Annotated in this window: 56 protein-coding genes and 1 pseudogene (1 of these 57 running past the window's edge); 9 read left to right on the top strand and 48 right to left on the bottom strand. The window is 50.2% G+C overall.

What is annotated here, in order from left to right:
* From ACO1NT_RS17565 to ACO1NT_RS17540, 6 genes are all read right to left on the bottom strand, one after another.
* Window positions 1-788 carry the 5' end (the start) of a glycosyl hydrolase gene (locus ACO1NT_RS17565; protein ID WP_449050042.1) on the bottom strand. It extends 2,446 nt beyond the left edge of the window, so the window shows 788 of its 3,234 coding nt (coding positions 1-788); its start codon is at window positions 786-788; its stop codon lies off the left edge, out of view.
* Between the two features lie 83 nt (window positions 789-871).
* Entirely contained in the window at window positions 872-1,285 is a 414-nt protein-coding gene (locus ACO1NT_RS17560) for a c-type cytochrome (RefSeq protein WP_449050041.1), read from the bottom strand.
* Window positions 1,286-2,761, bottom strand: coding sequence for a Gfo/Idh/MocA family protein (locus tag ACO1NT_RS17555; protein ID WP_449050040.1), 1,476 nt, complete (start codon window positions 2,759-2,761; stop codon window positions 1,286-1,288).
* Between the two features lie 104 nt (window positions 2,762-2,865).
* Window positions 2,866-3,759: an SMP-30/gluconolactonase/LRE family protein gene (locus tag ACO1NT_RS17550; RefSeq protein WP_449050039.1), complete on the bottom strand. Its 894-nt coding sequence runs from the start codon at window positions 3,757-3,759 to the stop codon at window positions 2,866-2,868.
* Window positions 3,756-4,910 (bottom strand): hypothetical protein, encoded by a 1,155-nt coding sequence (locus ACO1NT_RS17545; RefSeq protein WP_449050038.1) that lies wholly within the window; start codon window positions 4,908-4,910, stop codon window positions 3,756-3,758. The genes ACO1NT_RS17550 and ACO1NT_RS17545 overlap by 4 nt, the downstream gene beginning before the upstream one ends.
* 101 nt (window positions 4,911-5,011) lie before the next feature.
* Entirely contained in the window at window positions 5,012-5,866 is an 855-nt protein-coding gene (locus ACO1NT_RS17540; RefSeq protein ID WP_449050054.1) for a helix-turn-helix domain-containing protein, read from the bottom strand.
* Between the two features lie 78 nt (window positions 5,867-5,944).
* Here ACO1NT_RS17540 and purL point away from each other — a divergent pair, with 78 nt between their 5' ends.
* A complete protein-coding gene (gene purL / locus ACO1NT_RS17535) occupies window positions 5,945-9,622 on the top strand; it encodes a phosphoribosylformylglycinamidine synthase (protein WP_449050037.1) in 3,678 nt (1,225 codons plus the stop codon).
* Window positions 9,615-10,088 (top strand): GAF domain-containing protein, encoded by a 474-nt coding sequence (locus ACO1NT_RS17530; RefSeq protein ID WP_449050036.1) that lies wholly within the window; start codon window positions 9,615-9,617, stop codon window positions 10,086-10,088. Before purL ends, ACO1NT_RS17530 begins: the two co-directional genes overlap by 8 nt.
* A gap of 216 nt (window positions 10,089-10,304) precedes the next feature.
* Here the strand turns inward: ACO1NT_RS17530 and ACO1NT_RS17525 are convergent, their stop codons facing one another.
* The 14 genes and pseudogenes from ACO1NT_RS17525 to ACO1NT_RS17460 form a co-directional block, all read right to left on the bottom strand.
* Window positions 10,305-11,222: a WD40 repeat domain-containing protein gene (locus ACO1NT_RS17525; RefSeq protein WP_449050035.1), complete on the bottom strand. Its 918-nt coding sequence runs from the start codon at window positions 11,220-11,222 to the stop codon at window positions 10,305-10,307.
* 11 nt (window positions 11,223-11,233) lie between these two features.
* Window positions 11,234-11,839: pseudogene (gene hisIE, locus ACO1NT_RS17520) on the bottom strand (bifunctional phosphoribosyl-AMP cyclohydrolase/phosphoribosyl-ATP diphosphatase HisIE); the annotation flags it as partial.
* Between the two features lie 84 nt (window positions 11,840-11,923).
* Window positions 11,924-12,676, bottom strand: coding sequence for an imidazole glycerol phosphate synthase subunit HisF (hisF, locus tag ACO1NT_RS17515; RefSeq protein ID WP_449050034.1), 753 nt, complete (start codon window positions 12,674-12,676; stop codon window positions 11,924-11,926).
* 5 nt (window positions 12,677-12,681) lie between these two features.
* Window positions 12,682-13,431: a 1-(5-phosphoribosyl)-5-[(5-phosphoribosylamino)methylideneamino]imidazole-4-carboxamide isomerase gene (locus ACO1NT_RS17510; protein ID WP_449050033.1), complete on the bottom strand. Its 750-nt coding sequence runs from the start codon at window positions 13,429-13,431 to the stop codon at window positions 12,682-12,684.
* Between the two features lie 20 nt (window positions 13,432-13,451).
* Window positions 13,452-14,042 carry an imidazole glycerol phosphate synthase subunit HisH gene (gene hisH / locus ACO1NT_RS17505; RefSeq protein WP_449050032.1) on the bottom strand — a complete coding sequence of 197 codons (591 nt, stop codon included), beginning with the start codon at window positions 14,040-14,042 and terminating at the stop codon, window positions 13,452-13,454.
* A 96-nt stretch (window positions 14,043-14,138) separates the two neighbouring features.
* Complete coding sequence (hisB, locus tag ACO1NT_RS17500; protein ID WP_449050031.1) at window positions 14,139-15,278, bottom strand: bifunctional histidinol-phosphatase/imidazoleglycerol-phosphate dehydratase HisB; 1,140 nt, start codon at window positions 15,276-15,278, stop codon at window positions 14,139-14,141.
* 24 nt (window positions 15,279-15,302) lie between these two features.
* Window positions 15,303-16,376 (bottom strand): histidinol-phosphate transaminase, encoded by a 1,074-nt coding sequence (hisC, locus tag ACO1NT_RS17495; protein ID WP_449050030.1) that lies wholly within the window; start codon window positions 16,374-16,376, stop codon window positions 15,303-15,305.
* Between the two features lie 7 nt (window positions 16,377-16,383).
* Window positions 16,384-17,295, bottom strand: coding sequence for a ribonuclease Z (locus ACO1NT_RS17490; protein WP_449050029.1), 912 nt, complete (start codon window positions 17,293-17,295; stop codon window positions 16,384-16,386).
* Window positions 17,292-17,675, bottom strand: coding sequence for an STAS domain-containing protein (locus ACO1NT_RS17485; protein ID WP_449050053.1), 384 nt, complete (start codon window positions 17,673-17,675; stop codon window positions 17,292-17,294). The genes ACO1NT_RS17490 and ACO1NT_RS17485 overlap by 4 nt, the downstream gene beginning before the upstream one ends.
* Before the next feature lie 99 nt (window positions 17,676-17,774).
* On the bottom strand, window positions 17,775-18,725 hold the full coding sequence (locus ACO1NT_RS17480) for a phosphoribosylaminoimidazolesuccinocarboxamide synthase (protein WP_449050028.1): 951 nt from the start codon (window positions 18,723-18,725) through the stop codon (window positions 17,775-17,777).
* A 9-nt stretch (window positions 18,726-18,734) separates the two neighbouring features.
* Complete coding sequence (locus ACO1NT_RS17475; protein WP_449050027.1) at window positions 18,735-19,700, bottom strand: PhoH family protein; 966 nt, start codon at window positions 19,698-19,700, stop codon at window positions 18,735-18,737.
* Window positions 19,701-19,845: 145 nt separating this feature from the next.
* Entirely contained in the window at window positions 19,846-21,672 is a 1,827-nt protein-coding gene (locus ACO1NT_RS17470; protein ID WP_449050026.1) for an ABC transporter ATP-binding protein, read from the bottom strand.
* A 55-nt stretch (window positions 21,673-21,727) separates the two neighbouring features.
* Window positions 21,728-22,270, bottom strand: coding sequence for a hypothetical protein (locus tag ACO1NT_RS17465; RefSeq protein WP_449050025.1), 543 nt, complete (start codon window positions 22,268-22,270; stop codon window positions 21,728-21,730).
* Between the two features lie 43 nt (window positions 22,271-22,313).
* Window positions 22,314-23,093 carry an SAM hydrolase/SAM-dependent halogenase family protein gene (locus ACO1NT_RS17460; RefSeq protein ID WP_449050024.1) on the bottom strand — a complete coding sequence of 260 codons (780 nt, stop codon included), beginning with the start codon at window positions 23,091-23,093 and terminating at the stop codon, window positions 22,314-22,316.
* 234 nt (window positions 23,094-23,327) lie between these two features.
* On the opposite strand from ACO1NT_RS17460, the gene ACO1NT_RS17455 reads away from it, so the two are divergent.
* From ACO1NT_RS17455 to ACO1NT_RS17440, 4 genes are all read left to right on the top strand, one after another.
* Window positions 23,328-24,260: an SDR family oxidoreductase gene (locus tag ACO1NT_RS17455; protein ID WP_449050023.1), complete on the top strand. Its 933-nt coding sequence runs from the start codon at window positions 23,328-23,330 to the stop codon at window positions 24,258-24,260.
* 32 nt (window positions 24,261-24,292) lie between these two features.
* Window positions 24,293-24,817, top strand: a complete 525-nt coding sequence (locus ACO1NT_RS17450; protein WP_449050022.1) for an acyl-CoA thioesterase — start codon at window positions 24,293-24,295, stop codon at window positions 24,815-24,817.
* A gap of 67 nt (window positions 24,818-24,884) precedes the next feature.
* Window positions 24,885-26,720 carry a glycoside hydrolase family 15 protein gene (locus ACO1NT_RS17445; RefSeq protein WP_449050021.1) on the top strand — a complete coding sequence of 612 codons (1,836 nt, stop codon included), beginning with the start codon at window positions 24,885-24,887 and terminating at the stop codon, window positions 26,718-26,720.
* 10 nt (window positions 26,721-26,730) lie between these two features.
* Window positions 26,731-27,837, top strand: coding sequence for a glucose 1-dehydrogenase (locus tag ACO1NT_RS17440; RefSeq protein WP_449050020.1), 1,107 nt, complete (start codon window positions 26,731-26,733; stop codon window positions 27,835-27,837).
* Between the two features lie 18 nt (window positions 27,838-27,855).
* Here the strand turns inward: ACO1NT_RS17440 and ACO1NT_RS17435 are convergent, their stop codons facing one another.
* The 12 genes from ACO1NT_RS17435 to ACO1NT_RS17380 all read right to left on the bottom strand — a co-directional run bounded on the left by ACO1NT_RS17435 (window position 27,856) and on the right by ACO1NT_RS17380 (window position 38,362).
* The gene (locus tag ACO1NT_RS17435) at window positions 27,856-28,068 is read right to left on the bottom strand and encodes a hypothetical protein (RefSeq protein WP_449050019.1); all 213 of its coding nucleotides are present in this window, start codon (window positions 28,066-28,068) and stop codon (window positions 27,856-27,858) included.
* Between the two features lie 54 nt (window positions 28,069-28,122).
* A complete protein-coding gene (locus ACO1NT_RS17430; RefSeq protein WP_449050018.1) occupies window positions 28,123-29,121 on the bottom strand; it encodes a 3-keto-disaccharide hydrolase in 999 nt (332 codons plus the stop codon).
* A 28-nt stretch (window positions 29,122-29,149) separates the two neighbouring features.
* Window positions 29,150-29,569: an EVE domain-containing protein gene (locus ACO1NT_RS17425; protein WP_449050017.1), complete on the bottom strand. Its 420-nt coding sequence runs from the start codon at window positions 29,567-29,569 to the stop codon at window positions 29,150-29,152.
* Window positions 29,570-29,605: 36 nt separating this feature from the next.
* Complete coding sequence (gene gldC, locus ACO1NT_RS17420) at window positions 29,606-29,956, bottom strand: gliding motility protein GldC (RefSeq protein ID WP_449050016.1); 351 nt, start codon at window positions 29,954-29,956, stop codon at window positions 29,606-29,608.
* Between the two features lie 19 nt (window positions 29,957-29,975).
* Window positions 29,976-30,224 (bottom strand): hypothetical protein, encoded by a 249-nt coding sequence (locus tag ACO1NT_RS17415; RefSeq protein ID WP_449050015.1) that lies wholly within the window; start codon window positions 30,222-30,224, stop codon window positions 29,976-29,978.
* Window positions 30,221-31,552 carry a DEAD/DEAH box helicase gene (locus tag ACO1NT_RS17410; protein ID WP_449050014.1) on the bottom strand — a complete coding sequence of 444 codons (1,332 nt, stop codon included), beginning with the start codon at window positions 31,550-31,552 and terminating at the stop codon, window positions 30,221-30,223. Before ACO1NT_RS17410 ends, ACO1NT_RS17415 begins: the two co-directional genes overlap by 4 nt.
* 75 nt (window positions 31,553-31,627) lie before the next feature.
* A complete protein-coding gene (locus ACO1NT_RS17405) occupies window positions 31,628-32,224 on the bottom strand; it encodes a histidine phosphatase family protein (protein ID WP_449050013.1) in 597 nt (198 codons plus the stop codon).
* A gap of 1 nt (window position 32,225) precedes the next feature.
* Window positions 32,226-33,656 carry an FGGY-family carbohydrate kinase gene (locus tag ACO1NT_RS17400; RefSeq protein ID WP_449050012.1) on the bottom strand — a complete coding sequence of 477 codons (1,431 nt, stop codon included), beginning with the start codon at window positions 33,654-33,656 and terminating at the stop codon, window positions 32,226-32,228.
* A gap of 2 nt (window positions 33,657-33,658) precedes the next feature.
* Window positions 33,659-35,107, bottom strand: a complete 1,449-nt coding sequence (locus ACO1NT_RS17395; protein WP_449050011.1) for an FGGY-family carbohydrate kinase — start codon at window positions 35,105-35,107, stop codon at window positions 33,659-33,661.
* A gap of 5 nt (window positions 35,108-35,112) precedes the next feature.
* The gene (locus tag ACO1NT_RS17390) at window positions 35,113-36,030 is read right to left on the bottom strand and encodes a glycerophosphodiester phosphodiesterase family protein (protein WP_326324883.1); all 918 of its coding nucleotides are present in this window, start codon (window positions 36,028-36,030) and stop codon (window positions 35,113-35,115) included.
* 10 nt (window positions 36,031-36,040) lie between these two features.
* Window positions 36,041-37,045 (bottom strand): 2-hydroxyacid dehydrogenase, encoded by a 1,005-nt coding sequence (locus tag ACO1NT_RS17385; RefSeq protein WP_449050010.1) that lies wholly within the window; start codon window positions 37,043-37,045, stop codon window positions 36,041-36,043.
* 39 nt (window positions 37,046-37,084) lie between these two features.
* Window positions 37,085-38,362 carry an MFS transporter gene (locus tag ACO1NT_RS17380; RefSeq protein WP_449050009.1) on the bottom strand — a complete coding sequence of 426 codons (1,278 nt, stop codon included), beginning with the start codon at window positions 38,360-38,362 and terminating at the stop codon, window positions 37,085-37,087.
* Between the two features lie 350 nt (window positions 38,363-38,712).
* On the opposite strand from ACO1NT_RS17380, the gene ACO1NT_RS17375 reads away from it, so the two are divergent.
* Window positions 38,713-39,480 carry a DeoR/GlpR family DNA-binding transcription regulator gene (locus ACO1NT_RS17375; protein WP_449050008.1) on the top strand — a complete coding sequence of 256 codons (768 nt, stop codon included), beginning with the start codon at window positions 38,713-38,715 and terminating at the stop codon, window positions 39,478-39,480.
* Window positions 39,481-39,513: 33 nt separating this feature from the next.
* Here ACO1NT_RS17375 and ACO1NT_RS17370 read toward each other — a convergent pair whose 3' ends face one another.
* Window positions 39,514-39,864 carry a hypothetical protein gene (locus ACO1NT_RS17370; RefSeq protein WP_449050007.1) on the bottom strand — a complete coding sequence of 117 codons (351 nt, stop codon included), beginning with the start codon at window positions 39,862-39,864 and terminating at the stop codon, window positions 39,514-39,516.
* A gap of 95 nt (window positions 39,865-39,959) precedes the next feature.
* On the opposite strand from ACO1NT_RS17370, the gene ACO1NT_RS17365 reads away from it, so the two are divergent.
* A complete protein-coding gene (locus tag ACO1NT_RS17365; RefSeq protein WP_449050006.1) occupies window positions 39,960-41,144 on the top strand; it encodes a glycosyltransferase family 4 protein in 1,185 nt (394 codons plus the stop codon).
* On the opposite strand, the gene ACO1NT_RS17360 is transcribed toward ACO1NT_RS17365, so the two are convergent.
* The 4 genes from ACO1NT_RS17360 to mutS all read right to left on the bottom strand — a co-directional run bounded on the left by ACO1NT_RS17360 (window position 41,088) and on the right by mutS (window position 47,761).
* The gene (locus tag ACO1NT_RS17360) at window positions 41,088-42,494 is read right to left on the bottom strand and encodes a sulfatase family protein (RefSeq protein WP_449050005.1); all 1,407 of its coding nucleotides are present in this window, start codon (window positions 42,492-42,494) and stop codon (window positions 41,088-41,090) included. The genes ACO1NT_RS17365 and ACO1NT_RS17360 overlap by 57 nt on opposite strands.
* A gap of 80 nt (window positions 42,495-42,574) precedes the next feature.
* Window positions 42,575-43,555: a sugar phosphate isomerase/epimerase family protein gene (locus ACO1NT_RS17355; protein ID WP_449050004.1), complete on the bottom strand. Its 981-nt coding sequence runs from the start codon at window positions 43,553-43,555 to the stop codon at window positions 42,575-42,577.
* Window positions 43,556-43,601: 46 nt separating this feature from the next.
* On the bottom strand, window positions 43,602-44,903 hold the full coding sequence (locus ACO1NT_RS17350; RefSeq protein ID WP_449050003.1) for a Gfo/Idh/MocA family oxidoreductase: 1,302 nt from the start codon (window positions 44,901-44,903) through the stop codon (window positions 43,602-43,604).
* Between the two features lie 248 nt (window positions 44,904-45,151).
* Window positions 45,152-47,761: a DNA mismatch repair protein MutS gene (gene mutS, locus ACO1NT_RS17345; protein WP_449050002.1), complete on the bottom strand. Its 2,610-nt coding sequence runs from the start codon at window positions 47,759-47,761 to the stop codon at window positions 45,152-45,154.
* Between the two features lie 84 nt (window positions 47,762-47,845).
* Between mutS and mtgA the strand changes: the two genes are divergently transcribed.
* The gene (gene mtgA / locus ACO1NT_RS17340; RefSeq protein ID WP_449050001.1) at window positions 47,846-48,580 is read left to right on the top strand and encodes a monofunctional biosynthetic peptidoglycan transglycosylase; all 735 of its coding nucleotides are present in this window, start codon (window positions 47,846-47,848) and stop codon (window positions 48,578-48,580) included.
* A 157-nt stretch (window positions 48,581-48,737) separates the two neighbouring features.
* On the opposite strand, the gene ACO1NT_RS17335 is transcribed toward mtgA, so the two are convergent.
* The 11 genes from ACO1NT_RS17335 to ACO1NT_RS17285 form a co-directional block, all read right to left on the bottom strand.
* Window positions 48,738-48,890, bottom strand: a complete 153-nt coding sequence (locus tag ACO1NT_RS17335; RefSeq protein ID WP_449050000.1) for a hypothetical protein — start codon at window positions 48,888-48,890, stop codon at window positions 48,738-48,740.
* A gap of 135 nt (window positions 48,891-49,025) precedes the next feature.
* The gene (locus ACO1NT_RS17330) at window positions 49,026-49,481 is read right to left on the bottom strand and encodes an ABC transporter ATPase (RefSeq protein WP_449049999.1); all 456 of its coding nucleotides are present in this window, start codon (window positions 49,479-49,481) and stop codon (window positions 49,026-49,028) included.
* Between the two features lie 16 nt (window positions 49,482-49,497).
* Window positions 49,498-50,034 (bottom strand): DUF420 domain-containing protein, encoded by a 537-nt coding sequence (locus ACO1NT_RS17325; protein WP_449049998.1) that lies wholly within the window; start codon window positions 50,032-50,034, stop codon window positions 49,498-49,500.
* Window positions 50,035-50,057: 23 nt separating this feature from the next.
* The gene (locus ACO1NT_RS17320) at window positions 50,058-50,768 is read right to left on the bottom strand and encodes an SCO family protein (RefSeq protein WP_449049997.1); all 711 of its coding nucleotides are present in this window, start codon (window positions 50,766-50,768) and stop codon (window positions 50,058-50,060) included.
* Window positions 50,765-51,142, bottom strand: a complete 378-nt coding sequence (locus ACO1NT_RS17315) for a cytochrome C oxidase subunit IV family protein (RefSeq protein WP_449049996.1) — start codon at window positions 51,140-51,142, stop codon at window positions 50,765-50,767. Before ACO1NT_RS17315 ends, ACO1NT_RS17320 begins: the two co-directional genes overlap by 4 nt.
* A 24-nt stretch (window positions 51,143-51,166) precedes the next feature.
* The gene (locus ACO1NT_RS17310; protein ID WP_449049995.1) at window positions 51,167-51,895 is read right to left on the bottom strand and encodes a cytochrome c oxidase subunit 3; all 729 of its coding nucleotides are present in this window, start codon (window positions 51,893-51,895) and stop codon (window positions 51,167-51,169) included.
* Between the two features lie 9 nt (window positions 51,896-51,904).
* Complete coding sequence (locus ACO1NT_RS17305; RefSeq protein ID WP_449049994.1) at window positions 51,905-52,495, bottom strand: cytochrome c oxidase subunit 3; 591 nt, start codon at window positions 52,493-52,495, stop codon at window positions 51,905-51,907.
* Complete coding sequence (gene cyoE / locus ACO1NT_RS17300) at window positions 52,492-53,406, bottom strand: heme o synthase (RefSeq protein ID WP_449050052.1); 915 nt, start codon at window positions 53,404-53,406, stop codon at window positions 52,492-52,494. The genes ACO1NT_RS17305 and cyoE overlap by 4 nt, the downstream gene beginning before the upstream one ends.
* 93 nt (window positions 53,407-53,499) lie before the next feature.
* A complete protein-coding gene (locus ACO1NT_RS17295) occupies window positions 53,500-54,561 on the bottom strand; it encodes a COX15/CtaA family protein (protein WP_449049993.1) in 1,062 nt (353 codons plus the stop codon).
* Window positions 54,562-54,567: 6 nt separating this feature from the next.
* Entirely contained in the window at window positions 54,568-56,460 is a 1,893-nt protein-coding gene (locus tag ACO1NT_RS17290) for a cytochrome c oxidase subunit I (protein WP_449049992.1), read from the bottom strand.
* A gap of 33 nt (window positions 56,461-56,493) precedes the next feature.
* A partial coding sequence (locus ACO1NT_RS17285) for a cytochrome c oxidase subunit II (protein ID WP_449049991.1) occupies window positions 56,494-57,671 on the bottom strand: 1,178 nt, incomplete at its 5' end.

Genomic DNA, 57,671 nt, shown 5'->3' with positions numbered 1-57,671 from the left:
ACCGTACGGAAAGCACCGTTCTCTTCCACTTCCAGCGTTATCCCCAAGCCCATATTCCGCTGCGCTGGAACCACCGTTAAACTACGGGCCGTAAACGGTTCATCCACCGAGAAAGTAAAGGTGGTCGGCTCACCTCCCGCAACCTTCACTTCCGTGCCGCGGTTAGCATCCATTAGGTTCGCAGGCAAATGCCCAGCTGTCGACTGTATGTTCGGGTTGAGGTCTGCCAGCGAAACCCCATATCCTTTGGGCACGCGGAATGCAAGCACATCCACGCGCTGGAAGTCACCCTGCGGGGCGGGCAACAGGCTGTTGAATGGCTTTCCGCCTTCAAGCAACGTATCTGCTGCTGCCAGGTAGCGCATGGCTTGGTTGGGCTGTACCCATGGTCCTCCCGATTGGCTCCATCCCGGGCTATTGAAGATACCGATGTCTATATGAAGTTCGGTTGCCGTTTTCAATGCCGTGTGCAGGATATCCCACCATTCGTCCGTAAACAGTTTTACCTTGCCATAGGATCCGTCAGGCAGATCGCTTAACCCAATATTGCCTATGAATGCGCGGTTGATTCCAGCGCGTTTCATGGCATGAAGATCTTTGATCACCCCTTCTTTGGATAGGTTGTCGGAAATCCAGTACCAGTAGACAGTAGTTTGTATGGAGTCAGGCGCTTCCGCAAATACGCTAGCCATCGTATCCCAGTCGGCCTGTTTGGTGCTGGGTGTACAGGAGAGGGTCAGCCATGCACCTATCGAAATGCCCAAAAGCGGTCGGAAAAAAGTCTTCATCAGCTTACTGTTAAGTTTACAGTTGCTAAAAACGGCTTTTATTTCCAAACAGACATCCTGTACCTTCATGCTACAGGAAGGCGTTAGCCCCCTGCATTTAAAGATAGGATATACATTACCATGGTTTTGGCATCCTCCTCGGCAACATTGGGATGTGGGGGCATGACTACGTTGCCCCAGGCGCCCTTCGTACCCAAGATGACCCGCTTGGCTAATATGTCAATGTAGGTGCTATTCATCGGGTACCGGGCGGCGATGTCGTGAAATGCGGGGCCACGCTTCCGGTCGGCTGCCTTGTGACAGGTAGCACAATCGGAATATGATATCAGTACTTCCCCCCTATTCAACGTAACGGATGGCGGCGACACATCGATGTCGCCCGCCAACCTTACGATAGCCGGTTTCTGTTGGCCGTCCGCTAAGCGTTTTGCCTGCTGCTCAGGGCCAGACGAACAACTGAAGGCAAACGCGACCAGCAGCCATATAACGAAACCCACTTACACCTGCCTCCAGCCTTCCCGGTACTTACGCTTCACGAATTGATTTGCGGGTTCGTAATTGGTTATTTTTTGCACTTTTCCATCCCATAGCAAGCGTTTACGGCCCGTGAAGCTGTACCCTTCACCGTCTGCGTTGGGTTCCCGGTGCATATAGCTGCGGATGGCTAAATTACCCATGATGACCGTCTCGCTCAGTGGGCCTGCATAGTCAAATGATGAGGTCAATGCTTTATGATCCTTGCTGTTGAAGCCGGCTTTGCAGGCATCGGTCCAAGCCACCTGGTGGCCAAATTCCGGGAGATCCGAATATTGATTTTTGAATGCTCCTTCCGGCATGGTGCGCTTCTCACCGCCTTTCAAATACAGCTTGGGATGGTTTCCGTACGTACCGCACATAATCACCCCTTTCGAGCCGATCAGCATCACGCCGTTGCTGCTGTCGGGATCTCCCAACGGTTCGTCTGCCGGAATCAGGTCCGGGTGGAACGGACGGATACCGCCATCATACCAGTTCAGTTTCACTTCCGATTTATTGTGGCTCGTTTCGGGGAATTTAAGTTGGATGACCGACGATGGCGGGCAACCTTCGGGAATATATTCCGGTGACCAATCTTTAATGAATACCTGACCAACGCTTGCTTCGACCTCGCTTGGATAGCCCAACCGGAGCGTCCGGAAGGCAGAATCGATCAAATGGCAACCCATGTCGCCCAAGGCGCCGGTACCGGTGTTCCACCAACCATGCCATTTAAACGGATGCCAAGCGGGGCTGTAATCAACCCACTCGGCCGGACCCACCCACAGGTCCCAATCCAGATAGTCGGGCACCGGATCCTTTTGTGTGGGGAATGGGATACCTTGTGGCCATACGGGCCGGTTTGTCCAAACGTGTGCTTCATGTACAGGGCCGATCAACCCTTGGTCAAACCAATCCAACAACTGCAGTTGACCCGGATTGGAGGCACCTTGGTTTCCCATCTGGCTCACTACTTTATATTTCCTGGCTGCCTCTGTCAGCACCCGCGTTTCATGCAAACTGTGGGCCAGCGGCTTTTGGACATATACGTGCTTACCCATCTCCATGGCGGTGAGCGCAACAATCGCGTGGGTATGGTCGGGCGTAGACACAATGACCGCGTCGATGTCCTTCCCCATTTCATCCAGCATTTTCCGGTAATCCTGGTACCGCTTTGCATTGGGGAATTTATCGAAGGTCTTCTTACCCATTTTCAAATCAACGTCGACCAATCCGACAATATTCTCCTTTCCGTTATTCCAAGCATTCATCACGTCTGAATGGCCTTTGCCACCCACGCCGACGCCGGCAATATTTAATTTATCACTGGGGGCAATAAATCCAGCGCCCCCCAATACATGCCGGGGCACGATCATAAAGCCAGCCGCAGCCATCGCTCCAGCTTTAATAAAGTCTCTACGGGTTGAGCCCGCTTTGGTTGCATGATGTTTCTCCATCAATCAATAACTTTGGTTAACAATTTTGTACTTAAAATGGTCTATCTACACGTTTTACGTTGTACTTGACTACGCAAAGCTAACATAAAAGTGCAAACCGAGGGCTATAAACCTAAAATTGCTCGTGCGGGTGCTACCCCTTGTACGCCGATATCGCCAACGACGAACAACGCACCGGCATGAGGTTCGGCCGCCAGCGCTGCTGGAGTGAGTGCTTTCTTTGCGGAAGTAATGTACAAGTCCCTAAGGTCCTTTCCGCCAAAAGCGCAGGAAGTTACCTGCGAAACGGGCAATTTAATCTCTTGCAACTTTTCTCCCGTGTGTGGGTTCCACCGTACCACTTTCCAGCCACCCCACAACGCCACCCACAACATGCCTTCTGAATCAATCGTCATTCCGTCTGGCAAGCCGTCCGCTGGATCAACATCAATCGCCACCCTGCGATTTGTGATCGCTGCCGTAGCCACGTCAAAGTCATATGCCACCACTTGCCGGGTAGGCGTATCGATATAATAAAATGTACGGTCATCTGACGACCATGCCAAGCCGTTGGAGCATGATACGCCTGCTATTTTTTTGGAAATAGTGCCCGATGGATCCAACATATACAACGCGGCGTCATTACGGCCTTCCTCATTCAACGAGCCCGCCCAAAAGCGGCCGCGCGAGTCGCATTTCCCGTCGTTGAAACGATTGTCGTGCAGGTCTGTCTCCGGGTCTCCTATATCGATTCTTTTGCCCGTATACAGATCGAGCATTGCAAACCCCTTATCGGTTGCCGCTATTACACGGTTCGGTTGGGATGTGAGTGCCACCGCACCAATTTGACCGGTGAAATTGAACGTTCTTACCTGGCTGGTTTCGGGATACCAGACCAAGATTCGGCCATTGACAATATCTACCCAAAATAGCCTATTAAGCTGGTCGTCCCACACCGGTCCTTCACCGAGCTGCGCCGGCTCAATGGGTAAAATCTGATATATTTGCTGTCCGCTCATTTGATTCTGGTAAAAGCTCCTTCATTGTCCCCAACCCATTCATATAGATAAATCGTGCTCTGCTGTTGCCCGTCTGGGGATTTTAAAGGGTGCGAGATATAAAACAATCCATTGCCTAGCGGGCATAATCCCGTGGCTCCCCATTTAAAGTGCCACCCCCTTATACCGGTATCCGGGTCTTTCGGCCCGGCTTGCAATAAAGAAAGGGCTTTTACTTTTATCGCTTCACGATTGGACGATATCCGGCTCTTGCTGGGTTTAGCATGGCCATCGATTACAAATAAATCATAGTTCGGGAATTGCGCCTTCTTGCCACGGTATACCGCAGCGAACAAGTTTCCCGAATGGGGGTCATATGCAAGGTTTTGAATGCCATATGTGGTATTCCCCGTTTTTACAAAATACTTTTCCATGGGTTTTGTCGGCCCGGAATGATGGAGATTACCTTGCGACAAGCGTTTGGCATATTTGTCCCAATTTGCAACATCGTATTTTAGGATAACCTGATGGTCATTATCATCCCGGTCGGTTTCCCCATAAACGCCGTAAGCTACATACAGGTACATTTTACGCCGGTTAGCACTTCCCATTGCCGGGGCGAAGGTGACACCGTCTATGCCGGAGCACGCAAAGCGATGTGGCCTCATTTTATCCCCCACCTGAACTTGGGCTTCGTAATCTTTTACAACTTCCGACAAATAAACGGTACTGAACACGTCTTCTGTATTCGCATCCATGTCAGGGCGCCCGATTTGGGCAACATCGAAAATGGCAATGTAAAAACCGCTTTCATCCGAATGCTCCACCCCCAAGGTATTACGGATTCCTTTGCCAATGGCATCGTTTTTATACTCCAGCGAACCATACACTTTGCCGTCAGCAGGATTGAATTCCAAATCACCCAGATGGCCTAAAAAACCGGTTACACTGCCTAGTAATTTCCCGGAGAGATCCATCTTAATTAGCCTGTCCGTAAACGAGAAATAAACGTGCCCATTCACTTGGTCAACGGCTACACCCTGCACATGCATCCGGCTTTGCTTTCCTGTGTAAATGGAATCAGGCCAGTTAGCGGGTACATTCGTGTCTTGCGACTGTGCGCGTAATATAAATAGGGAAAAAAGTATGGCCAGTATAATTAGTTTTTTCATGCTCGCTAAATTACAATTTTTCCTGGCTTTCAATGATGGTCGGTTATTATACGACCTTATCCACCCGCCGATAGCCTTTTGCGCTCAAATGCACCCCTCGATTATGTAAAGGCTTCCCTAAACCGATGTGGGGTCAGTCCCTTAAACCGCTTGAATACGCGGATGAAATGGGCCATGGAATGGAACCCGCTATCCCGACACACGATCCGGATAGGCAAGGATGTAGCCTTAAGCAATTCACAAGCCTGTTCGATCCGCATTTCCTGCACAAAATCAACAAATGTCTGTCCGGTCCACCGCTTGAAATACCGACATAACGTCGGCACACTCATGTGTAGCTGCGTTGCCACATCTTCCAGGTAAATCCGTTCGCTGAGATGTTCCCTAACAAAATGATATATGAGGTTCAATTGTTCCTTGCCGCCCAATTCGATATCTGTGGCGATCGCTTGGTGGAGGGTCGTGCTGTCGGGGTCGTTACCTAATGTGGCCAATATCCGAAGTACAAACATCAATCGCCGTTGCCCGATCGCTTGCGGCATGGAAAGAAGCCACTCGGCCAACATATCCTTTGTCAGACCGTTAAAAGACAGCGCTAGCCCTGTCGTGCCGAACATCCGCTTGAGCCGTCCATGTTCGGGCAGCTCGAAATACTGCTCGCCTAGAAACGATTTGTAAAACTGAAGCACGACGAACTCGTACGCATTCGATGGACCGGCCGCCGGCCGTTCACACCTGAACCAATGCGGCACCCCCGGTGCAAGCAGGAATACGTCGCCCGCCTGGAACCGTCGGATGGCATTGCCCACATAGAAATTACCTGAACCCGACCGGATGAAGATAAGCTCGTGTGCATCGTGCATATGATACGGAATGTCGCAATCATTGCCCCGAAGGTGCTTCACCGCGAAAGATTGGGTTGGTAAAATCGGTATGGAGCGGGCTATGGGTACCATCACCAGCAAAAATAGGGTATAATTATATTATTAGTCGTATCTTTGCACAAGGAATTCTATGCTTCGAGGATAACGCTAATGATCCATTTCTTTGTGAACCCTAAAAACACCGTTTACGGTGTTCAAACCGAATCAGCACTGACAGCTGAAGACATTGTAAAACTCAACTGGCTTTTTGGACATGCCGCTCAAATAGAGGGGAACACCCTCGCGGGCCACTTCGTGGGGCCCCGTGCCGCCATGGTCTCGCCCTGGAGCACCAATGCCGTCGAAATCACCCAAAACATGGGTATCCGTGGCATCATCCGTATTGAGGAGTATACGCCGGTCGCCAGTGATTTCACCGATTTCGACCCGATGGTTTCGCAGAAGTTTGCCGGGCTGACACAGGACTTATACACGATCCATATATCGCCGGAGCCCATTACAGAAATCGACGACATCGATACATACAATAAGCAGGAAGGCTTGGCGCTAAGCCCCGAAGAGGTGGAGTACCTCCACCAGCTCTCCGATAAAATCGGACGAAAACTGACGGACTCCGAGGTGTTTGCATTCTCGCAGGCCAATTCCGAGCACTGCCGACACAAGATTTTCAATGGCACTTTCGTCATCGACGGTGAGGAACAACCTTCGTCGCTGTTCAAATTAATCAGAAAAACCTCCGAGACCCATCCAAACGAAATCGTCTCGGCATATAAAGATAATGTTGCCTTTATCAAGGGGCCCCGCGTTACGCAGTTCGCGCCCAAGTCGGCCGACAAGCCCGACTTCTATACTGAAAAAGATTTTGATTCCGTGCTTTCCCTGAAAGCGGAAACCCATAATTTCCCCACCACCGTGGAACCCTTTTCGGGTGCGGCCACCGGGTCGGGTGGAGAAATCCGCGACCGCCTGGCAGGTGGACAAGGCGCCCTGCCGCTAGCCGGTACCGCAGTCTATATGACGGCCTATTCACGGCTGCTTGCCTATCGTCCGTGGGAACAAGCGATGGACGAACGGAACTGGCTGTACCAAACACCCATGGATATCCTTATCAAAGCATCTAATGGGGCCTCAGACTTCGGCAACAAATTCGGCCAGCCACTTATTGCCGGATCGGTACTGACCTTCGAGCACGAAGAAGCCAACCGTAAGCTGGGGTACGACAAGGTGATCATGATGGCCGGCGGTGTAGGTTATGGCAAAGCCGGACAGGCCCAGAAACATACCCCAAAAAATGGCGACCAAATCGTGGTACTCGGTGGCGAAAATTACCGCATTGGCATGGGCGGGGCGGCGGTGTCATCTGCTGATACCGGTGTCTATGGCTCGGGCATCGAGCTGAATGCCATCCAACGCGCGAACCCCGAAATGCAAAAGCGTGCTGCCAACGCCATCCGCGCATTCGTGGAGGCAGACCATAACCCTATCGTTTCCATCCATGACCACGGGGCCGGCGGACACCTCAACTGCCTCTCCGAACTGGTGGAAGAGACGGGTGGGCATATCGACTTGGATAAACTCCCCGTGGGCGATCCCACCCTTTCGGCCAAGGAGATTATCGGCAATGAATCGCAGGAACGGATGGGCCTCATCATCGGCGAGGGCGACCTCCGGCAGCTCCAAACGGTCGCCGACCGCGAGCGGGCACCCATGTACACTGTTGGAGAAGTCACAGGCGACCAACGCTTCATATTCCAGTCGGGCACCACCGGTGAGAAACCGCTTGATTATGCGCTATCTGATTTTTTCGGATCTTCACCCAAAACGGTTATGACAGATCGGCGGGTATCCCGTGATTATGAGGCAGTGGACTACCGTATCGAAGATATTCCAGCATACCTCAATCAATTATTGCAACTGGAAGCCGTAGCCTCAAAAGACTGGCTTACCAACAAGGTGGACCGGTGCGTAGGTGGCCGCGTAGCCAAACAACAATGCGCGGGACCCCTGCAACTGCCCCTAAACAACGTGGGCGTAATGGCGCTCGATTACCGTTCTACCGAAGGGGTAGCGACCACCGTAGGCCATGCGCCGCTATCCGCCCTTATCGACCCGGTGGCGGGATCGCGCAATGCGATCGGCGAAGCCCTGTCAAACCTGGTCTTCGCACCTATCAAAAACGGACTGGCGGGGGTATCCCTTTCGGCCAACTGGATGTGGGCGTGCAACAACGAAGGTGAGGATGCCCGCTTGTACGACGCGGTAAAAGGTTGTTCTGACTTCGCCATTGCGCTGGGCATCAACATCCCGACGGGTAAGGATTCCCTCTCCATGAAACAGAAGTATCCCGATGGGGATGTCATCGCGCCCGGCACGGTCATCATCTCCGCCGGCGGTAACTGTACCGATATCACAAACGTGGTGGAACCCGTATTGAGTAAAAAAGAAGGCTCGATATACTATGTAAACCTATCGAAAGACGCCTTTAAGCTTGGTGGATCCTCATTCGCGCAGATACGTAACAAAATCGGGAACGAAGCGCCCACCATACGAGATGCCGAATATTTCAAAACGGCATTCAATGCCATTCAGGAACTGATTAAAAGCGGTTTGGTTGCCGCGGGCCACGATGTGGGGTCCGGCGGTTTGGTAACCACGCTGCTGGAACTCTGTTTCGCCGATACGGACCTCGCCGCCCAATACGATTTAACTGCCCTGAATGAAACCGACACCGTAAAGGTACTATTCAATGAAAACATTGCGGTAGTGCTACAGGCAACCGACGACGACGCTTTTGAAAAACAGCTCGCAAATGCAGGAGTAACCGCCATTAAAATCGGTTCCGTGCGCCACGGTGACGACGTCGTCTTCGCCAACGGTGATGACCACTTTACATTCCGTATCAGCGAACTTCGGGACACGTGGTACAAGACCTCGTTTTTGCTCGACCAGAAACAGACCAAAAACGGTCTGGCACAGGCACGTTATAAGAACTACAAAAACCAGTCCCTCTCCTATCAATTTCCGACACACTTCACGGGCCGAAAACCGGTTATCGATGCCGGCGAGCCCCGCCCAAAAGCGGCCATTATCCGTGAAAAGGGATCCAATTCAGAACGCGAAATGGCGAACGCCATGTATCTAGCCGGCTTTGACGTGAAGGACGTACACATGACCGACCTCATCGCTGGCCGGGAAACGCTCGAGGACATCCAATTTATTGGCACAGTGGGCGGTTTTTCCAACTCGGACGTGTTAGGTTCTGCCAAAGGGTGGGCAGGGGCTTTCCTCTACAATGAAAAAGCGAAAACAACGCTTGAACGATTCTTTGCGCGAGAAGACACCTTATCCATCGGTATCTGCAACGGATGCCAGCTGTTCATGGAACTGGAACTCATCAACCCCGACCATGCCGTACACGGCAAGATGCTTCATAACGATTCGCACAAGCACGAATGCAATTTCGTGTCTGTTACCGTGCAAGAGAACAACTCCGTGATGTTATCATCCCTCGCGGGCAGTACCTTGGGGGTTTGGATATCACATGGTGAAGGGAAATTCGACCTTCCGTATGGTGAGGATCGCTATCACATTGCGGCCAAATATGCGTATACAGCGTACCCCCATCACCCCAACGGGTCGGCATTTGCCACGGCGATGCTTTGCGACGCCAGTGGCCGCCACTTGGTAACCATGCCACACATCGAGCGTTCTATTTTCCAGTGGAATTGGGCGCACTATCCGGCCGGACGCCGTGATGAAGTGTCACCTTGGTTGGAAGCATTCGTCAATGCACGCAAATGGTGCGAAAACATCAATCGCCGTGGCTGAAGAATTTAACATCGTCCAGGGGTCGAAAGCAGAACAGTACGAAGCGATGCTCCCCCAACTTGGGGCATTGATAGCTGGTGAGACCGACCTCATCGCCAATATGGCAAACATATCGTCGGTTCTTAAAACCCAATTCAACTTCTTTTGGGTAGGCTTTTACCTGGTGAAGGCCGATGAGCTCGTATTGGGTCCGTTTCAAGGGCCGGTGGCCTGCACACGTATCGCCAAAGGTAGAGGGGTGTGCGGCACCGCGTGGGAACGGGCGGAGACGCTCGTCGTAGCCGATGTAGATGCATTTCCCGGGCATATCGCCTGCAACACCCAATCCAAATCAGAGATTGTCATCCCTGTCATGGAGCACGGTGACGTGACTGCTGTGCTGGATGTGGACAGCGAATACCTGAACCATTTCGATGAGACGGATGTGGAATACCTGACTAAAGTCGCCGCACTGCTTTCTCGATAGCCTCGTCCCACAGCGTGCATTTCTTCTCTTTTACTTCATCAACACCTATTACTAACTCCTATCTTTTCGGGGAAATCATAGGGAGATTATAGGGACTTCCTAGGGACTTTATAGGGGAAAACCCCAAGAAAACACCTATTACCTGTGAATAAACTTCGCGTTACGGCAAAAGTTGGTCATGAGTTGGCGTTAACTTAGAAAGAAGCTGGGAATAATTTACAATGACACGTCCCAGACCATGGCCCGCTTATCATCGCTTACGGACACTAGTTGATTCTTGAAGGGATTCCATACAATATCATTGATGGATAGGAAATGGCTATCGAAGCCTTTCTCGAAACTGATGGTGCGCAACAGCCTGAAGTCACCCGACGCCCAGATTTTGATGCTCTTATCGCGGCTGGCGGTGGCAAAAACAGGCAGCGTTGGGTGGTAGGCAATGGCATATACCGTAAATAGATGCGGCGTAAAGCCTTTCACCAGCCCAAAACCACCCACGCCAAGCACATGAAGTTGCGCGTCGCGCCCCCCGGTGAGTAGGTGCCGACCGTCAGGTGAGAAAGAAAGTGATGTAACCGGCCGGGTATGTGCCGGCAATTCTTCCACGAACGTGTAATCCACCGCGTTGTAGAGTTTCACTTTCCCCTCTTTTGTGCCGAATACCACCCATTGTTCATCGTTGCTGATGGCGATGGTGCGGACGGTCTGGTTGGATACCTTAAAGTGATACAGGAGGTCAAACTCGTCCGTATTCCAGATCGAGACGGTACCGTCTTCCGAAGACACCACCAGTTCAGATTTGTTGCGAAACGATTTGACGGCAAACACAGGCCGCTGATGGTGTTCGAGGCGGGCCACCAGTTGCTGGGTTTGGCTATCAACGACGTGAACCCTCCCATCCCGGGTGCCGACAGCCAATAGCGTTGAATTTGCTATAAGGTGCAACGCATAAACCGAAAATTGGACAGGGTACAGGATCCGCTCGAACGCCATACTTTCCAGGTTCCATTGCACCACGCCTTTGTCGTTCCCCGCGGTGAATACGTTTACCGGATCTGGACCGTTCTCAACGGCGAATATCGGGTTCTGATGCCCCGATAGGGTACCCGCTTTATGGATTTGGAGACTGTACATGTTTTCATCCCCTATGGATGCCTGCGCTCCAGGTTCCTCGCAATCGTCTCGAGCGGCAGATCCTTCTGCCGTAACAACACGAGTAAATGAAAGATCAGATCGGATGCTTCGTTCACAAAATCGACTTCCTCCTCAGCCAGGGCAGCAATAACGGTTTCAACCGCTTCTTCACCTACTTTCTGGGCAATTTTATTGACACCACGCTCGCGCAATTTATTCACATACGAATCGGCCGTTGGAAATTCGTAACGGTTATCGATGATCCGTACGAGCTCAAAGATGAAATTATGGTTATATGGGGTATTGAAGCAACTTCTGCTTCCGGTATGACACGTCGGTCCCTGGGGATGCGCCTTGATTAAAATGGTATCGTTATCACAATCGACGTGCGTGCTCACTACTTCCAAGAAATTGCCGCTCTCCTCGCCCTTGGTCCATAGTCTGTTTTTACTCCTGGAAAAGAAGGTAACACGCCCTTCCGCCTGTGTTTTCTGCCATGCCTCTTCATTCATGTAGCCCAACATCAATACTTCCAGTGTTTGCGCATCCTGTATGATGGCCGGAACCAGGCCACCACATTTTTCGAAGTCTATTCGTTCGTTCATTTGTTGTTCTGCTCTTTTCCTTTCCGCGGTTTGCCCTTTGCTTTTCTACCTTTTGTTTTTTGCTTTTTGCTCTTTGCATTGTCGCCAACCTCGATATCAACGCACAACAATGCCCTGTTGCCGTAATTCTTCCTTCAACTCCGGAATCAATATTTCACCGTAATGGAATACCGAAGCTGCGAGTGCAGCGTCCACGTTGGCTTGCTGAAACACGTCCACAAAATGTTGTTTATGGCCTGCTCCACCGGAGGCAATAAGCGGAATGGCAATTTGGTCGTTGATCATTTTCAAAAAAACACAATCAAATCCATTTTTGGTTCCATCGTGGTCCATAGACGTCAGCAAAATTTCACCGGCTCCACGGCGCTCCGCCTCCTTAATCCATACATCCGTTTCGATGTCCGTTTTGAGTCGGCCACCATTGAGGTGTACATAGTTCTTTCCATCCACTTTTCGGGTATCTACTGCCACCACGACAAATTGCTTACCGAACGCTGCTGCCAGTTGGTCGATCAATGCCGGATTTCGCACGGCCGCAGAGTTAATCGATATTTTATCGGCACCCGCATGCAGCAACACATCGGCATCGCCCAGTTCGTTGATGCCGCCCCCGATCGTAAAAGGGATATTAACCTGCCGCGCTACGGCTTTCACCAGTTCTACCGTTGTTTTACGCCGCTCGTGTGTGGCGGTAATATCAAGGAAAACCAATTCGTCTGCACCCTGCCGCGAATATTGCCATGCCAGTTCAACCGGATCGCCGGCATCGCGCAAATCGACGAAGTTGACACCCTTTACGGTACGGCCATCTTTAACATCTAAACACGGTATGATGCGTTTCGCTAACATAGTTCCTAAAAACGGATCAATGATTTCAGGTTCCAAGTTTTTATTTCTTCGATGGTGATGTGGTTTTCATAAATCGCCTTTCCGATTACACAGGCTTCCACATGGATGGCATCAAGGTCCTTAACATCGCTCATCGAACTGATGCCTCCGGAGGCGATAAGTTTGATGATAGGCGAATGGTCCATTAGCTTTTTGTAGAGCTCTACCCCGGCACCACCCAGCTTGCCGTCTTTATTGATATCCGTGCACAGGAAACGGAAGAAGCCCAAGGACAGGCACCGATCGATATAATCCAACAGTTTCACGGGGGAGCTTTCCATCCAGCCGGAATACTTGATTACTTCATCCAGTACGTCTATGGCGATGACCACATGGTCAGCATACTTGTATTTACCGCGATTGAGGTTGCTTAGCTCATCCAAAAACGTGGGATTGGTGATGGCTTGCGTGCCTACGACCACCCGGTGGATACCTGCATCCACGAGCTCCTGTACTTTCTCTATGCTCCGTACCCCACCACCGTACTGCACTTTCATGTCTGAATTACGTACGATATCGAAAAGGTAAGCTTGGTTGGAGAAATCGCCCTTTGCGCCGTTCAGGTCGATAATGTGTACGAATTCGGTGCCATTCGATCGGTACCGCTCAATCATCTCTTCGAGGCTCACCTCATAGATGGTCGCGTCGTCGTAATTACCTTCACGCAGGCGAACCACCTTCTTGTCTAAAACATCTATTGCCGGAATGATATACATAATTCTCTAGGGGTTGACTACTACAATCTTGAAAAATTCAACAATAACCGTTCGCCCGCTTCGCCAGATTTCTCCGGATGGAATTGCACGCCGTAAAAGTTCCTATCTTGCAGTGCGGCGGAAAACTTTAGCCCATATTGGGTATAAGCGGCGGTAAAAGTAGCATTATATTCAATAAAATAAGCGTGCACAAAATAAAAATAGGCATCTTTTTCTACATTGTCGAATAATGGGCAGTCGTTTTCGGGGAATACCCGATTCCAGCCCATGTGGGGCACTTTTCCGGTTATACGGTTTTCGAAATGTAACGTTTTTAGCGGCACGACTTCCAACAATGGACTGTCGCCCTCTTCGGAGTAAGCGGTGAGCAGCTGCATCCCTACACATATTCCCAGCACGGGTTTGGTAAGCTGACCAACGCTGCCTGCCAGTCCCGAAGCTTGTAATTTACGCATAGCCGCGCCAGCGTGCCCCACACCGGGGATGATAATCCGGTCGTAATCTGCTAACTCGCCCGTATGATTGACCATCCCGTAGGGGATATCTAATCGATCTAACGCAGCCGTCAGCGAGAAGATGTTACCGGCACCGTAATTGATGATTCCTGTCATTTTATATTGATTAAAGATTAAAGGAACAACGACTAAAGACAACTTTCTTCGCTCCGTGCACCCTTGTTCCTTGTTCCTTCATCCTTCATCCTTGTTCTACAACACCCCCTTGGTGCTGGGCAGTTCCATGTGCTCCGCATCGCGCCGTACCGCCTTTTTTATCGACTTCGCAAATGCTTTGAAAATGGCTTCTATTTTATGGTGCTCGTTTTCACCTTCCGCTTTGATATTCAAATTGCATTTTGCCGCATCCGAAAAGGACTTGAAGAAATGGAAAAACATCTCCGTGGGCATATCCCCTATTTTTTCACGTTTGAATTCGGCATCCCATACGGTCCAGGCACGTCCGCCGAAGTCGATGGCCACCTGTGCCAAGCAGTCGTCCATCGGCAGCGTAAAGGCATACCGCTCGATGCCCCGTTTATCGCCCAGGGTTTTAGCGACGAGCTCGCCCAAAGCAATTCCCGTATCTTCAATGGTATGATGTTCGTCAATATGCAAATCGCCATTTGCATGTATGGTCAGGTCGATATGGCCGTGCCGAGCGAGCTGGTCGAGCATGTGGTCAAAAAACGGCAGTCCCGTGGCAATGTCCGATTTCCCCTTACCATCAAGGTTCACTTTGATATATATATCGGTTTCATTCGTTTTCCGGTGATGCTCTCCCACCCGTTCACCTAACTTCAGAAATTCATAGATTGCCTTCCAATCGGTCGTTTCTAACGCCACGACCGACTCATCGATTTGATGTTCCTCGGCCGCACCCAAGGTATCATTGTTACGGAGCCAAATAGCCTTGGCCCCCAGATTTTGCGCCAACTTGACGTCGTTGATTCGATCGCCAACCACGAATGAATGAGCAAGGTCATATATCGACGTATCAAAATAGGCGGTCAACAAAGCCGTCCCTGGTTTGCGGGTGGGTGCATTTTCATGGGGAAACGTACGGTCGATATGTTCTGCGGCAAATGTAACGCCCTCACCGGCAAAGGTATCAACAATAAAACGGTGCACAGGCCAGAAGTTTTCTTCGGGGTGCGACGCGGTCCCCAAGCCGTCTTGATTTGACACTAGGATCAACTCAAAATCGAGCTCGCGGGCAATACGTGGCAAATACTGCAACGCCCCGGGATAGAATTTCAGTTTAGCAAAGGAGTCGATTTGCTCATCGTCCGGCTCGGTAATCAGCGTACCGTCGCGGTCTATCAATAATAATCGTTTAATCGTATTGGACATCTTTATTCATTATCGCGAAAAAAATTATTGTATGGTCGCCGATGGGACAAACCGTCCCAATGCCGCTACCAGCATGGCATTCTCCTCGGGTGTACCCACCGTTAACCGCAGGCAACCTGCACACAATGCTACCTTAGACCGGTCGCGAACGATGATGCTTTCACCCACCAAGTATTCGTACAATGCCCGTGGATGATCAGTCTTAACCAAAATAAAGTTGGCATCGGAAGGGTACACATGGATCACAAAATCAAATGCGCGCAAGATCTCCGAAAGCTTTTCACGTTCGGCAACCGTGGTCTTTATCCATTCGTTGACCTGATCAACACGATCCAGCGCAGCCAATGCCAGCTCCTGTGTAGCCTGGTTGATGTTATATGGTGGTTTGATTTTATTGAATACCTCAATGATTTCCTCACTGGCGAAAGCCATGCCCAGACGCAAGGCAGCCAGCCCCCACGCTTTCGATAGGGTCTGCAATACCACCAAGTTACTGTATTCGGTCAACTCCTGGATAAATGTTTTCTGGCGCGAATAATTGATATATGCTTCATCAATGACCACCAACCCGTCAAAGTTGGCCAACACCGTTTCCACATCTTCCCTGTGCAACGAATTGCCTGTAGGATTATTTGGCGAACAAAGGAAGATGATCCGGGTATTCGCATCGATGGCTTCAGCGATACCTTCGAGGTTGAGCTGAAAATCAGCGGTCAGGTTTACCTGTTTGGTGGCTACATCGTTGATGTTGGCCGAGACCTCGTACATGCCATAGGTAGGTGGCACGAGGATAACGTTATCCACGCCAGGGCGGCAAAATGCGCGGAACAGGATATCAATCGCCTCGTCGCTGCCGTTGCCCAGAAACATATTTCTAGCGGGCACGCCTTTGACCGTACTTAGCTTTAGCTTCAATTGATGCTGCAGCGGGTCAGGATAGCGATTGAAAGGGCGATTGAGCGGTGACCCGAACGCATTTTCGTTCGCATCGAGTAAAACGGAGGCTTCGCCTTTAAATTCATCACGTGCGGATGAATATGGGGTAAGCTGCCGTATATTTTCACGCAATAATTTTGTCAGATCAAATGTTGTTGTCATCAGTGAACTAAATAGAATACCATTTTCCTTCCAACGCCAGCTGCGTGGCTCCAAATACCGATTTGCTTTCGTGCAACAGTGGCTTCAAATCTTTATATCTCGCTGAATAGTGTCCAATAAGTAATTTCTTTGCACCCACTTCAGCCGCAATTTCGGCGGCCTGCAATGCCGTGGTATGGTAGGTAGCAGCCGCCCTATCGCGCATTTCATCCAGAAAGGTTGCCTCGTGGTACAGCAGGTCAACCTGTTGGATGTATGGCAAGTAGCTGGATGTCTTTACCGTATCTGAACAATAAGCATAGCTCCGCGGCGGTGCCGGTGCAATGGTCAGCTCCTGCCAGCGGTACACGGTGCCATCGGGGGCGGTATAATCGTGTCCCCGCTTTATCAGGGGCAGTAGCGCTGTCGGTATACCGATAGTAGTAACTTTTTCCCTATCGATTGCGGGGAGGCGCTTGTTTTCATCGAATCGGAACCCGGTGCAGGCAATGCGGTGGCTCAATGGAAACGTACTCACCCGCAGGTTTTCATTCTCAAGTACAACGTTATTTGTTGAATCCTGGGTGGTGTGTATATACAGCGAATACCGCAGTTCAGTCTGCGAATGAAGAAAATGCAGCTCGATGATTTCCTTCAAACCGGGTGGTCCGTAAATATGCAATTCATCCTTCCGTCCTACCAAGTGCATGGACGAAATCAGGCCGATAAGTCCCAGGTAATGGTCGCCGTGCAGATGGCTGATGAAGATATGTTTAATACGGTTACTCCTTACGCCGTATTTGATCAGTTGTACTTGCGTACCCTCCCCACAATCCACCAAATACAGCTGTTCATTGACATTAATAAGCTGTGCCGTAGGATGTCGACCGTAAATCGGCGTTGCGGAACTACTTCCCAATATCAATACATCAAACCTCATCCCTCTTCGGCGGCGCCACGCAGGTCCCGTTCAAGTTCCTTCGAAAATATCATATCCTCGGCTTCGGCGGTATTGGGGGCGATGGTGAATACACCATCCAGCTTACATACTGAAATCAAGTTTTTGATGCGTTGGTTCGCGCACGCCAGGATAAATACGCCGCCAGCGGTCTTACACATGCGATGTGCTAGCAGACCGATACGCAGCCCCGACGAATCAGCGTCCTTGACATGTGATAAGTCAAGCACGATATTGCTTTGTCCACCAGAATTACGCAGTACAAACTCTGCCTTTATCTTGGGCGCCGAATCACCGTCCAACACCTCCACATGAGGTTGGACAGTAACATATTTTTCATGTTTGTCGATCGTGAATTTCATCACTAAATAATTTGTCTTTGTTAGCCTGATGGAACCTGCATTGTCATTGGCACCATTTGCTAGGTGCTGACAGGGCAGGTCTCATCCGCTCTTTACTTCTTACCCAATCAGCCGTTGAAGCGCCGATTTTACATTCTCCACTATTCGATTCGACGAATCGCCCTGTTTGGGATAGACAAACCGTTCGCCGGTAATGTGTTCAAAGAGCTCGATATACCTTTCAGCAATCGAAGATACGATTTCATCCGTCATTTCCGGCACCTGCTGCCCTTCTTTTCCTTGAAAACCATTTTCGATCAGCCATTTCCGTACAAATTCTTTCGAAAGCTGCCGTTGGGGCTTGCCCTGCTGCTGCAGTCTTTCGAAACCATCGGCATAAAAGTAGCGCGATGAGTCGGGGGTATGGATCTCGTCAATCAAATATATTTTCCCGTCCCGTTTGCCAAACTCATATTTCGTGTCTGCCAGAATCAATCCCCTTGCGGCCGCCAACTCCGTACCCCGTGCATATAGCGCCCGGGTGTAAGCTTCCAGCCGTAGGTAATCGGTCTCCGATACGATACCCTGCGCAAGGATATCAGCCCGTGAAATATCCTCATCGTGGCCTTCTGCTGCTTTTGTGGTGGGGGTAATGATCGGTTGTGGCAGGCGGTCATTTTCACGGAGTCCATCGGGTAATGATTCGCCGCACACCTCTCGTTTACCTGCTTGATATTCGCGCCATGCATGGCCAACCAAATAGCCCCGAATGACCATCTCTACTTTGAATGGCTGGCATTGGTACCCAATGGTTACACAGGGGTCCGGCACGTCGACTACCCAATTAGGTACAATATCTTCCGTTGCTTCCAGGAATTTAGCTTCGATTTGGTTGAGTACCTGGCCCTTGAAAGGGATGGCTCGGGGCAATACCACGTCAAAAGCCGAAATCCTATCAGTTGCTACCATAACCAGGTATTTCTCGCCAACCGTATACACGTCCCGCACTTTACCACGGTAAAAGGCCTGCTGCCCTTCAAAATGGAAATTCGTTTCTTTTATCGTATCCATTGTGATTTTTCAAATATCTCCATATGCGGCCAATATCCGCTTCACCAGCTTATGCCTTACCACATCGCCACCGCTGAGGTGGATAATGTCTATTCCGTCGATGCCTTCCAGTAATCGTAGTGCCGTCGGTAAGCCCGATTGTTGTTTTTTGGGTAAATCGATCTGTGTGACATCGCCAGTGACGATGAATTTTGCAGTAGGCCCCATCCGTGTGAGGAACATTTTCACTTGCATGTCGGTTGCATTCTGGGCCTCATCCAAAATGACAAAACAATTGTCTAGTGTACGGCCACGCATAAACGCCAGCGGCGCCACTTCTATGGTCCGATTTTCGAGAAAAGCCTTTAGTTTTTCCGCAGGAATCATGTCATCTAGCGCATCATAGAGCGGCCGAAGGTAAGGATCCACCTTCTCTTTCAAATCACCGGGCAGGAATCCAAGATTCTCACCTGCTTCCACGGCCGGCCTCGTCAGTATGATACGCCGTACCTCCTTATTGCGCAAAGCCCGCACCGCCAGCGCCACTGCCGTATAGGTTTTTCCAGTGCCGGCAGGCCCGATAGCGAACAGAATATCGTTATGCACAATACTTTCGACCATCCGCCGTTGGTTCGCCGTGCGCGCCTTCACAATGATGCCATTCGGACCGAAAACAATGGGTTCACCTCCACCGCCTGAAGGCACCTTTTCGCCATTCTTCTTAGCCTTCACCTCAACCGCGGTGGATGCGCTCAAGATTGTTTCCACATCATTTGAGGTTAGGTTGTTATACCGCTCGATATGGGAAACCACCTTATCGAACTGGGTTTTAAACAACGTTATTTCCCGCTCATCGCCCAGCACTTTTACCTCATTGCCCCGCGCCACAATTTTCAGTTTCGGGAATTGCTTTTTGAACACTTCAAAGTGTTCGTTCTGTGCACCCCACAACATGGCGGGATTCACATATTCCAACGTGATATTTAGCTCGTTCAAATTCGTTTATCAGCTATCTGCTTTTGACTATACCCTACTTCTATCCACTGCTGTCGACTTCGTACGTCATACAGCATTCAAACATAGATAAATTCCCGTTTATATGCAATAACATCCGGCGGATGAAATTCCTACGTGTTTCGCGTTACTTAGCGGCCAGCTGCAGCTGATACAAGTGGTGGTACAAGCCCTCCCCTTTGTCCATCAGTGCCTCGTGGGTACCGGAGGCGACCACTTTTCCCGCTTCTACCACAACGATCTGGTCGGCCTCGCGGATGGTGGACAATCGGTGGGCAATTATGATGGAGGTACGGCCTTTCATCAACTCTTCAAGGGCCTGCTGCACTTGGCGTTCCGATTCGGAGTCGAGTGAAGAGGTAGCCTCGTCAAGGATGAGGATGGCCGGGTCTTTGAGTAGGGCACGGGCGATGGCGATGCGCTGGCGTTGGCCGCCAGACAACTTCACGCCGCGCTCGCCTACCATGGTATCATACCCTTTCGGGAAATCCATGATAAAATCGTGCGCATTGGCGCGTTTAGCGGCCGTGATGATTTCTTCCGCATCGGCGCCGAGCCTTCCATAGGCGATGTTTTCTCGTATCGTACCGCCGAAGAGCAATACATCCTGCGGTACAATGGCCACCTGTCCACGGATATCGGTAAGTGGATAATCGTCTGCCGCGCGACCATCAAATAAGATGCGGCCACTATCGGGTTTGTAGAATTGCAGTACCAGGGAGGCTATTGTGGACTTCCCTGTTCCACTCGGCCCAACAATGGCCAATTTCTCTCCCGCTTCCACATCAAAGGAAACCCCCTTCAAAACGGTAATTTCATGCCGTGACGGATATGCAAAGGTAACGTTCTCAAATGCGATGGCGCCCCCAATGGGGTTTTCAATGGTTTTCTCGGCCTGTAGCAGTCCAGCGTCTTCCTGTTGCTCATCGAGAATTTCGATGACCCGTTCACTGGCACCGATCGCTTTCTGGATGTTGGCGTACAATTCGGGGAAACTACCCATTGAGCCGGCCACAAAAATCGAATACAGGATATAGGTGGTGAGGTCGCCCACGGAGATATCGCCGGCCGACACCAACGCCGAGCCGTACCAGATAACCGCTACGACGGCCCCGAAAAGACAGAAAATAATAAAGGATGCAAAAATGCCACGATAGGTGGCCCCTTTTACCGCGATTTTCACGACCGACTGGAGGGTTTTCGAATAGCGCGACGCTTCATAGGCTTCATTGACAAAAGCCTTCACATTACTGATGCCCTGCAGGGTTTCCTGTACCACCGTATTGGATTCGGCCAATTTATCTTGCGCCTGGCGGGACAACTTACGGATGAACCGGCCGAAAACCACGGCCACGATGACTAACACCGGTAAGATACTCAGATTGAGCAGGGTAAGTTTGGAGGAGACAACGAATAGCCAGCATACACCGCCGGTAAGCAAGATTACCTGCCGGATGATTTCAGCGAAGGTGGTGGTCATCGTATCTTGTATCTGCGACAAATCCGCCGACAAGCGGCTATTGAGCTCGCCCACCCTACGGTTGGAGAAAAAATCGAGGGGTAAAGTAATCAGGTTATGATAGGAATCGCGTCGGATATCTGCTAATGATTTTTCCGCGACCTCCACGAAAAGACGTATCCGAAAAAAAGAAACTGCAGATTGGACAAACAGGATAATGAAGGAAATGACACCGATGGTATGGATATCCATGGCGAGCCAATCGTACTTCACTTTACCTTGGGCAGCGTCAATCATGGCTCCGAGCAACGCAGGAAAAGTAAGGGCCGTAAGGCTCGACAAGCACAAGAAAACCATACCCACAATGAATTTGCCGCGGTAGGGCCTTAGGTACGTCAGCAGTTTACCCGCTTTTTTAAGTGTTGTCTTTGTCAGCTTCGGTTTGGGCAGGTCCTCCGATGGCGTATTTCCACTATTGAGCCGTTGTCTTGCCATGTACTATAATTAAAAATTATAGGGGCAAAAGTATAGACAATAATGTTGTCGGGTATCATGCTTTCGTCACTTTTTGGCGACGGACAAACAACCATATACCGATACCCACCGTAGTTAACGCGAAGAGGGTTAACAATCCTTGGTTCCGCAGGTTGTTGTTTTCAAGCCTGTCCACCTCGGCCGATAGGCGTTCCTGCTCGCGCTGCAGCTTGCTGATGGTTTTGATGTACCCGTTGATACGTCCGTCAAATTCGTTAGCTTGCTGGGCGATTTGCGACTTCTCGAATTCTTTATAGTCCAGGAGCATTTTGGTTTCACGAAAGATATCATTATCCGTAAATACAATCTGTTTGAGGATGTCGATGGACGCCTGCATGTCTTTTTTGGTTTTGAGCCCGAAGATGCCTGTGCGTTTTTTGAGGCTTTCGTCGAACTGACCGAACCGCGCACTACGCTTTTGCAGCAGCTCGTTCACTTTTTGACGCTGTGCTTCGTAACCGGCAGTATCAGCAGCAGGTGGCGCGACCACGAGTGCAGCCCTGCTGCTTAACGCGGTACCGAGTAGCCAGACCAAGATGATCAGGTAAGAAAATCGCATGGAAATGGGCGGTCAAAAAACGGACCAAGATTACCGCCAATGGTTATGTTCCGAACTCCAGGCGGATGATGTCGCCCTTGTTGAGACCCAATAGGCCACTTGCATTTCCCTTATTGATGGCGATTTCCAAGTGGTCGCTGATGCCGAACAGGCAGAGCTTCTCTCCTTCAGGTACGTCATTGTAATGCCAGCTCATATGATCGATGGTTTCGTTCCGCCTGAAATACAGGGTAAAGTTGCGGCTACGCTGCACCTTGTTAAATAATTCTTTGCTGATATTGCTGATCACGTTGCCGAAGGAATCGACGAATACCACACTGCCCCGTAGGCTGTCTTTCTCCACGACGGGCTGTACCAGCGTTCGATCTACCACATCGGATACTGGGTCGCCCACATCGGCAAGCTTCCCACCTTTTGCGAGGATGCAGGCAGCCTTGGCAAAAATATCAGTCAACGGAAAATGCAGGTATTTCAAGTCTTGGATAATATTCAGCTCCACGGCCTCTTCGGGAGGTGCATCCAAAATCAGTGAGAAAATACCATTATCGGCACCCACGAAATAATGGTTCTTATGGGATAGCGCGACATAACGGGTATCTTGGTTGAATACCGAATCGATTCCGATAAGGTGAACTGTCTTCTTGGGAAAATACGGATAGGCATTTTTCAGCACGAAGGCTGCATACTGGATGTCGAAAGGCGGGATATCGTGTGATATATCGACAAGCCTTACTGCTGGAAATTGGCTAATGATGCTCCCCTTAAGTGCAGCTTGGTAAAAATCCTTATGTCCTAAATCTGTTGTTAAGGTAATGATACCCATACCCGCATTTCTTAAATTGTTGCAAACTTAGATAAAGTTGCTTTCATATCCAATTCATGTGGCTTCCGGCAGCCTGTGCAACTGCATTAAAAACAACTACCGCTCCACTTTATCGTAAGCAAGCGCGTTGGGGATTGAAATGGGGCAAAGCAATCGACAAATCAAAAGTATCCTTATCTTTGCCCCGGTTAGTACCACGAATAGGAAGCCACATTCATTAAATCACTTCATTTGATGACCACCAACCCATTAGCAAAAAAAATATTAGTAACGGGAAGCAACGGTCTGCTGGGCCAAAAACTGACGGACTTAGCACTCGCCGACGACCGGATAACATTGGTCGCTACCTCCCGGGGCGAGAACCGCCATCCTGCAAAAGAAGAATATACCTATATCGCCCTCGATATCCTCAACAGGGATCAGTTGCGGGCGGTCGTGGCCGAGCACCGGCCGGAGGTCATCATCAATACCGCGGCAATGACCAATGTCGACGCCTGCGAACACGACCCGGAGGGATGCAGGAAACTGAATATCGAAGCCGTGGCAACACTCAGTGCCTTGTGCGAGGAGTTCGGCATCCATCTCATCCACCTATCCACCGATTTCATTTTTGATGGAAAGGAAGGGCCCTATGCCGAGGGGGCCCCAGCCAACCCGCTGAGCCTGTATGGCCAAAGCAAGCTGGACGCCGAGCACCTTATCCAACAGTCTACGTGCAAATGGACCATCCTCCGCACCATATTGGTATATGGCGTAGTGGCTGACATGAGCCGCAGCAACATCGTATTGTGGGCAAAAGGTGCATTGGAGAAAGGGCAACCGCTCCATGTGGTCAACGACCAATGGCGCATGCCGACACTTGCGGAAGATTTGGCCGAAGCCTGCATACTTGCGGCTCTCTCGGAAACTGAAGGAATTTTCCATATTTCAGGGAAAGATATGTTTGCCATCCACGAACTGGTTGCCGCAGTGGCTGATTTCTGGAAGCTCGACAAATCCCTTATCCGGCAGGTAAGTTCGGCAACCCTCAGCCAAGCGGCACCACGCCCCGCACGGACAGGATTTTTACTGGATAAGGCACGCCATGTATTGGGTTATGAACCCCACAGCTTTGAAGAAGGGCTAGCCATCGTGAGCCAGCAACTGATGCAATCGGCCCAGGAATGACACAAACAAAAAAATAATCTCATCTTTGCAGCATGAATGAAAAATTTGCCCACGAGTCGCATACCGTCATGAACGAATTGGTGCTTCCCAACGACACCAATACGCTCAATAACCTCATGGGCGGGCGTCTGCTCCACTGGATGGACATTGCCGCGGCTATTTCCGCCCAAAAACATTGCAACCGCATCGTTGTCACCGCCTCGGTCGATAACGTATCGTTCAGACATCCCATCAAATTGGGCGATGTAATCAGTATCGAGGCCCAAGTGACCCGCGCTTTTACGACATCTGTAGAAGTACGTTTGGTAGTGTGGGCACAGAACATTCCTTCGGGCACGCGGGTCAAGTCGAACGAAGCGTTCTACACCTTTGTCGCCATCGACCAACACAACGAAAAAGTGGCGGTACCGAGGCTGATTCCACAGACCGACGAGGAACAGAAGCTTTATAATGAAGCCCTCCAGCGAAGGGAGCTCCGACTCGTATTAGGGGGCAAGCTCAAGCCGAAGGATGCCAAAGAGCTCCAAAACCTGTTCAAAGAGGTCGTGAAAGCCTAAGGATAATCTACGAAAATCCAAACCATTTCCCTTCGGGATTGTTGAAAAGGCAAACGAAACGATTCAAATGCCATTCGACTATCAGCCCATTGAGAATTATGCACTCATTGGAGACTTGAACACCGTGGCCCTTGTTGGCCTCGACGGCTCCATTGATTTCATGTGTTTCCCCGACTTTGACTCGCCGAGCATTTTCGCGGCGTTGCTTGATAAAGGTAAAGGCGGACATTTTGCTATCACTCCGGCGACGGGCGACATCAAGAACAAACAACTTTACCTACCTGATACGAATGTGCTGCTGACACGCTTTCTGGCCCGGAACGGGGTTGCGGAACTGACCGACTTCATGCCTGTCGAAGAGCTTTATGGAGGCAAGGAGCTGGTACGGCGGGTAACCTGTATCCAGGGCGAATTTGAAATGGCCATGCGATGCGCGCCGCGGTTCGATTACGCCCGCGCCAGCCATCGCGTTGAACAAATCAACGCGCATGAAATACGTTTTGTCAGCGAAGGGCCCGACCAAACCATATTAAGTCTGAAAAGTAATGTGAAGCTTCGGTTAGCAGGGCAAGACGCCGTGGCAGCGTTCCAGCTCAAAAAGGGACAAAAAGCCGATTTCATATTAGAGCAGGTAAACCGGTCAGCAGCATCTGGCGACAACTTGGAGGATTTCATAACCAAAAGCTTATTTGATACCATCAATTACTGGAAAGACTGGATAGCACGGTGTATGTACCGCGGCCGGTGGATGGAAATCGTCAACCGATCTGCCCTTTGTCTTAAACTAATGACATCCTACCGCTATGGTTCCATTGTCGCCGCGCCCACTTTTGGCCTGCCCGAAGAAATCGGTGGCGTCCGCAACTGGGACTATCGGTATACCTGGATCAGGGACGCGTCTTTTACGGTTTATGCCTTTATCAACCTGGGTTATAAAAAGGAGGCGCGGGACTTCATCGCGTGGGTGGAAAAGCAATGCATCGATATATCCAAAACCAATGAATACCTAACCTTGATGTATACGCTTGACGGGAAAAAAGACCTAAATGAAATCGAACTTCGACATCTCGAAGGCTATCGGAAGTCGAAACCCGTCCGAATCGGAAACGGGGCCCACGAGCAGATCCAGCTGGATATTTACGGTGAGCTGATGGACTCGGTGTATCTGTATGATAAAAACGTAGAATCGATTTCCTACCAGTTTTGGAAAGACCTGAGCCGCCATGTAGACTGGCTCAGCAAAAATTGGCAGATCAGCGACGAAGGGATATGGGAAGTACGCGGGGGCAAAAAACAATTCCTATATTCTCGGATGATGTGTTGGGTGGCGTTTGACCGAGCTATAAAAATCGGACTGAAGCACTCCTATCCACTGCCGGAAGCTTGGATCACCGAACGCGACCGTATTTTCAACGACATCCACCAGCAATTTTGGAACAAGGAACTTAAAACGTTTGTCCAGTTCAAAGGAGCTTCAACCGTCGACGCGGCCACGCTACTGATGCCCAAAGTACACTTTATCGGCGCGAAAGATCCGCAGTGGCTCGCGACACTTAGCCGTATCGAACAACAGCTGGTATCTGATTTTCTGGTATACCGTTACCGGCCAAACGAAGATTTTGATGGGCTTTCGGGCGCGGAAGGTACGTTCTCCATGTGTACATTTTGGTATGTGGAATGCCTTTCGCGCGCGGGCAACCTGCAGAAAGCGAGGCATTATTTTGAAAAGATGCTGGGTTATGCCAACCATGTAGGCCTGTATGCCGAGATGTTGGGTATACAGGGCGATCATCTCGGTAATTTCCCACAGGCATTTACGCATCTCGGTTTGATCAGCGCGGCGATAAACTTAAACAAGCAGCTGGATGATCAACGGAATAAGCAAGTAAACGAGTACATTTAAGCGAATGCATATGAAAGCCATAGCGATTAAGCCGGGCGTACCCGACTCGGCTATTATAGAAATTGATGAACCCCAGCTGACGAGGAAAACACAGGTCAAACTGAAGGTATTGGAAGTCGGCATCTGCGGCACAGACAGGGAAGAGGTGTTGGGTGGACGGGCCGACGCTCCGGAACATGCACAGCACCTCGTTATTGGCCACGAGATGCTCGGCCAGGCCATCGAAACGGGCGCAGATGTATCCACCGTTTCGGTGGGAGATTATGCGGTGCTGACCGTAAGAAGGGGCTGCGGGGAATGTGAAGCGTGTAAACACCACCGGAGCGACATGTGCTATACCGGCAACTATGCCGAGCGGGGGATTAAGGCACTCCATGGCTTCGAAACGGAGTTTGTAATAGATGATGAGCAATATTTGATTAAGGTACCAGAAAGCACAAAATCTGTTGGCGTCCTTGCCGAACCCATGTCTGTGGTACAGAAAGCTATCGACGAGGCAAATAATATCCAATCGGCACGCCTCCCCTTACCTTCACTTACAGGCTCCTCGTGGGTGAATGGTAAAAAGGTGCTGGTAGCAGGTATAGGAGCCATTGGCTTACTCGGCGTCGTCGCCCTACGCCTCCGGGGTGCCGAGGTAATCGGCGTGGATATCGTTGAGGAGCATACCAAGCGGCCACAACTGCTCAAACAACTTGGCGGGACCTATATTAACGCCCATCAAATTAAAATTGAAGATCTCGACGAAAAACTGGGGCAAATCGACATGATTCTTGAAGCTGCCGGCGTAGCGCAACTGGGTTTCGAATTGATTGATGTATTGGGTATCAATGGCATTTATGTGATGACCGGAATCCCGGGTGAGGGTAAACCCGTTTGTATACCCGGCGGCGAAACCATGTCGCAAATCGTACTCAAAAACCAGATCATCCTCGGAAGTGTCAACGCCAGTACGGCAAATTTCGAAACAGGCATCAAGGACTTGGAAAAAGCAAAAAACAGGTGGGGTGACGTGATTGACAGCATCATTACCAAGCGAATCAAATACACTGATTTTTCAGAGGCCATTGACCTGAGGTCAGCTGACGATATCAAAACCGTTATCCGTTGGGATTAATAACCCAGCTCCTTAGGCCTATCTCCGTTTAGGGACAAGCAATAAGACCACCCCTGCCACTAAGACAATCCCACCGACATAGGGTGGCCAATTCACATGTTCTTTTTTGTCCGCATTGATTTCCAACGAGCCGATATCCACTACTTTTTCTTTCTTCGTGAATGAGAAGCCGGTCCATACCAGCATGGCTATACCTACAATGACCAGAATGATTCCGATTGTCTTTGCCATACGATTTATATTTAACCTTTCAACAACCCCAATCGGAAAATGTTTGGAAGGGTCTTACTTCGCTGGGATTACCGTGATTTTCCGGAACTCCACGCCTGTATGGTCTCCCTGTATATAAATCGGACCCGGCTCGCCTTCATGGCTGTCAAGCGCACCGCCTGTAATGCCGGGGATTTCCTGGTTGTTGATAATCGTTTTGCCATTGGCCACAACCGTTACCATACGTCCACGTAGCGTGATTTCATATTTATTCCACTCATTTGGGCCTAAGGTTGCCATGTCACTGGGTGAGAGGAAGCCATATACGCCGCCAAAATACAGGGAGCCGGGATGCCTGTCTTTGGGCGAGTCTTCAATCTGTACTTCGTACCGCCCCCGCAGGTAAATGCCTGAGTTGGCTCCTTCCTTATAACGGAATTCCGCAACTAGTTTAAAATCTTCAAATTTCTGTTCACTGATCAGGTTGGCACCGGATTCTTTATTGATCAGTATTCCATCTTCCACTACCCACTGGCTGTTTTCGCCCGACGTCTTCCATCCGGTCAAATCCTTACCATTGAAGAGATCGATAGGGTCGCCCCACGCGATTTCGCCCGTGCGAACAAGGTATGGAGCTTTAACGCCTGTAAAGTTGAATGTATTTCCTTTATTGGTCGTGATCGTACCCTCGATACCATCACCGACCAAACGCCCTTCAATCGTGAATAGACCTCCACCTCCTTCCCACTGTGGTGGAATTTGGAAGGAGAACACGCCGTCTTGGAGTGTGATGTGCGAAACGGGACGGCTGCTGCCTGCATCGGCTACGAAATGACCAACCAGCACATCAAAGCCCGATAATTTGACTTCCAACCACGAGGGTACTTCTTTGCCGTCTTTATCTACCGTAAGGTCCCAACATCCAATCAACCCTTCGGCCTCTTCGGGCACAACCTGGGTTGCCGCGTTGTGTATTTCTTCTTCTTGTTTCTGCATGGAGGTTCCATTGTTGCACGAAATTATCCCGGCCATCACCAAGCACATGAACGGGCTGTATACTGCATATTTCTTCATTATTGATAAGGTTAAAATTTCCAAGTGACTAATCTACGGAATTTCCGCTGCCCAGCGCAACGATACGGTCGAATTCCTCACGTTTGAGCGGCATGACCGAAAGCCGCCCCTGCCGCACCAACGCTACATCCTGAAGTTGCGGATCCGCTTTAACGATCTCGAGCGTAACCGGCTTATTCAAGGTCTCCACCGGAGCCAAATCCACTACCACCCAGCGTTCATCCGTTGTGGTGGGGTCTTGGTACGCCTCTGTCACCACTTTTGCTATCCCAACTACCTCTTTCCCCTCATTGCTGTGGTAGAACAACACCAGATCGCCCTTTTTCATGGCCTGCAAATTATTACGGGCTTGGTAATTGCGAACGCCATCCCAAAATGTCTGCTTGTCGGCGAGGAATTGCTGCCAGCTGTATTTGAATGGCTCCGATTTCACTAAAAAGTAGTTCATTGCTTTGCTGCTTTTTTGCTATTTGCTTTTTGCAAGTTAGTTCTGCTTTTGGGGTACTTCCATCTTTTCGGCGAAGTGATCACAGTAATCCCGCAGGTCACCGATAACGGCTTTGGCAACGGGGTCTTCCCCCGCAGCGCGGATAAACGTGTCGCCGAGGGTTTGCAGCGTTTCGTAAAAAAAGCGCTTCATCTCATCCAACGGCATATCTTTCGTCCACAGGTCTATACGCATGGAGTTTTTGTAATGGTGATCCCACAACGCCAAAAACAACGCCTTCGCCGGCAAAGCTTCCTTATTCTCGCCATCCGACGATTCCCACATGATATCATCCGGCACGTTGTTTTCATCCAGCGTCACTGTCAGTTTTATTTCTGCTTTCTTCATTTCCTTTCTCAATAAACTACTACCATAGCCTCAATAGCCATACGACCAATGCTACGAATACCAAAAATGCCCCCTCCGCAATCCATACTCGTTTGAGGCTGCGGAGCATCAGCCTGAAAAACTGATCTGCGACAACCATGATCAACAAAAGTAACAAAAACCACCCAATTGTAACCACTCCGATCGCGTTATCCATCACCTGCCATAGCAATCCGGCCAATACCAGTGCGGACGCAATGTTCAATGGCGTGATCCGTAATCGCTTCATCGCCGTCGTTTACTTTGCGTGGATTTGCGATTGCGATTGCCCTTTTCGTCCCGCTGGCGTTTCGCCGTTCGTTGGTTGCTCGCCTTCTTCTCATGAAAAGCTCCTTGGAATTCCGGATGCTCCTTCCGCTTCTGGGCGTCGATCTCACGTGCGATTGCCTGCCGTTCCTCGAAACCCGTCTTTTCGATAAATACATCCTGGGGAATGGCGGAAACCGGTATCGGTTGGCGGATCAATTGCTCGATTTTATGGATATAATATTCCTCAGCCGGATTACAGAACGTAATGGCATCGCCGGTTTGGTATGCCCGGCCAGTGCGACCGATTCGATGGACATAATCTTCGATAACAATGGGTACGTCAAAATTGATGACGTGGCTCACGTTGCTGACATCCAAACCGCGGGCTGCCACGTCGGTTGCCACCAAAATCCGCACACTTCCTTCTTTAAATGCGTTGATGGAATTTATCCGCGTGTTCTGTCCTTTATTTGCATGGATTACGCGCACATTGTCCGGCCCGTATTTACGTTCCAAAAAGTGGAACACGTTATCGGCGACCGCTTTGGTTTTGCAGAAAACGATGAGGCGGTGTACCGCTTCGTCGTCCTTAAGCAAATGCTGCAACAGATTAATCTTCGTTTTCAGGTTGGGAACATCGTAGCGTGTTTGACTTACTGTCTGCGCGGGCGTAGCTTGTTCGGTAACCTCTACGATAGCCGGAAACTTGAGGAAATCACCGGCTATCTTGTGTACCAATTCGCCCATCGTTGCCGAAAAAAGCAAGTTCTGGCGTTTACGGGGCACCACTTCCAATATGCGGTGTAGCTTTCCGATGAACCCCATATCCATCATTTTATCAGCTTCGTCTATGACAAGCATTTTGAGGGATTTGGTGATGATGTGCCCGGCAAGGTATAGCTCCAGAAACCGTCCCGGTGTAGCTACTACGATGTCAACTCCCTTTTCCAATTCGGCGATCTGCATCTTTGGTCCCAATCCACCATATAAAACCGTAGTTCGCAAATCGGTGAACTTGGCAAGGAGCTGGATATGTGCTTCAATCTGCATGGCCAGCTCGCGGGTTGGCGAGAGGATAAGCGCCCTAGGGTCGTCACCCTGTGCATATTTCAATTTCATCAATAACGGCAGCACAAAAGCGGCCGTCTTTCCAGTACCGGTTTGGGCTATACCCATTATATCCTGCCCTGCCAGGACCGGTGGAATCGCTTTTTGTTGAATCGGCGTAGGGTCAATATACCCCGCCTCCTCGATAGCACTCAGGATCTGCCTGTTGAACTTGAAATCGGCAAAGGTTTTCCGCTCCATGCGGCAAAGATAATAAAAGCGTAATGGATTACACCTTCATCGAACCGATCCCTTCGTCGGCGTAATGTCGGTGTCTTATGCATTTAATTTTAGCAACGCGAACGGTTCATCGCCGCCGAAGCGGATCAAAGTAATGGCGGAGTTTTCCTGCACAATGCTTCTGTAGTTGCGTAGATGCATCCCCAGTTTATAGGCGAGGTACAGCCGATTCACGCCATTATGGGCCACCACAATGATGGTCTGGCCGTCGTGGTGCCGCTGCATTTCCGCAAAGAAATCATCTACCCGCTGTACCACTTGCAAGGCGGTGTCACCGGTTCCGCCGGCAGGTGCTACGGCGGGATCATTGTTCCACGCTTCCCACAACGCAGGGTCTTCGGCGACGAATTCGCCCCTTGTTTTCCCTTCCCATGTACCGAAATCGAGCTCAATCAGCCGCGGCTCGCGAACGATAAGCTGCCGGCCGCCGCACGCGATCTCGGCCGTGCGGTACGCACGCTCAAGGGGTGAAGTATACACGGCATCGATGTTGACACCCTCCAACTTCTCGGCCACCCGCAGGGCTTGCGCAATGCCTTTTTCTGTGAGTTTGGCATCGGTACGGCCACAGTAACGGTTGCCATCCGCATTAAACGTCGTTTCTCCATGGCGGAGGAGGTATACATCCAACATATCAGCAATATCCTTTCTTTTTCATTTCAACCACAAAATTCCCGTAATCTGTCTCATATCGACCGACCAGCGCAGGTTCGGGGATGACTTCACGGTCAACAACCGTCATTGATCGGGCGGCCTCAGCTACCGAACCAAAACGGGTTCTCGAGGCCGCGCCTATTGCTGCACCCACGGCACCATTTGCGTCGCGGCACTTGTATATGGGTCGGCCCAACACGTTGGTCCGAATGCGGAGCCAGGTGTCGCTGTTGCTGCCACCGCCGGCCGTATAGACCGCATGGACGCGTTCACCCGAAAGCTGTTCAATCAGTTCGTACGCCATGCGCTCGATGAAAGCGACTCCCTCCATACCCGCTGCAAAGCCTTGTGCAAGTGACACCCCTGCGGGCATAAACCCTTTGGCATCCGGTGCAATGAAGGGAAACCGCTCACCGGTCTGTTTCAACGGCCAGGCGAGCAGCCCGGTGGGAATGAGACCTGCCGCTGCTTTATCCAATTGCTGCAAATCCGTACCGAAGTCGGTAGCCACCCAATCGGCTCCCGTATTACTAGCGCCGCCCGGCATCCAGTATCCATCGGGGTGACGGTGACTATATAATCGACCCTCTGGATCATGCACCGCCTCATTAGTCACTCCTTTGATGACCAGCGTGGTACCGATGGTCGTATTCCATTCGCCCGGTCGTACTGCGCCCGATGCTACCTGCGACGCACAGCCATCGGTCATGCCTGCCACCACCTGCGCTTGGGGCATTCCCCAACGCACGGCCAGTTCCTCGTGCAAATGACCAATGGGCGTTCCGGAAGGAACCACTTCTTGGAGCCACTCGCGCTGCAACGGTAGCTCGGCCGTGAGGTATTCGGGCCATCGGAACGCCGCCACATCATAGCCCGACTTCAGCGCGTTGGTATAATCGGTTACGTCAAACCGACCGCACAGCATGCCGGTGATGTAGTCCGATGCATGGATCCATTTATGAATTTCCGCTGCCTTTTCGGGATACGTTTCGACAAACCAAACCATTTTGGACAGCCCGCTTGATGCGTTGAATCCGGTATAACCAGCGGGCACGTGGCGCTCGGCCAGGGCTTTGACGCGGCGCCCAACCTCCGCTGAACGCGGATCGCTGTACATGATGGCCGAATGCAGCGGACGGTTCGCGCGGTCAAGCGGAATGACGGTACCCGACGTAGAGTCTACGCCAACGGCAACCACCTGGTAGGCATCACCGTGTGCCCGCCCCGCATGCAGTTCATCCATCACCTCAAGTGTGCTGTGCCACCAGTCGGCCGGCGACTGCTCCATGCGCGAATCGGAGGTAAGGGTAAACTTGCGCGAGGCTTCCCCCAGCACTTCCCCTGTTTCCGTGACCAGCGACGCACGCACACCTTGCGTACCCACGTCGATGCCGATAAAACACTGCTGCATTTCTAGCTGATTTGGCTAAATGTATGCCGTGCACGCTTCCATTCGGCATACAGCTCCATGAACCGGTCGCGGTCTTGCGGTATTACTTCATCCTGCAATTCGGGCACGGCACCCTGCTGGCCGGTTGCCTCGGCGCAGATGAACGCACCACCCAACACGGAGGACTGTCTGTAGGTATTGCATATCCGGATTTTTTTATTGGTGAGATTGGCGATGAACTGGCGGAGCTTCCGGCTCTGCACACCACCACCGCACGCCCAGATGTAATCGCGGTTGTGTGCGGACACATTGTCCAGCACCTTATAATTTTCATAAATACTGCATGCGATGTCCCACAGGATGGCAAACACGAAACCGCCACGGGTTAGTTGGTGCGATACGGGTGCATTGAAGATAAAGCCGCCTTTGGTAAGGGGCGTATCTTCGTCGGCCACCAATGAGCCCAAAGAAGCTACGCATTGCGAATATGACGTTTCATCAAGTTCCTGCTCAATGACTTCATAGTCTTCATTGGGATAGAAAATTTCCTTGAGACGCTGGTAGTTCAACCCGGTTACTCCGGCATTGGCTTCTAGCATGAAACTACCCGTATCGATATGACGGCCGGTCCAGGTACGCTGCTGTCCATCGGTAACGTACCGATCAACGATCTTGATAATGGGCGTCGTCGTACCCGATACGATAACAACATCATCGCGGTCGGGCTTCGTGCTGTGCACCGCCAACTGCGTATCGGCGCCCCCTACCACGACCACAGCACCGGCAGCGATATCCAGTTCCTCGGCCACATCGGCCCGAATGGTAGCCAGCACATCACCCGACGACTTCAACGGAGGCAAGAGGGACGTCGGCAGGCCAAAAACATCACAAAGTTCCGAAGACCAGTCTTTCGCATTTATATCATACAATAGGGTCTCCGATGCTTGGGAGTGTTCGTAGCCCAATACGCCCGAAAACTGAAACTGCACCCAATCGCTGATGCTGGTAAATGTGGCAACCCCACTCCAGAGCGCTGTTTTACGTTCGCGCAGTCCCACCAGCTTCAGCGCCGAAAACAATGCGGTCGGATATCTGCCGGTCAAGGCATACATGCGGTTCTTGTCTTTTACCAACGCTTCCCATTCCCGCCCACGGTTGTCGTGGTTAGACATGCCGATGACGGGCTGCCCTTCCTTATCCAGCACCACCACCCCTTCACGTTGACTTGTCGCAGTAATTGCCTCGATCTGCACCGGACCGGCTTCAGCAAGCGTCTGTGCAGCAAGTCGCTTAATCTGTTTCCACAGCTGTGTCGGATCAAAATAAATGGAATCCGGATAATCTGCATCTTTTATATACGTTACGTTTTCGCGATGCAACGCCTGTATCCCGCCGGTTGTGCCGACAACAGCGGTACGTACGTTCCCAGTGCCGACATCGACAACTAAATAGGCTTTTTTTGATGGTGTCATATTGTTCATCTTCCGTTATTATGGATTTGTCCTTTCGCGGCTAAGGACGTTATCGGGAAATCGGAGATTACCCGATGCACGCCCATCGCCGAAAGTCTCTTGATTTCGTTATAGTCGTTGCAATTACCGATGATGAGCTCGGTACCTATCGCCTTGCACGCAGCCACCAGTGCAGCATCGATGTAAGCCGAGTTAATGGAGTAAAAGTCGGGCGTGAAACCGAGCCACTCCAAGTTGCTTTCCAATGTGGTTTTGGACTTGGCCAGAAAAGCCAGTTCGATGTCCGGGAACTTTCGGCGCAGCACTTGTAGTGTCCGCGGGTCAAAAGACTGCACGATGATCCGATCGCGGATACCTTTGGCCTCCACAACCTGCATCATCAGGTCTACAAACTCTTCAGGACCTGGGTGGTTCATTCCGTCATTTTTCGGATTCAGTTTTGTTTCGATGAAGTAACGCGGTACCGGCAACCCCTGTTCGGCGGCATACGTCTCTACCGAGTCGACCAACTCGCCCAGCAGTGGGATGTAGGCCGGGTATCTTTCCTGCTCGGGGAAATCAGGATTTGGCTTCATACCGATGTCGAACATACGGATATCGGCGTAATCCATTTGGTAGAGCACATGCTTCTCACCTCTCGCAATAGGAGTTCCGTCTGACTTCCTGACGATTTTTCGGTTCATCACCGCGTCATGGGTTACCATTACCTTTTTATCCCTGCTGATGGCTAGGTCAAACTCCAAGACCGCTCCATGGTACAGCGTTTTCTTCATCCCTTGAATCGTACTTTCGGGATGCAGGCCTCTAAACCCCCGGTGCGCAAAGACTTCCATCGAGGGCTGCCCAGTGGCCACTTGGCCGTACCCTAAGCAGCATACGGCAACGAGTAGCAGATTCCGCAACAGACGATTGGTTGATTTCATGCTCATCCTTTCACTTTAAATTCGCTGTTAAGCCCTCCCTATTAACGAACTGTTTGATGTCCTTTTTATCCTGTTTAAAAAAATCCCTCAACACGCCATTCATGATATCCACGTGATGATCTTCCACTTCGTGCGTTGCTCCTGCAATATGCGGAGTGGCCAACACATTGGGGTGTCTAATGAGGCGATAGTCCTTTTCATCGGGCGGTTCGTTGTAAAACACGTCCAATATTGCCCCACGAATCCGCCCATTCTCGATGACTTCCAACAACGCATCGCGATCGACCACCACGGCACGCGCGGTATTAACAAATATTGCATCTGCTTTCATCAACGCCAAGAGTTCAGCATCGATCATGCCCCGCGTCTCGGCCGTAACCGGCAGGTGTATCGCCACGACATCACTGGTACGGAAAAGTTCTTCCAGCGACTGCTTTTTATATAAGGGATCTTCAGCGGTGTAGAAAGGGTCGAAATACGTAATCTCGCAGGGAAATGTCTTCAGTATCTGAGCAATGGTTTGGCCCACCGCACCGAAACCGACCATCCCCACTTGTTTGCCCGCCAGTTCATTGCCTTTGAATTGCAGGTATGCCGTGTGTGCCCCCTCTCCCCATGCGCCCCTTTCAAGCCATTGGATGCTGTTCAGTGTTTTCCGTAAAAAAGTAATGGCGTTGGCAATGAACAGCTCGGCTACTGCCTGTGCATTACGTGCCGGTGTATTAAATACGGGTATCCCTTTTTGAGTGGCCACATCCACCGCCACATTGGAGGGGGTACCGCGGCATACGCCGATAAACGCTAACGTAGGGCAGGCCTGGATCACCGCCGCCGTTACTTCATCATGTTCCGTAATCAGTGCGTCCGCTTCCGACTCGCGCAGTAAATCGATGAGCTCGTCTGGTCGATAACCGTGTCCGTGGACTTTCCATGGCTTATAAATAATTTCTCCGAATAGCTGTGCCAACTCTTCCCTGCCCTTCTCGTGGTAAGGCGCTGTAACCAATATCCTCATTACAGAATGTTAAATGTATGATCGTTTTTCGTTTCTACGTCACTTATTTTCAACGGCCGGCATCGTGGGCTCCAAATCATCCGCTGCAGGTTTGGGCAAAGTGATAAATTTGGTAAGTACGGCACTGAGGAAGTATAGGCCCGCCAACACCCAAATCACCCCTTCGTCGCCGATTATGCCAATCAATACCCCTACGATGGCAGGGCCCACGAAAACCGGGAGACCTGCGCCAAGGTTTAGGATAGCCATTGCGGCTCCCTTGTCTTTTTTAACCAACGAAGGCACAAGGGCCGAAAGGGGAACATAGCCCGCCAGCAACCCACCCCAAAGCACACCGCAAGCCATCACCGCCCAGTAATCGCCACCGAACCACACCGGCGAGTAGAAGAAAAGCAAGGTCGTGAGGCCACACCCTACGCCGCCAAACCACATGATGGTATGCTGCCAACCCAGCCGATCGCCCACAAAACCGAAGATGAGGTTGAATGCAATATTACTCGTAAAGATGGTGCCCCATATCTGCAACCATTCTATGGTACTGAATCCGTGGGTGGCCATATAGATGGGCAGGAACACGGGGAAGGCAAACTGTGCGGTGGTATTAATAACGCGCACCAAACCGCCGATAAGCACTTTGGGCTCCTCTTTAACGATCGTTAGGCCCTTAAGCAATTCCTTCGCCTTCGAACCAGCATCGCCAACCGGCACGAACTTATCTTTATTCAAAACCAGTGCGAAAAAAGCACCTACCAGAACCCAGAAGATCGAACTCCATAGCGTGTTATGGTAACCCAACGCGTCGATGGCCCAGCTGGAATAGTAAGCCCCGAATACATTGAGTCCACCGGTAAATACAAACCAGAACCAGCCGACGGCACGGCCCAACTTACTTTGCGGTGTGCGGTACGTAATCCACACTAGAAATGAATACGCAAACAACGGATAAGCAAACCCTCGGATGGCATACGTAATCAGCATCACGGGGTAATCCAGGTTTTGCATCCCAAGACCAACGAATCCAATGGTTCCGATAATGTATAACAACAACCCCAGAAACATGGCCTTTCTAGGCCCGTACCCCTCGGCCAATACACCCGAAAACCATGATGAAATGGCGATGGTAATCCCGTATACAGTGAACAATAAGGCGGATTGCTGCATAGAAAGCCCATGTTCGATCAAGTAAGGGCTTAACCATCCTTGTTCCACACCATCGCCCATCATAAAGATGATAATGCCGAGATAGCCCCAAGCGAGCGGCTTAGGCAAGCCGGACTTCGAAAAGAAATCGGGCTTTTCAGTGTTGGTGGTTGTCATAAAAGTTTGAACTGATTAGTAATAACTTCATTAAAATCGGCTAAATATAAGAAATTACAATAAATTATAAATAATAATTAATGTTATTTAATTTTTTTAAACATCTTCAGAGAATCATTTTGGAACCCTATCGCCATATCACCTTACTTCTGCCCACCCCCCACTTCACCTGCCCCACCCCTTGCTTTCAGACTTTTATGGTCGAGGTGCAGGTTGACTGATAAGCGTTCGATGTAAATAATAATTGCTCTTTGAGGTCAATTTAATTTACATCTTGGTTTCATATATCCATAAAATCAGTTAACATTGCAAGGGGAAACGTTCGTTTTTGAATTTAAGGATAAGTCAACATGAAGAACATCACTAAACGACACCAGTTTATTTTAGAGCGGCTCAAGGACAAGGGACAAATCACAATCCCCGAGTTGATCGACCAAACGCGGGTGTCTGGCGTTACCATCCGGAAAGACCTTAAATTCCTGGAAGACAAAGGACTTATCTTTATCACACGTGGTGGCGCATCGTTGACCAATCCCTATACCATAGACCGCCCTATTATCGAAAAGGAAACCATCAACGCCGCGCAGAAGAAAAAAATCGCGCGGGCAGCCGTTAAACTCATTGGGCAAAACGATGCGGTCATTATCGGGTCGGGGACAACGGCCTTCGAATTAGCTCGCCAGTTGCAACCCGCCACCCCCCTCACCGTTATCACACCCGCCGTTAAGATTACGATGGAACTTTGCAATCGCCCGAACGTGGAGGTACTGCAATTAGGTGGCATTATCCGTACCAATTCATCGTCGGTAGCGGGTTCTTATGCCGAGTACATGCTCGATCGGGTATCGTGTGGCGTATTGTTCATCGGTGTGGATGGAATCGACCTCGATTTCGGGTTTTCAATAAGCAACCTCACCGAGGCTAATATCAACCAGAAAATGATCAATGCATCGCAAGTGGTGGTGGTATTGGCGGACAGTTCCAAATTTGGCAAACGTGGTATCGGCAAAATATGCGAGCTTGACCAAGTACAATACATCATAACCGATGCCGACGTCCCCGAAACACTTGTGAAAGAATTAGAGGAACAAGGGTTGAAAGTCATCGTTGCCCAATAAAACTCCGTGGTAACCTTGCTAGCCCTGACAAATTCACTCATGCCGACGCACCACCAGCACTTGGTCACCCTCTAGCAAAACGTATCCATATTCATAACAGAACCGGTACTGGGCACCCTCCACTGTCTCATTCATATCCGTGATGTAGTTGAAATTGAACCCTTCGTTGACCAACTCACGCCATTTTACCTTTCGGCTACCACGTGGACTAAGTGTCGCCAAGATTTTTCTATTTCGTTTGAGGATGTTATTTACCTTGCGGAGGTAGCCATTTTCACCGCTATTGCGCCTGTTGTTGTAATTGGCGCGGCAAGCATCGTCACAAAACTTCTTGTCGGCACGCCCGATGACGGGCTCACCACAGTCCATGCATTTTCTTTCCATAGGTAAGGGTTCCGTTTGACAACCATATGATGGTGCCCTAAAGGTAGGATTTTTTTTGTAAATACATTTCGTAGCTTTGCCATTCACACCGCACCATGCGCATACTTGTCATCCATAACTATTATCAGCATCCCGGCGGCGAAGATGTGGTTTTCGAGCAGGAAAAAGCCCTGCTCGCCACAACGGAAGAGGTTTTCTCGCTTACTTTTACTAATCGGAAGGGCTGGTACGGTGTATGGCAGACATTCTGGTCACCATGGAATATATGGGCAGGTATACGTGTGAAACGGGCCATCCAGCAGTATCAACCGGATATTGTCCATATCCATAACCTGCATTATGCCATTGGCCCCATCGCGATACGCATCGCTAAAAGCAGGAAGATACCCGTAGTGATGACGCTTCATAATTACCGCTTACTGTGTCCGTCGGCAACATTATACTATCAAGGTGAGGTCTTTACGGCCAGTCTGCGGGCAAACTTCCCTTGGGAGGCGGTGAAGAGAGGTGTGCATAGCCAATCCGTGTTGAAAACAGGGTGGCTAGCCGTTACCAACTGGGTTCACCGCAAGATAGGCACATGGCACAGGGTTGACCGATACATCACATTGACTGATTTTGCCAGGCAACTGTTCATAAACTCTTCGCTGGGTATAGCTGCAGAAAAATTCGTAACCAAACCTAATTTTTCTGCAGACAGTATGGGGATCGCTAGGCTACGAGGCCCTCATTTTCTCTTCGTCGGCCGCCTTACCGAAGAAAAAGGTATACACACCCTATTGGAAGCTTTTGCCGGCACCGAACATCCGCTACGGATTGCGGGCGATGGCCCGCTGAAAGACCACGTAGTGGAAATCGCCGAGACGTCGCCAAACATCACTTATCTCGGTAATTTGGCGCGTTCCGAGGTCGATCAGCAAATCGCCGAATGTTCTGCACTGGTCTTCCCATCCATTTGGTACGAGGGGTTGCCGATGACATTGATTGAGGCTTTCGCGGCTGGGACTCCCGTCATTGCCAGCGACCTCGGCGCCATGCAAAGCTTGGTACACGAAGGCAAGAACGGCTGGCGGTTTACCCCGAATGATTCCGCCGCCTTGCGCGAAAAAGTTGTCGAATGGCTACGTACAGACAAGTTGTATAGGGAACAGATGGGTCGCCACGCACGAGAAGAATACCTACAGCATTATACGGCTGCGCAAAACAAGAAAGAACTCATCGACTTAATGGCTAGCTTGCGCCTTCAGATCGACAAAAGTGCGCCGGAACGACGCCACTAAATCTGCATAACGGTCATTTGCCAGCTGGTTGTGGACTTCGCGGCGATCTGCTGAGAGATCGAAAAATTCTTCATACTGATGTTCGGGATACCTTATGTATTTGTAGTCTACCGAAACAACCGCTTCCGACACCGGGATTTGGGGTGAGCCGTAAAAACGATGCTCATAATAAAACTGTTCGCGCGTGGGTGTGCCACTGTTAATTGTTTGGGTGAGGTCCATCCCCTGCATAGCCATCGGAATGCTATCGGTGCTAATACCCGCCAACGAAAGGATGGTCGGTGCGATATCGATATTCAGAGCAATCTGCTCCAACATACGCCCCGGATTTGCGGTAGACTGCCGCGGATCGTAGATGATCAAAGGCACGCGGATCGATTCTTCGTGGGCAAACCATTTGCCTTCCAGCCCGTGTTCACCCAAGTAAAACCCATTGTCGCCCATGAAAATAATCACCGTATTCTCGTCGAGCCCATGGTCGCGCAATTGAACCATCAACTTCCCCACCTCTGCATCCATGCCCGAAATCAAGCGGTAATAGTCTTTCACTGACTCCTGATAGGTTTCGGGGTTTGAAAAGAATGTCTCCCACCGATATCGCGCGATGCTTTCGGGTGCCTTAAAAAATGCGGGCAGGCTATCCCAGTATTGCGGCTTCGCCGATTCGGGCACGGGCACCGCTGTGTCGTTGTACCAATCGGCAAACTCCTCTTGTACAACATACTTAGGTGGCCGTCCATCCAGTTCGTGCGGTGCTTTGAAGCTCACCGAAAGGCAAAAAGGTTGCGTGACAGTATCCTGCGTGGCCAGAAACCGGGCGATATCGCGGCCTATGCTATCGGTATGATGTACCGGAGCACCGTGAGCATCGTGATAAATATAAGGTGGCTGCCCTTCTTCCGTGCACGACCAAAAATCAAATCGGGTCGCCGGTGGGTGCTTCCCCACACCGAATTTTCCGATAAACCCCACACGGTATCCGTTGCGTTTCAATACCATCGGATAGGTTTGTTCAAACGCTTGGGGTGAAAAATCGGTACCGAAATCGTCGATACCATGTTTGGCCATGTATTGCCCGGCAAGTATACTTGCTCGACTCACCGCACAGATCGAGGTGGTGACATACGCGTGGTGGAATATATAGCCCCCTCGGGCCAACTTGTCGAGATTAGGCGTCCGAATGACGGCGTTTCCCATGCATCCCAACGCGTCCCAACGGTGGTCATCGGTCAGGATAAAAATAATGTTGGGGCGTTCCTTTGCATCATCCGAGCGACGACCTATACAACTGGCCCCGCCCAACATCACCAAAACGACTAACAGCAATTTCAGAAGGTTCGTTGATTTCACTACGTCTATGTTTGATATCATTCCAGCCTACCACTAGATTATGATTATGTATATCCGGCGGAAACCGCGATTAATTACCATTAGGCATTCAATGCCTTGCGAGCGAATTCAACGCATTTTGCTACTTCTTTCACGGCATCCGAACCGTCCGGTACGGGATACTCCAATTCAATCGTTGCAGGAAACTTATACTTATGGTCCGCCATCAGCTGCAGTGCTTCGGCAATCGGAGTATCACCCTCGCCCCATGGCAGGTTTGCGCCGCCATTAGCTTTCGATTTTCTGTCTTTCGTGTGCATGCTCACGATGTGCTGATGCTTAGCCTCTATAAACGGAATGGCCTCAAAACCTGCCGCCACGTAGTGTCCCATATCGAAGTTGATGGCATTGTAGGGCGATTGTGCGATGGACCCATCCCACATATCGAAAGTTTGTTGGGTATGCCCATGGTAGCCGACATACACCTTATTCCGCGCAGCAATACGGCCCAACCGTTGGGTATGCACCGGATCATTCGGAAACTCTACGTTCGCCTGGTTGGCCCCCAACGCTTTTGCGGCACGGAACGCATAATCGATCTCAGCATCGGTATTGTTCGCCCCCAGTGCGCTCGGTTTATAACCGTAGATACTCACGCCGGCCCTTTCATACAACTTCCGGAGCTGCTTAAACCGGTTCATCGGCACATTTGCCCGCCAATTGGCCAGTGTTTGGAAATACTCCGCCCGCGCAGCTTTGTCGGCCTCCTCGTTGCCTGTCCTGGCAGGTGCTTCGGGTGCACCGGCGAATGCTTCGGCAGCTGGCCCCATCAGTTCCACGGCGCTTACATTCGCATCTATGCAATAACGGAGTAAATCTTCCGCAGTACTCGGCATCGACCGGAAAGAATAGGTGATTACGCCGACCTGCACCCCCCTAAAGATGGAGTTGGGTTTGCCGAGGTCTCGTATATAGGCAGGCATGCCCCAAACGGGGGACGCCATCGCCGTCCCGATGGCCAGGGCCGAAGTGGACGCCAGGAATCGGCGGCGTGATATCGATATTTTTTCTTGTGTTTTCATTGCCTTGGCTTTATATTTCAGCTTCAAATAATCGGTATATCCATTATCAAAAATTCTTATAATCCCAGCCGTTGCGGTACGGGCGTCCTTTGAGCATATTGGCATATACATCATCGAACATTTCTTTTTTCGGGTTCCATTTCAGCGACCGCTGCAGCTCGTAGGCAATATTGATGGCATTGCACACCGATGCCGTACGGTGCCCGATTTCCACATCGGCCACGGGCTTGCCACGCTTCTTGATGGCATCTACCCAATCCTGGTAATGGTTGTCGGAGTGGTAGCCTTTTTTGTCGCTGGGCGTCATCTGCTGTTGGGCCAATCCGGCAGGCTCGGTATCGAGGAAACTCCGTGACACCTCGATTTTTCCTTCCGTCCCAATAAACTGGATAGCGTTGGGACGTCCCCATGCTTTGTGGTTCACGCGTACACCGTTGGCATAGGTGAAGTACAGGCCTTCAACAGCTCCGGGCCGGGCCGGCGGCACGAACGACACCGGGCCGGAATGGTCCATGTCCAGCGCCCACTGCACGATATCGAACATATGCGCCCCCCAATCGGTGATATATCCACCACCGAAGCCACGGTAGCCACGCCACCAAGCCCATTTATCTTCCTCAATGGGCGGCGAGAGGATGGGGTGGTACCCCCGGTAGAGCGACGGACCGACCCATCTATCCCAGTCTAAGTAATCGGGGATGGGCATGGACGGTAGGTCGCATTGTTTCACCGGCTCGCCTACGGACACGTTGATTTCTCTGATTGTGCCGATATAGCCATTGCGTACCAAGTCGGCTGCCTGCCGGAAGTTATACTGCGAACGTTGCATACTGCCGGTCTGAAGCACCCGTTTGTATTTCTTTACCGCATCCACCATGGCACGTCCCTCTTCGATGGTCAGTGCCAGCGGCTTTTCGCAATAAATATCCTTTCCCGCCTTCGCGGCGTCTATGACGTTCAATGCATGCCAATGGTCGGGCGTGGCCACTACCACGGCATCAATGTCCGTGCGGGCGAGCAGTTCTCGATAGTCAGCATACGATTCGACCGTGTGGCCAACTTTTGTGGCATTGAGCTTTGTCGACTCGCCGACGAACTTGGCGAGCTTCTTGCGGTCGACATCGCTGGCCGCCATTACCGTCGTCTCGGGCACCTTGCCGATATTATGCAATAATGTATATACTTGTTTGCCGGTACCGATATAACCCAGGTTGATGCGATCGCTCGGAGCGACGAAACCATTACCACCCAATACGTGGCGCGGCACAACCATAAACCCTGCAGCTGCTACCGCGCCTGTTTTCAGGAAGCTCCGGCGCGTAAAACCGAATATCTCTTTGTTATCCATTAATTTATAATTGTTCCTGTAATGTGCCTACATTTTCGCCCACCGGCAAACGATTGCAGTAGTTAAGCTATCACGCCTAAATGGGTATTGAAAACGAGGTATACAAACTTAGAGAAAGTGATTTCCAAATACAAGTTTGATTGTCTTTTTTATCCTTGGGAAGATTCGCGCCATCAACCCTATACCGGTGCAAGATACATACAGGGTGTGGGCAGCTGCACAGCCGGCTCGCCCGCAGCAGTACCACATCAATTCTTCAGCAACCGCTGGATCTCATCCAACTTCATCAGGGCTTCTACGGGCGTAAGGGTATTCACATCCAGATTATTGAGCATATCCCGGATTTTTACAAGGATGGGATCATCTATCGAAAACATCTGCAGCTGATAGGCTTGTTTCTGGATTTTCTTCATGCTGTCTTTGATGTGCTCGCCTCCGGTACGCTCCTGCTCAAGGCGCTTCAGGATCTCATTGGCACGTTGCAGCAACCTGGGAGGCATCCCAGCCAGTTTAGCTACATGGATACCGAAGCTGTGTTCACTGCCACCCGGCACCAGTTTACGGAGGAAAATCACTTTGTTTGCTACCTCCTTCACCGAAACATTAAAGTTTTTGATTCGTGGGAAAGAGGCGGCTAGCTCATTCAGCTCGTGATAATGGGTTGCGAAGAGTGTCTTTGCCCTCGCGGTAGGGTGGCCATGGAGGAATTCGGCAATGGCCCATGCGATGGATATACCGTCGTAGGTGCTGGTACCCCGTCCAATTTCGTCGAGCAATATAAGGCTACGCGCCGAAAGGTTGTTCATGATGCTCGCCGTCTCATTCATCTCCACCATAAAGGTCGACTCGCCAGAAGACAGATTATCGGAAGCGCCCACACGGGTGAATATCTTGTCGACCAACCCGATACGCGCTTCCTTGGCCGGCACGAAGCTACCCATCTGTGCCATGAGCACGATCAGGGCCGTCTGCCGCAGCAGGGCCGATTTACCCGCCATGTTGGGGCCCGTGATGATTATGATTTGCTGGGTATCATTATCGTGGAAAACATCGTTGGTAATGTAATCCTCATCTACCGGAAGGTGCTGTTCGATGACCGGGTGGCGGCCGCCTTTGATATCAATCGCGTTGCTCAGGTCGATCGTGGGCTTCACATAGTGATTCCGCTCCGCGATTATCGCAAAATTGAGCAGGACATCGAGCCTTGCCACGAGCTGAGCATTGAGCTGTATCGGTTTGATGTATTCGGCCACCGCGGCAACCAACTCGCCATACAACCGGGTTTCCAGCGCCTGTATTTTTTCCTCAGCTCCCAGTATCTGATCTTCATACGTTTTCAGCTCTTCGGTAATGTACCGCTCGGCATTGACCAGCGTCTGCTTCCGTACCCATTCGGCTGGCACCTTGTCTTTATGGGCGTTCGTCACCTCCAAGTAATAGCCGAAAACGTTATTAAAGGCTATCTTCAACGATGGAATGCCCGTGGTCTCGGCTTCGCGCTTTTGGATAGCAAGTAGATAGTCTTTCCCGCCGAATGCAATTTCGCGCAGCCTATCCAGTTCGTTGTCTACGCCATTGGCGATGACGTTCCCTTTGTTCACCGCGACCGGTGGCTCGGGCTGCAATTGTGTTTCGATGCGCTCGCGAATCAGCATGCAGGTGTTCAACTGGTCGGCAATGGTGTTGAGTGCGGATACTTCCACGTTACCGATGCGTGTTTTCAATCCCTCTATGGCATGCAGGGCCCGTTTCAATTGAACGACCTCCCGGGGGTTGGCCTTTTGCAGACCGATTTTACTGATGAGCCGCTCCAGGTCGCCGATTTGTTTGATTTCGCGGACCAACTCCGCGCGGAGGTCGGCATGTTTGTATAGGTAGTCGACCACTTCGAGCCGCTCGGTAATGGCTTTTTCATCTTTGAGCGGCATTACCATCCATCGTTTCAGTAGCCGTGCCCCCATGGGCGTAGCCGTCTGGTCCATTACATCTGCCAACGTAACGGCCTGTTCATTGGCCGAGGCCACCAACTCGAGGTTGCGGATGGTGAACCGATCGAGCCACATATAGCGGTCTTCCTCAATACGCGAAATGGTCGAAATATGCTGTAGGTTGCGGTGTTCGGTTTCGTTGAGGTAGTGCAATGCCACCCCTGCCGCCACAATACCCAGCGGTAACCGGTCTACACCAAATCCCTTGAGCGACTTAACGTCGAAGTGCTTGAGCAGGGTTTCGGCAGCATAGTCTCCCGAATATGTCCATTCATCAAGCGTATAGGTATAGAACTGACTTCCGAACTGTTCGACAAACGTCTTGTATTGACGTTTGCCCATGATCACTTCCGTCGGCTTGAAGCCCTGGAGCAGCTTATCGATGTAGGCCGGAGTACCCTGGGCCACGAGGAACTCGCCCGTGGAGATATCGAGAAACGATACGCCCACCGATTGCTTATCGAAAAAAATGGATGCCAGGTAGTTGTTAGATTTCTGTTGGACGATATTGTCGTTGTATGATACACCTGGCGTTACCAGCTCGGTCACTCCCCGCTTTACGATGGTCTTGGTGGTCTTTGGATCTTCCAACTGATCGCATATGGCCACACGCTGGCCAGCACGCACCAATTTCGGCAAGTAGGTTTCGAGGGAATGGTGGGGGAAGCCCGCCAACGCTGTTTCCGACTCGCTTCCGTTGCCGCGCTTAGTGAGTACGATGCCCAGAATACCGGCGGCCTTGATGGCGTCCTCACCGAACGTCTCGTAAAAATCGCCCACACGGAAAAGCAACAACGCCCCAGGATATTTCACCTTGATGGCGTTGTATTGTTGCATCAATGGAGTTTCTTTCTTCGCTGCCTTTGCCACCATCCAATTTTTGAGTGGCGGTAAAAATAGGATTAATGAGGCGCTTTGGCAAGTTTCTATTCGTATATTCGCATCACAGCGACTATGGCAGCCAAACGAAAACGTAAAAGAAAGCGGTTAAGGAAAATCAATGTTATCCCCTCCATCCGGAACGCGTACCTGAGATGGGCGTTACGGGTACTCTTCTATTTCCTTGCCGTCACCATCTGCTGGGTTATCCTGCTCCGTTTCATTAACCCGCCCATCACTTGGCTGATGGTGCAACGCGGCATCGAACGAAAAGCCGACGGTAAGGAATGGAAGATAACAAAGCAATGGGTACCGTACAACGACCTATCGGATAACCTGAAGCGTGCAGCCATTGCTGGGGAAGATGCCCGTTTTATGAAACATTGGGGGCTCGACCGCGAGGCCATTGCTGACGCTTACCAACGCAATAAAGAAGGTGGCCGGCTGCGGGGCGGAAGTACGATCAGCCAGCAAACCGCCAAGAATGTATTCCTGTGGCCCCGCCGATCGTGGATAAGGAAGGGCTTCGAAACTTATTTTACGTTATTAATCGAATTATTCTGGAGCAAAAAACGGATTCTTGAAGTGTACCTTAATGTGATTGAAACCGGCGACGGGCTATACGGCGTAGAAGCTGCTACCCAGCATTACTTCGGCAAGTCGGCACAAAGCCTCACCAAGCGCCAGGCAGCCTTGATCGTAGCGGTGCTACCCAACCCACGGCGTTGGTCGCCGGCAAAACCGACTGCCTTCATCAATCGGAAGGCCAATACCATTGTGCGGTATATGGGGCACAGTGAAGCACCGTAATCACGCTTTCGGAAAAAATTAAGCTTATCTATTCTTCTTCATATTCGATTACGGGCTTTCCTCCTATACATGCCACTACACCCGTAGGCTGTTTTGTTAGCCTAGCCTCGGATAGGGTTCCTTGCTGGCGGCCTCCCATAATCGGTACACCAATATGTTATAATCGGAGAATATATTCCGGCTCATCAGACCCCAGGCCATGCACAACCTCAACCCCCATTGCTTGCTGGCTAGCGGTACAACTTACCGTATCCTTGTAGTGCTGTATTTTCACATGCAGATCCTCCACTATTTCCCGGGCTTCCTCCATCGGCAAGTTGCTTATAGTATAAACCAGCAGTCTGTTGTCTTCGCAGGCTATAGTAATTGGCTGTGGGGTCGGGCCGAATAACGGAGCCACTAACGATTGTGCTACATTACGCAACGCATTATCACGTAGCGCGCCTTACAAAAACACATCCGCGTGCCAGCTTTCTTTCATTGGCACCTCCCAATGGGTCTCCAATTCGGGATACGATGTGATCAGGTTGTTGAACACGATGGTATCTCCGGTTACTTCCCCTTCTGCAATAAGCTGCTCAAATTCACGGCGCTGGGCGACTGCGATCCGATTATCCTTTCGGTAAGCCATCTGCAGGCGGTCGAAGAGATTCAGGCCGGTTTCTTTTTCGATTTCTTTGAGCAAGTACACGGATTTATCGATGGAACACCCCGTCGGTGGCGCAATAGCATCATCCACCATCAGAATGATGAAGCGATCATAACGGACTTCCGCTTTTGCGGCCAATGGCCGGCCATGCGCCTTCCATTCGACTGTGAAAAGCTTCAATTTGTCCAGTACTTTTGCTTTATCGGCGGCGGTCAGTTCCCGATCGGCTTGATATATCCAAATGCGTTCCATCGCACAAAGTTACTATTTAAGCGTAATACGGTGAAATCATCAGATAAACTACCACGCCCGAAACCGCTACATACAGCCAAAGGGGAAATGTGTACTTAGCGAGCTTCCGATGCCGCGCGAAGTCGCCCGACAACCCGCGGACAAACGTAATCAACACGAACGGGATGACAACGACGGAAAGCAGGATATGCGTAATCAAGATAAAGAAATACACATAGCGGATGGTACCTTCACCACCGTAAGGGGTTGACTCGGCCGTCATGTGGTAGGCCACATACATCAGTAAGAATGCTGCCGAGCAACCGATGCATATTTTCACCAAGGTTTCGTGTACCTTGCGTTTCCCGTTTTTTATAGCTATTACGGCAGCTACCAAAAGTACGGCCGTCAACCCATTGATGGTGGCATAAATAGGAGGCAAAAAGGTCAATGGTTTTACCTCATACCCCAAGTCCCGTAAATTTACGCCAAACAAGATGGCCACAACCACCGGGATGGCAACAGAAAGTATGATAATCCACCTATTGTATTTTCGCTCGACTCCGTCAACCATGTCAAAAATCTAAAATCGTAAATCTAATATGGGCTCGACTCCCTAATCTCCTGAACCAACAGTAATTTAAGTTCATCAATCAAGCGGTCCACTTCTTTCCTTCGATTCACATCGTAGTATCCACGTATGCGCCGTTTCGAATCTACCAATATCAATGATGAACTATGGATGAAATGTGCATCGCGCGTAGTATCTCGCACGGCATCGACTAGGAACCCCTTCCGCGCGATATCATACACGTCATGCCCTCCAGCGGTGAGGAACTGCCATTTCTTGGTTGCAGGCCGGTACGTGTCCGCATAGGCCCGCAGGACTTCAGGAGTATCATAAGCTGTGTCTACGGTGATGGTATAAAAATTCACCATATCATTCTTGGCAAAACGCTCAGCCACCCGGTTCATCTCATCATTCATATGCCGGCAGAAAGTGGAACAGCGCGTGTAGAAAAAATCGACCACCGAGATTGTTGTATCGTCGCCCAATACCAAAACAGATTGCCCGTCCTGGTTGGTCAGCGAAAAAGGTTCAATCTGGTGGAATAGGGTATCGGGTACTTGCTTGCCCATCCTGTTGGTGAATGTACCCGTCAGTGTCTTTTCGCCGAAGATAGGCAGGTTCTGATAGCGGTTCTCCCCTTTTCTTTCCAGCAGAAAATATAAAAATCCTGGCAGGATCAAGATAACTGCCAGGATTAAGATTTTCTTTATACCGCCGGAATTCGCAGTGCTTGTCATTGCGGATTGGCCCAGTGGGGGAACGGATTGTAATGGGTATTGAGGTATCCGCCCTCGGTAAGCATCAGTGCGATAAAGTAAATGATCAAGATGAAGGTAATGGCAATAGACGTAATGAAGCCAAATGTCTCAAACTTCAGGTGCATGAAGTAGGCCACGATGTAATACGCTTTCAGCAATGTAAGGGCAATGTACACGATATTCACGCCGAGGCTCTTTTCGACCACGCCTCCATGTACCAACACCAATGCAATGAAAAACTCGAGTGCCGTAAGTGCAAGCAGATAAAAGAACACCCGCCAAATCTTGCGTTTGGTCATGCCTTCGTGGTGCTGCCCCTCGGCGTGTTCTACTGTATGTTCTTGAGTAGCCATAATTTCAATAACTGCTTTAACTGTTTATACCAAATAAAAGAATGTAAATACAAATACCCATACCAAATCCACAAAGTGCCAATAAAGCCCAACTTTCTCAACCATCAGGTAACTACCCCGGCGTTGGAACGTGTTGGCCAATGTCATACCGAGAATAATGATGTTCAACAGGATGCCAATGGAAACGTGGAAACCGTGGAAACCGGTGATGGTAAAAAAGAGGTTTGCAAATTGCTGTGCGGACACCTCGGAAATGTCTTTCGTAAAATATGGCGCTAAGGTGACATCCGGCGAAACGCCTTCCTGGAATGGGATACTGCCCCACCAGAAACCTTGGTGATGCAAGTGACTCCACTCCAAGGCTTGGCAGCCGATAAACATCAAACCGCCGATGATGGTGGCAATCATCCAACCGACAACTTCCTTTTTCGAGTTGCGGTGACCGGCCTCTACCGCCAGTACCATCGTTACCGAACTCATAATGAGAATAAACGTCATGATCCCCACAAACACCAACGGGTAACCATAGTCTGCTATAAATGGGATAGACTGGAACACCTTATCCGGATCGGGCCACGTCATGTGGGCGAACCGTTGCGAGCCATAGTAGATCAAAAAAGCGGAAAACGTAAATGCATCGGACGTAAGGAAAAACCACATCATGATCTTGCCGTACTCCACATTGAAAGGCGATCTACCACCGTTCCATCGTCCGGTTTTTACCTTATCTAATTCCGTTACAGTTGTACTCATTGTTCAGTATTATTGGTTCAAAAGTAAAAAAACATAAATATAAATCCACAAAAAGCCTAGAAAATGCCAGAATAGGGTGGCTAGATCCATCCGAAAGACATTATTCACTTGATTGACCCCTCGGATACGTCCCACCAATGCACGAGCCAACACGATGACTCCCGCAAGAATGTGTGCGAGGTGCATACCGGTAAAAATGTAAATGAACGATTGTGATGCATTGTTATTTACAAACACAACCCCTCTACTTGTCAATACACCCCAAGCATACACTTGGACAACAAAAAAGCCAATCCCCAAAAGAAGTGTTGCCGCAAGCAGTAATTTCTGTTGAGCAAAACGGGTCTTCTTGGCAGCCACATAGGCAAGCTGCATCGTCACACTACTTACAACAATCAATAGCGTACTGTAAACAAATGCTTGGGGCAATATCGTTTTGATGCCCCGGTCCAATCCCCCGGCTGTATATACGATAAAACCACTCGAGAGCGCGGCAAACATCATAAACATGCCAATCATGCCTAGCCAAAGGTTGAATTTTTTCGCTTTCTGCTGTGCTAGATCTTCCTTATTTTGGGTATAGTGTACCATGGCTATCATAACGCTACAAAATCAAACAGTAATACCAATTGGATGACCGGCAAATAGAAAAAGGACGTAAACATCACCTTTCGGGCCGAAGCCAAATCGCATTTTATGAATAGCTTAAAGCCGTACCAACTGAACAGCAGGGCTCCTGCCAACGACACCAGTGAGACCGTCAAACCTCCGAACCCGAAATAGTAGGGAAGTAAACTCACGGGAATCATCAACAAAGTCGAGAATAGGACCATGAATGCCGACACTTTGTCGCGCCGCGTGGTCGGCAACAACCGAAAGCCTGCTCGCTTATAATCATCGTCCAGTACCCATGCAATGCCCCAGAAGTGGGGGAACTGCCATACGAATTGAATGGCGAACAAAACTAAGGGGATGACGACTATCGCCGCGGCGTTGGTTTGGCTATATGCAGCCAGATCATTCTGACTGAACGCTGCATAGTAACCAATCAGTGGTGGAAGCGCCCCAGGGAAAGCTCCGACAAATACGGCAATTGGCGACTTCCGCTTCAATGGCGTATAGATAAAAGCATAAAGGATGATGGAAAAAACCGACAGGACGCCAGCCATGAAATTGAGCGTCACCAATGTGTATGTCCCTGCAATCCCCATTAGAAGACTCAACACCAGCGCTTGGCCCGTCGTCATCCTCCCGGCCGGAATCGGCCTATCTGCCGTACGTTTCATCAGCTTGTCCAAATCGCGCTCGATAATCTCGTTGAAGCCATTTGCCGAACCGGTAACCAGAAAGCCACCCAACGTCAATATCAACCAGTTGATCCAATTGATATCACCTTGCTGTTTACTGCCAATCAGGAATGCGATGGATGCAGAAAACACCACCGTCATGGTCAGTCGCATTTTGACCAATTTCTTCAGGTCGTCTACGAACTGCATCACTTCTGCGAGCATCGCTCCCCGATGTTGCTTATGTACAACGACATTCCCTCCGTGCTTTTTGGCTTGCATGTCATTATCCGATATATTCATTCACTCTCCTTCAAACTATAAAATGTTCTTTCGCGACACCGTACTTAACAATAGTACCAAATAATACTGTGTGCCGAACAACAAACAAGCCACCATCAAATGGACAGTTTGTGCGTACGCGGGCATGCCAAAATAAGCTAGTACCAATGCGCTCACTAACTGCAATCCGAGCAGTAAGAGCAACAGATTGGTAAACCTGCTTTGGTGGGTGTTGGCGGCAAACCGCGAACGCACCACAAAGAACAGTGCAATGATGGCAATACTCGACACCCAAGCCAAGCTACGATGGAGCTCAAACACTTGGCTGACCTGCTCCAGCCACCCGCCCCTGTCGGGCCAACTGTCCGATGATGCTATCATATCAATCTCTTCCCGCACCCCCGTGCCAATGGCCACCTGCAATACAATGATCAATAGGGAAAAAACCGCAAGCGGCTTAATCCAACGAGAAGTGTGATTGATCAGCAGATCTTTGTCGCGCACTGATCTAACCTTGAAATAGGTGTAGATACTAATGCCTAAAATGACAAGTGCCAATAGCATGTGTACCGTAATAATCCAAGGCATCAAGTTGGTGGATACGACAATCGATCCCAACCAGGCCTGATAACCAAGAACGAGTACATTGATCACACTCCAAACGAAAATGGATCGCTTTGTTTTAAAGAACGTAATGGAGCATATCGCGGTAAGCAGCACCAAGATCCCGGTAATCGCTCCCACCAATCGATTGACATATTCTGTCCATGTTTTCGCCGCGTTGAACTCCTCATGTTGCAAGATACTCTCGTCGTGCCTGATACGGTCAGCCAGCTCCTTATTGCCGAACCGTTCCAACATGTTCGCAAAACGTTCATTCTTCGCCTTCCGCCCCGCAATGTATTTTTCCTCAAATCCGGGTGGTAATTGCGACTCATCCGTAGGCGGTACCAACCGATCAAAACATTTTGGCCAGTCTGGACAACCCATTCCCGAACCCGTGCTCCGAACGATACCGCCGGCCAGAATTACCAGGAATATCGAAACAATCGCTATCTTGTTAACCCTTAAAAACCGTCGTTCAGCGGGTGGCAGCATGTCCGCTTATTCTGTTTCCTTCTCCGTTTGGGGGCTGTTTGCCAACTCCCATTCCCGTTGGATGCGTTCAGCTTCAGGATTCCCCTCAAAATCATGGGGCAGGTTTGAACTCATCGTTTCAGAGAACGGAACCGTCTGTGGAATGAAATCCTCATGATGCCCTGGCTTGCTGTAATCGTATGGCCAACGATAAACCGTCGGAATTTCTCCGGGCCAATTGCCGTGGATATGTTTCACTGGTGTTGTCCATTCCAATGTATTGGAGCCCCATGGATTCTGCGGCGCAACCTTGCCAAATTTCATGGACGTGAAGAAATTCCAAAGGAATGCGATCTGTCCCAAGCCAGCGATAATCGCCGACCAGGTGATGAATACGTTTACAGACATCCATTTCTCCATAAACGGAAACTCAGTGAACGCATAATACCTACGCGGCACACCATCAATCCCCATAAAGTGCATGGGGAAAAACACGAAATAAGCCCCTACAAACGTGAGCCAAAAATGAAGATATCCAAGCTTTTCGTTCATCATCCGTCCAAACATCTTAGGATACCAATGGTAAACGCCACATAACATACCGAAGATTGACGCTGAACCCATCACGAGGTGGAAGTGGGCGACGACAAAATAAGTATCATGTAAATTGATATCTAACGCAGAGTTACCCACATACAAGCCCGTTAAACCACCCGAAATGAAAAACGATACCATCCCTATCGCGAATAGCATGGCAGGTGTAAAGCGAATATTCCCCCGCCATAAGGTAGCAAGGTAATTGAACGACTTAACTGCCGAAGGTACCGCAATAATCAAAGTGGTAATCATAAACACACCGCCTAGGAAAGGGTTCATACCCGTCACGAACATATGGTGTCCCCAAACGATGAATGACAATACTGTAATACCCACCAACGAGTAAACCATTGCATGGTAACCAAAGATCGGTTTACGGGAATTTGTTGAAATTACTTCCGATGTGAGACCGAGCGCTGGCATTAACACAATATACACTTCCGGGTGGCCTAAAAACCAGAACAGGTGCTGGAATAAGATAGGGCTACCACCCTCATTGGGCAGGATCTGCCCTTGAATAACCAGATCCGATAAGTAAAAGCTTGTACCAACGCTACGATCGAAGAAAAGCAACACAACGGCAGAAACCAATACGGGGAATGAAAGTAATCCAACAATCGCCGTGAGAAAAAATGCCCAAATGGTTAACGGCATTTTCCATAAATCCATCCCCTTCGTACGCAAATTCAATATCGTACTGATATAGTTGGTTCCACCGAGCACCTGCGATATGATAAACATCACCATGCTAACCAACCACAAGGTCATCCCGAGGCCGGAGCCGCTGATGGCTTTCGGTACCGCTGAAAGCGGTGGATAAACCGTCCACCCAGCACTCGCTGGCCCACTCTCGACAAAGAACGACGATATCATCACCACGCAGGCCCCAAAGAAGAACCAATACGAAAGCATATTCATAAAGGGGGATGCCATATCCCTTGCGCCCAATTGATAGGGAATCAGCAGATTACTGAAAGTGCCACTGAGTCCAGCTGTGAGCACGAAGAATACCATAATGGTACCATGTATCGTCACCAACGCCAAGAAAAATTCCGGGTTGATACGACCACCTTCGGCCCATTTACTACCCAAAAATACTTCCAAAATAGGGAATTCTTTGTCGGGCCAAGCCAATTGGAGCCTAAACAATATGGATAGAATCATGGCAAAAACGGCCATGATGATCCCAGTAATCAGAAATTGCTTCGCAATCATTTTGTGGTCCTGACTAAATACATATTTAGTCCAAAACGATTCATGGTGATGCCCATGTTCAGCGTGGTGTTCTAGACCATGTGCATCTGCGCTTACTATATTTGACATATCTGTGTATTAAATACGTTATTCCCTCGATCCTTAGTTCGTTTGAGCCAATAAGTTGGCATCTTCCTCATCCTTATCCTTATCGGCCTGAGACAATTGAAACTCTTTCCGCAAATCTTCGGTAAAGAAATACGGCTGCTCATTCAGCCAAGCCTGATATTCTTCTTCAGTAACCACCCTTACTTTCTTCTGCATGTTGTAATGGCCACCACCACATATCTTATTGCATAACATCACGAAGTCGTAATTATAATCGCCCATCTTATCGCGCATCTCTTCGGTAGTCATCGTCGCTGTAAACTGAAAATAAGTCTTCATGCCCGGCACGGCGTTCATCTGCACCCGGAAATCTGGAATAAAGAAACTATGCAAGATATCCTTTGACCCAATCTGGAAACGAACGGGCTTATTCACAGGAATGACGATTTCACTTCCCAATTGATCATCCCAACTGTTCTTATCATTGAAATCAATACCCAAGCCATTTAGCGGCGTCGTAAGTCGGTAGTCCCGCTCGCCAATTTTGCCATCACGACCCGGATAGCGCACTGTCCAAGCAAACTGTTCACCAACCACCTCGATAAGGATTGCCTCCTTTTGGTCTTCCTCAGAAACATTGGTAATCGATCGCCAAGTGAAAAAACCGAAAAGCACGAGGATTGTCAATGTTACCGCTGGCACAATGGTCCATATTTTCTCCAGCGTATTGTTGTGGGGATAAAAGTAAGCCTTTCGCTTGGGCCGGGCACGGTAAATATAAGCAAAAGAGAACATGGCTATATGCATGACGACCAATACCACGGTAATTATTACCGTGGTAATAATAAACATCGTATCGATACGTGCTCCGTGCTCCGTTACCGCAGCCCGGAAAGACTGGGCTCCATGATGTGCGTATGACCAATAGACGCCATATAAGCCCAATATAAGTGCAATGATAAATAATTTGGCGTTGAAATTGCGCGCATAATAGGTTGTATCCTTCCCGTTGATTCGTCGGGTCAATTCATACACTTGGATGATTTTACCAATCACACCAACCAACACGCAAATCAGGAGTACCAACAAAATGCCATAAAAGAAATTCATGTACACTTGAGGGTCGATATTGGAACCGGTCTCTTCCGCCGCTGCGACAGCCGCGGAGCCGCCTGCAGATGTTGAAGGTGCCGCCGCCGCGGTATCGGCGACCGCCGCTGATGTATCAACCG

The sequence above is a fragment of the Parapedobacter sp. genome, from assembly GCF_053550995.1.
The sequence above is the reverse complement of the archived record's forward strand: the minus strand, read 5'-3'. Positions and strand labels throughout refer to the sequence as shown.

Coding starts and splice junctions, on each gene's coding strand:
- ACO1NT_RS17415 (WP_449050015.1), bottom strand. CDS start 30,224: ATGAAGCGATTACGGATCACGCCATTGAACATTGCGTCCGCACTGGTA.
- ACO1NT_RS17430 (WP_449050018.1), bottom strand. CDS start 29,121: ATGAAGAAATATGCAGTATACAGCCCGTTCATGTGCTTGGTGATGGCC.
- ACO1NT_RS17295 (WP_449049993.1), bottom strand. CDS start 54,561: ATGCTGCCACCCGCTGAACGACGGTTTTTAAGGGTTAACAAGATAGCG.
- ACO1NT_RS17410 (WP_449050014.1), bottom strand. CDS start 31,552: ATGGAGCGGAAAACCTTTGCCGATTTCAAGTTCAACAGGCAGATCCTG.
- ACO1NT_RS17375 (WP_449050008.1), top strand. CDS start 38,713: ATGAAGAACATCACTAAACGACACCAGTTTATTTTAGAGCGGCTCAAG.
- ACO1NT_RS17550 (WP_449050039.1), bottom strand. CDS start 3,759: ATGAGCGGACAGCAAATATATCAGATTTTACCCATTGAGCCGGCGCAG.
- ACO1NT_RS17380 (WP_449050009.1), bottom strand. CDS start 38,362: ATGACAACCACCAACACTGAAAAGCCCGATTTCTTTTCGAAGTCCGGC.
- ACO1NT_RS17325 (WP_449049998.1), bottom strand. CDS start 50,034: ATGGTTGACGGAGTCGAGCGAAAATACAATAGGTGGATTATCATACTT.
- ACO1NT_RS17525 (WP_449050035.1), bottom strand. CDS start 11,222: ATGTACAGTCTCCAAATCCATAAAGCGGGTACCCTATCGGGGCATCAG.
- hisF (WP_449050034.1), bottom strand. CDS start 12,676: ATGTTAGCGAAACGCATCATACCGTGTTTAGATGTTAAAGATGGCCGT.
- ACO1NT_RS17425 (WP_449050017.1), bottom strand. CDS start 29,569: ATGAACTACTTTTTAGTGAAATCGGAGCCATTCAAATACAGCTGGCAG.
- ACO1NT_RS17370 (WP_449050007.1), bottom strand. CDS start 39,864: ATGGAAAGAAAATGCATGGACTGTGGTGAGCCCGTCATCGGGCGTGCC.
- purL (WP_449050037.1), top strand. CDS start 5,945: ATGATCCATTTCTTTGTGAACCCTAAAAACACCGTTTACGGTGTTCAA.
- gldC (WP_449050016.1), bottom strand. CDS start 29,956: ATGAAGAAAGCAGAAATAAAACTGACAGTGACGCTGGATGAAAACAAC.
- ACO1NT_RS17395 (WP_449050011.1), bottom strand. CDS start 35,107: ATGACACCATCAAAAAAAGCCTATTTAGTTGTCGATGTCGGCACTGGG.
- ACO1NT_RS17440 (WP_449050020.1), top strand. CDS start 26,731: ATGAAAGCCATAGCGATTAAGCCGGGCGTACCCGACTCGGCTATTATA.
- ACO1NT_RS17510 (WP_449050033.1), bottom strand. CDS start 13,431: ATGTATATCATTCCGGCAATAGATGTTTTAGACAAGAAGGTGGTTCGC.
- ACO1NT_RS17315 (WP_449049996.1), bottom strand. CDS start 51,142: ATGGCTACTCAAGAACATACAGTAGAACACGCCGAGGGGCAGCACCAC.
- ACO1NT_RS17445 (WP_449050021.1), top strand. CDS start 24,885: ATGCCATTCGACTATCAGCCCATTGAGAATTATGCACTCATTGGAGAC.
- ACO1NT_RS17545 (WP_449050038.1), bottom strand. CDS start 4,910: ATGAAAAAACTAATTATACTGGCCATACTTTTTTCCCTATTTATATTA.
- ACO1NT_RS17480 (WP_449050028.1), bottom strand. CDS start 18,725: ATGGATACGATAAAAGAAACGAATTTCCATTTTGAAGGGCAGCAGGCC.
- ACO1NT_RS17540 (WP_449050054.1), bottom strand. CDS start 5,866: ATGGTACCCATAGCCCGCTCCATACCGATTTTACCAACCCAATCTTTC.
- mtgA (WP_449050001.1), top strand. CDS start 47,846: ATGGCAGCCAAACGAAAACGTAAAAGAAAGCGGTTAAGGAAAATCAAT.
- ACO1NT_RS17400 (WP_449050012.1), bottom strand. CDS start 33,656: ATGCAGCAGTGTTTTATCGGCATCGACGTGGGTACGCAAGGTGTGCGT.
- ACO1NT_RS17460 (WP_449050024.1), bottom strand. CDS start 23,093: ATGGGTATCATTACCTTAACAACAGATTTAGGACATAAGGATTTTTAC.
- ACO1NT_RS17290 (WP_449049992.1), bottom strand. CDS start 56,460: ATGTCAAATATAGTAAGCGCAGATGCACATGGTCTAGAACACCACGCT.
- ACO1NT_RS17320 (WP_449049997.1), bottom strand. CDS start 50,768: ATGACAAGCACTGCGAATTCCGGCGGTATAAAGAAAATCTTAATCCTG.
- ACO1NT_RS17390 (WP_326324883.1), bottom strand. CDS start 36,030: ATGAAATCAACCAATCGTCTGTTGCGGAATCTGCTACTCGTTGCCGTA.
- ACO1NT_RS17435 (WP_449050019.1), bottom strand. CDS start 28,068: ATGGCAAAGACAATCGGAATCATTCTGGTCATTGTAGGTATAGCCATG.
- ACO1NT_RS17490 (WP_449050029.1), bottom strand. CDS start 17,295: ATGAGGTTTGATGTATTGATATTGGGAAGTAGTTCCGCAACGCCGATT.
- ACO1NT_RS17385 (WP_449050010.1), bottom strand. CDS start 37,045: ATGAGGATATTGGTTACAGCGCCTTACCACGAGAAGGGCAGGGAAGAG.
- ACO1NT_RS17555 (WP_449050040.1), bottom strand. CDS start 2,761: ATGGAGAAACATCATGCAACCAAAGCGGGCTCAACCCGTAGAGACTTT.
- ACO1NT_RS17450 (WP_449050022.1), top strand. CDS start 24,293: ATGAATGAAAAATTTGCCCACGAGTCGCATACCGTCATGAACGAATTG.
- ACO1NT_RS17470 (WP_449050026.1), bottom strand. CDS start 21,672: ATGGCAAGACAACGGCTCAATAGTGGAAATACGCCATCGGAGGACCTG.
- ACO1NT_RS17305 (WP_449049994.1), bottom strand. CDS start 52,495: ATGATAGCCATGGTACACTATACCCAAAATAAGGAAGATCTAGCACAG.
- ACO1NT_RS17355 (WP_449050004.1), bottom strand. CDS start 43,555: ATGAAAACACAAGAAAAAATATCGATATCACGCCGCCGATTCCTGGCG.
- ACO1NT_RS17330 (WP_449049999.1), bottom strand. CDS start 49,481: ATGGAACGCATTTGGATATATCAAGCCGATCGGGAACTGACCGCCGCC.
- ACO1NT_RS17310 (WP_449049995.1), bottom strand. CDS start 51,895: ATGAGTACAACTGTAACGGAATTAGATAAGGTAAAAACCGGACGATGG.
- hisH (WP_449050032.1), bottom strand. CDS start 14,042: ATGACAGGAATCATCAATTACGGTGCCGGTAACATCTTCTCGCTGACG.
- ACO1NT_RS17465 (WP_449050025.1), bottom strand. CDS start 22,270: ATGCGATTTTCTTACCTGATCATCTTGGTCTGGCTACTCGGTACCGCG.
- hisB (WP_449050031.1), bottom strand. CDS start 15,278: ATGTCCAATACGATTAAACGATTATTATTGATAGACCGCGACGGTACG.
- hisC (WP_449050030.1), bottom strand. CDS start 16,376: ATGACAACAACATTTGATCTGACAAAATTATTGCGTGAAAATATACGG.
- ACO1NT_RS17365 (WP_449050006.1), top strand. CDS start 39,960: ATGCGCATACTTGTCATCCATAACTATTATCAGCATCCCGGCGGCGAA.
- ACO1NT_RS17455 (WP_449050023.1), top strand. CDS start 23,328: ATGACCACCAACCCATTAGCAAAAAAAATATTAGTAACGGGAAGCAAC.
- cyoE (WP_449050052.1), bottom strand. CDS start 53,406: ATGCTCGCAGAAGTGATGCAGTTCGTAGACGACCTGAAGAAATTGGTC.
- ACO1NT_RS17405 (WP_449050013.1), bottom strand. CDS start 32,224: ATGTTGGATGTATACCTCCTCCGCCATGGAGAAACGACGTTTAATGCG.
- ACO1NT_RS17335 (WP_449050000.1), bottom strand. CDS start 48,890: ATGGAGGAAGCCCGGGAAATAGTGGAGGATCTGCATGTGAAAATACAG.
- ACO1NT_RS17350 (WP_449050003.1), bottom strand. CDS start 44,903: ATGGATAACAAAGAGATATTCGGTTTTACGCGCCGGAGCTTCCTGAAA.
- ACO1NT_RS17485 (WP_449050053.1), bottom strand. CDS start 17,675: ATGAAATTCACGATCGACAAACATGAAAAATATGTTACTGTCCAACCT.